The following is a 46153-nucleotide window of genomic DNA, read 5'->3' as shown; positions in this document are numbered from 1 at the left end:
TGAGAGTCCCTCCGCTGCGCTCCGGGACCGTAGGGTCCGCTCCGCGGACTGGCGGCAGTGAGAAGGGTGGGGGCGGCTTGATCGGGTTGGGTTTCCGGGTGGGCGGGGTATGGAGAGTAGGCAACATGTAGAGTTGTGAAAAATAGGAGACATCCTTGGCCATGGTGGGTGTGGCGGGAAAGCTATGGGAGAAGTTGCGCGATGATCGGGCGGAATATTCCTGGAGGTCTTACTCGTAGAGCTCGGCACTTCGTCGAGGTCCACGGGTATTCGATCCCCTGCCCTGACGTGGACCGGGCCGGGTGGCTGGATCATGGAATCCCTGCAGTGGAGGTCGACCGTGCTGTGAGTTACCAGCGGGCTTGGGGTGGGATAGCTCTTCCTCCTTCCCCGCACTACGACGGCGGTCCCAGTTCGTTCAGTGCGGACACTCCGGGGGGATCGGAGACGGAAGGCTGGTGGTTTGAAGCCGGGTTGCAGCGCACTGCCCTTCCCTGGTCCTTCATGATCGGCCCCGGCGGAGAGTTCGGTATCCATGCCGACTACTGGATCCCCCTGCATGCCAGTATCGAGGGATGGGTGGAGTCTCTCGCCCTCGCGCATCATGCCTTCCGGTGTGCAGGCACCATCACCAGGGTGAGCGGAGACGCGGTGGAAGCACTGCGTCTTGACGGCTTCGAGCCGGTCCTGGAGGTCGCCGGACTCTCGGACACATGGTGGCGGGGGACTGACTCCCTCGTGGCTGTCTACCGCGGAGTGGCCGAATGCATGTCAGCACCCCAATGCCGAACCGCCACTGTCTATTCCGGGCTCAACGCATGGGGCCTCAAAGGACTTGGTGAATAGACACAGGTTGACCGATACCCGTGACGACTGAAAAGTATTTCAGACCGTTCTCATCAAGGAAAACTGATAGCAGTGAAACTCGGACTTCACAGGATCACACTGAGAGAGCATCAGGCCGACGCGAATTTCCGCATCCGCAAGTGGGTCGGATTCCCCGCAAGATCGCCTGTGCCGGAACACGGTGCCCGTGCCATGATCGTGTCGGCAACCGGGTCGGGGAAGACGATCACCACGGCTGTTGCCGCGCTCGACTGCTTCCGGGGCGGGCGGATCCTGGTGATGGTGCCCACCCTCGACCTCCTCGTCCAAACCGCCGAGGCATGGCGCCGGGTCGGCCACCAGGCCCCCATGGTCGCGGTGTGCTCGCTGGAGGGTGACACCGTTCTGAAGGAGTTGGGGGTCAGGTCGACCACCAACCCGATCCAGCTCGCCCTGTGGGCCGCCTCCGGGCCCGTGGTCGTGCTGGCCACGTACGCCTCCCTCGTCGACCGGGAAGACCCCACCGACCCAACCGGACAGACGCGCATCCGGGGGCCGCTGGAAGCCGCCCTGGCAGGCGGGGAGCGGCTGTACGGGCAGACCATGGCCCCGTTCGACCTCGCTGTGGTCGATGAGGCCCACGGCACCGCCGGTGATCTCGGGCGTCCGTGGGCGGCGATCCACGACAACACCCGCATCCCCGCCGACTTCCGGCTCTACCTCACCGCCACCCCCCGCATCCTCGCCGCGCCCCGCCCGCAGAAGGGCAAGGACGGACGCGAGCTGGAGATCGCGAGCATGAGCGACGACTCCCAGACGTACGGGGAGCGGATCGTGGACCTCGGACTCTCGGAGGCGATCGAGCGGTCGATCCTGGCCGGGTTCGAGATCGACGTCCTCGAAATCCGGGACCCCGACCCGATCCTCGGGATCTCGGAGGAGGCGCTGCGGGGCCGGCGGCTCGCCCTGTTGCAGACCGCGCTCCTGGAGCACGCCGCAGCCCGCAACCTTCGCACCGTCATGACGTTCCACCAGCGGGTCGAGGAAGCCGAAGCGTTCGCCGAGAAACTCCCGCACACCGCCGCAGAGCTCTACCGCACCGAAGCCCCCGACCAGGCCCTGGCCGACGCGGAGAAGCTGCCGAAATCGTCCATCAAGGCGGAGCTCTACGAGCTGGAAGCCGGCCGCCACGTCCCACCGGACCGCGTCTGGGCAGCGTGGTTGTGCGGAGACCACCTCGTCGCAGAGCGCCGCGAGACCATCCGCCAGTTCGCCAACGGCATCGATGCGAACAACCGCCGTGTGCACCGGGCGTTCCTCGCCTCCGTACGGGTCCTCGGCGAAGGCGTCGACATCGTGGGCGAACGGGGCGTCGAGGCGATCTGCTTCGCCGACACCCGCGGGTCCCAGGTCGAGATCGTGCAGAACATCGGCCGCGCTCTCCGCCCCAACCCCGACGGGACCACGAAGGTGGCCAGGATCATCGTGCCGATCTTCCTGGAGCGGGACGAGGATCCGGGCGGCATGATCGCCTCCGCGAACTTCAAGCCGCTGGTTGCCGTGCTCAACGGCCTGCGCTCTCATGACGCCCGTCTGGTCGAGCAGCTGGCGTCCCGGGCGCTGTCCCGGGGCGAGCAGGAGAAGCGCACGCATGTGACGCGGGACGCGGACGGCCAGATCGTCCGAGCCGGGGACGAGGAGCAGCAGGGCGATGGCAGTCAGTCCGCGGTCGAGTCCGCGCTGCTGCACTTCTCCAGTCCACGCGATCCCGCGACGATCGCCGCGTTCCTCCGCACCCGCGTCTACCGGCCGGAATCGCTGGTGTGGCTGGAGGGGTACGAGGCGCGGCGAAAGTGGCGGTTCGAGAACGGCATCACCGGCCTCGTGGCCACCCCGTACGACACCGAAGTACCCGTCGGCGTCGTGAACTACCCCCTCGGCCGCTGGGAAGCCCAGCAACGCCGCGCAGCCCGGACCGGAGACCTGGAAGACCGGCGCCGGCTGCTGCTGGACGAGGAAGGGATGCTCTGGGAACCCGGAGATGAGGCGTGGGAGACAAAGCTCGCGTTCTTCCGTTCGTATCACCGGGCGCACGGGCATCTCGCTCCGCGGCAGGACGCGGTCTGGGGCGAGACCGAGGCGGAGGCGCAGCCGGTGGGGCGGCATATGGCCAACCTCCGCAGGAAAGGCGGCCTGGGGAAGGACACCGAACGGGCCCAGGCCAGGGCCGCACAGATGACCGCCATCGACCCCGACTGGGCGTGCCCCTGGCCCCTCGACTGGCAACGCCACTACGCCGTCCTCCGCGACCTGGCCGCCGAAGAACCCGGCGGAATGCTGCCGTTCATCGAACCCGGAGTGCTGTTCGAAAGCGACGACCTCGGGGCATGGATCCAGCGGCAGCAGAAACCCGCCACCTGGAAACAGCTCACCGACGAACAGCGGGAACGGCTGACCGCACTCGGTATCGCGCCGGCCGAGCAGCCCGCCCCCACCCCAGCCGGAAAGAACACGACGGAGGGCGGGTCCGGGGTGGAGAAACTGTCCGCAGCTTTCCAGCGCGGCGTCACCGCCTACGCCCAGTACATCGCCAGAGAAGGCAAAACCACCGTCCCCCGACCCCACACCGAACAGATCACCATCAACGGAACCGAACACACAGTGAAACTCGGCACATTCGCCACCAACACCAAACAGAGACTGGAACGCCTCACCCACCACCAGCGGACCACACTCCGAAACATCGGCATCGAATGGGCATGACACCACCCACAGCCAGTCGATGAACCCGACGGTCAAGCAAAGTGCACAGAAACCCCGGGCGCAACTGCTCCCGGGGCCTCATGGCGTTGGTGTTGGAATCGCCGGATGCACGGGTGGTGGCGAGCCGAGGTCAGGGGCGTTTCCCGGTGACAGGACCGGCGGTGGCAAAACGCGACGGTGCAACAGTTGCCCAACCTTGTCCCAGTCGGCAGCGAGAGGTCCGGGGCGGATATCGCTTGATATAACTACACGACTGTCGAGAGTGATCACGTAGGGCTACTCTTGCCTCCTCGTCCGTGAGGGGGATGTATGCGGTACGAACAGCGTGCCTACGCACGGGTTAAGTTTCTTGAGCTCATGGCGGAGTCGTACGAGAACGACTTCGAGGACTTCTTCCACCGGCTCATGTGCTCCAGGTACCCGGACTTCCTGGACGTACGGACCGCAGGCAGTCTGGGCGACATGTCAGCCGACGGTCTCACGCTGCACTCCCGCAGGCTGTACGCATGCTATGCCCCGCAGACAGTGAAGCCGAGCAAGATCCGCGAGAAGTTCGATGGCGACTTGGCCGGTGCGCTGGCCAAGCGCAGTGGGCAGTTCGACACGTTCGTCTTCGTGCACAACGACCGGCGCGGCGTGCACCCGGAAGTGACGGCCATGCTGTCGCAGGCAGCCGCCGACAAGCCCGCCCTGCGCTTTGAACAGATGGGTGGCCGGCGCTTGTGGCAGGAATGCATGCAGCTGGACCAGGTGACAGCCGAAGACGTTCTCCGGTGCGAGATCCCGATCAAGGAGATGACCTTCGGGATCGGGATGGACGATCTTGAGCCCCTGTTGAAGCAGCTCCAGGACCTGCGCACCACCCCCGACCCTTTGATGCCTCTGCCGGACGTGCGGATCGAGAAGCTGGACTTCAACCGGCTCGAAGGCGAGGCGCGGGAGGATCTACTTCGCGGGATGCGTCAGAGCCACCTGGTAGACGCCTTCTACGAAGGCACAATGCGGGAGCTGGAACACGACGAGGTCGCTCAGGGCTTCCGGGTGTACTACGAGCAGGTGCGCAGGGAGTGGGCTGACCCTGAAGACGTCCTGTGGCAGCTCCAGATGTACGTGCTGGGGAACGCCCAGCCGCGCCGGAAGGTCCTGCGGGCCGCCCTTGTCGTCCTTGCCCATTTCTTCGAGCGGTGCGACATCTTCGAAGCTCCCCCGGCTGGCTGGCAGCCTGGGTTCAGGATATCGGCGTGATCACTCCTACAAAGGGCATCGCGCCTGACCGATGCCTGCTCGCGATCGGCGCTCAGATCCTGCTGCAGCTGGAAGAGCCGCGGTCTGTCAGCCAGGCATGGTCCCGACTGAGGGCCTGGCGGACTGAGCACGCTCATACCTCGCCCGTATCGTTCGGCTGGTTCGTGCTGGCGCTGGATGTTCTTTACAGCATGGGTGCCATAGAGCTGGACCAGGACGTCCTCGTTGCAAGGAGTACGCATGCTGCGCCGCTTGAGCGCTGACGATGAGCGCTTCAAAGAGGTGTCCTTCACCGAGGGCCTGAACCTTCTGGTCGCGGAGACAACTGCGTCATCGGCGGACACCGACAGCCGCAACAGCGCCGGCAAGTCCAGCCTGATCGAGCTGATCCATTTCCTGCTGGGAGCGCGGGCCTCAGCCACCACGCTCGCGATGAACAAGGCGCTGCGTCACATTACGTTCGGCCTTGAGATGGACTGGCCGGGTCTGGAGACTCCGCTTCGTATCCGCCGTAGCGGACAGCGCTCCGGTTTCGTGAGGCTTGATCAGGATGTGGCCGGTGGTCACGATGGTGCTCTGTTCCCGAGCACAGGTGAGCACGAGCTGCCGGTGGAGCGGTGGACGCAGCTGATCGAGCGGGATCTTTTCGGTCTTCGCGGCGACCACTCGGGTGTGAGCGGAAGGGTGCTGCTTTCGTTCCTCGCACGCCGTATCTCCTCGCACGGCTTCAACGAGCCGACTCGTACCTTCTCCCGGCAGTCTGCTCCGGAGGCGGCCTCCAACCTGGCCTATCTGCTCGGTCTGGACTGGCAGCTCGTCGACGAGTACCGGCAGCTTGCCGCCCGCAAGGCCACCCGCGCGCAGCTGAAGAAAGCTGTCGATGACCCCGTGTGGGGGCGCATCGTCGGTTCCACCGCAGATCTGCGAGGCCAGATCACGCTGGCCAAGGCTCAGGTGGAGCGGCTGCGCGGTCAGGTCACGGCGTTTCAGGTCGTTCCTGAGTACGAGCGCCTCAAGGACAGGGCGGATGAGGTCAGCCGGCGCATCAAGCAACTGGCGCAGGAAGACGTGCTCGACCAGCACAACCTCGAAGAACTCCAGGCAGCTGTCACCGAGACATCCGACGTCGAGGTCGACTACCTGGAGCCCGTCTACCGCGAGCTCGGTGTCATTCTCAGCGATCAAGTCCGCCGCCGGTTCGAGGACGTGAAGACTTTCCACCACTCAGTCGTCCGCAACCGTCGGCGCTTCCTGGAAGAGGAGATCACCGAACTCACTGAACGGCTCCATGCACGCCGTACCGAGCGGGCACGCCTGGGCGAAGATCAGGCACGGCTCCTTCGAGACCTCGCTGAAGGTGGGGCCCTGGAGGCCCTCACGGCATTGCAGACGGCTCTCGGACGCGAGGAAGCCGCGCTCCAAGCACTGCGCCACCGTTTCGAAGCGGCACAGACACTCGAAGCGAGCGCACGACAGATCACCGCGAAGAGTGTGGAACTGCAGCAGGCAGTCGACACCGATCTCCAGGAGCGCCGCCAGCAGACAGACGAAGCGATCCTGCTGTTCTCCCACTACGCCCAGCGCCTCTACGGGCAAGGCCGTGAGGCGTACCTCGCCATTGAGGCTGGCCGTAACAGCCTGACGATCACTCCGCGCATCGACAGCGACGGCAGCCGGGGCATCGGCAACATGGTCATCTTCTGCTTCGACCTGACCCTCGCCGTCCTGGCGCACCGACACGGCCGCGGCCCGGACTTCCTCGTCCACGACAGCCACCTCTACGACGGCGTTGACGACCGGCAGGTTGCCGCCGCCCTGAAGCTTGCCGCAGAAGTCACCGAGGAGGAGAACCTGCAGTACATCGTCACCATCAACACCGATAGCCTGGGAATGGCCTCACACCGCGGATTCAACCCCGAGCCCTACATCCGCAGCCCCCGTCTCACCGACGAACACGAAACCGGCGGACTCTTCGGCTTCCGTTTCAAAACCGCAGGCAAGAAATAGCCCGCCACAGTGCAGGACAGCAAGAGCTGAGAACGCGATGGGCGTCACCCTGCCATCGACACTGAGGCTCATGTAGCCGACCCTGGCCCATGGCGTCCCGAAGATGTCGAAACCGGTAGGCCGACGCGGGCGGGTGTGGGAGTCCTGAGGGCGCGGGTCGTGGGAAGTCGGCCCAGTCTGCGGAGTGTTTGGAGAGCAGACGTGGGGAAGATAGCGCTGGGATTGGAGCGCGCGCTGCGTACGCGGCCCGTTCCCTCAAGCACCGAGGCCCGTCTGCGGTTCCTGCTCGCTGTGCATCAGGGCTCCACCCGGAAGGTGGCCGCAGTGTTGGGGGTTTCGCAGCGCACCGTGCAGCGGTGGGTGGCGAGGAAGCCCGGCGCGCGGCGTCCGCCGGGTTCTGCGCAGGCGCGGGCGATCGAAGAGGCGGTTCTGGCGCGGTGGCAGCCCCGGGTCCGGACCCGTCGGCGGGCACAGGCCGAGGCAGACGGTTTCGTCTTTCACACCAGGGCGCGGTTCGGGTTCGCCGCCTCGGCGGGTTCGTCGGATGATCCGCGGGTGCGGTGGATTACCCAGGATCTGCCCGGGGAGGTGGCCCGGGAGCTGTTCGCCGCCCAGGACGAGAAGCAGCAGCTGGTGATTCTCGCCCGCGCGCTGGGGCACGCGTATTTCCGTGACGGGGGCCGGCGCGGCCATGGCCTGCACATCGCCTTCACCGACGTCGAGTTCGCCGATTTCTCGATCGGATGACCTTCCTGCCGGCCCAGCCCGGGAGAGTGCTCGTCGCGCAGCCGATCCTGCGGAAGAGACTGTTCAGCACCGCGGGGATTCCTCTGGTACGGCCAGCAGCGTGTCGTACCTCTCGGCTTCCTGCCGCTCGCGCCAGTCCCACTCGACCCGGCCGGCCGGGCCTGTGCGGTTGGCGGCGGGAGGCTGCGGCGGGCGCAGCCTGGCTGTTTCCGCGAGGCGCAGCAGGTGGGTGCGGTCGCCTTCCGCGGCGAGCAGTTCCTGGTTTCCGCCGGGCGTGAGGCGGGCGAAGCAGGCCGCGGCCCGCAGGAAGACCCGCCCCCACGGGGGTACGGGGTAGGTGGCGCAGCCGTCGGTGTAACGGGCGTGGTCGTGGAGGGCGAGCGTGGCCGCGGCGTCGTCGTAGTCGCCGCGGCGGGCGGTGGCGAGTTGCTGGAGGGAGGCGCCGGTGAAGAGCGTGGTGGTGAGGGCGGCGGCCAGGCGGGGGTGGGCAGTGACGGTGGAGAGGCGGCGGGCGGCTTCCCTGGCTGTGTGTGGGGTGAGGGGCGCGGGCTGCGGGCGGTGTCGCCAGGCGATCGGGGGCGGTGTGCACGGGGTGGTGCAGGTGGTGGGGCTGTCGTGGGAGACGAGGCGGTCCAGGGTGGGCACGGTGATCCAGCGGTCGGCCCGCCGGGCGGGAACGGTCCTGTTTGCGGGCTCGGCGGCAGGCCGCCCGTCACCGTCGTGGTGGTAGTGGCGGCGGGCTGCCGTGATGCCGGTGATGGTCGTGTACTCGATGGTGCCCAGGGCCTGGTGAAGGGCGGCGGGCAGGCTAGGGCGGTGGCAGACCAGGGTGAGGCGGAGGCCCGTGGCAGCGTGCAGTTGCAGGAGGCGTTCGGTGCGGCGGAGGCTGAGGCGGTGGGCGCGCAGGACGGTCAGCCGGGTGATGGGCAGGGCGGTCACCCATGCGGTGGCGGCTTCCCAGGCGGGTTGGCGGCCGGAGGGGAAACGGCCCGGCAGCATGGGCGGTTTGTCCAGGGCGGCCAGGAGGTCGTGGGCCAGAGCGGTGTCGCTGGTGGTGCCCGGGCCGGGGTGCAGGGTGATCCGGCCCGAGGGCGGGTCGTGCGCGGTCAGGGCGGCATGGGTGTGGGCGGCGTCGTCGTGGGGGTCCATGACCAGTGTGAGAGTCGGCGATCCCGTGGCGGATCCCAGGGTCATGCGAGGCGGCTGAAGGCCCAGCGCAGCAGTTCCTGGTCGACGCGGGGGCGGCCGGTTCGGGCCAGGGCGGTGCGGGTGTGGGCGGTCAGCTGGGCCCAGGCGCGGAAGTTGCCGTGTGCGGCGTGCTGGTCGGCGAAGGTGATGTCCTGGGGTTCGGCGTCTGCCCAGACGGGGTGGAACAGCGGGATGACCTCGAGAATCTCGGCGGGGGTGAGGCGGGTGAACTGCTGCCAGATGAAGACGCGGGAGGAGAGCATCGGTTCGCGGCGCAGCACGGTGTGGCAGCCCGCGCCGCCGACGAAGATGATCGCGAGCTGGGTAGCTGGTTCGTCCCAGAGGTAGCGGAAGTATTCGAACGCTTCCCCGTTGAGCCACTGGGCCTCATCCACGAGAAAGGTGCGGGGGCGTTCGGCCAGAGCTGTTTTCAGCAGGCGGTCGAACTCGCTGGGGTGGCGCGGCGGCTCGCCGGCCAGATCGAGGGCGGTGAACAGTTCGTAGCGCACCGCGCGGGCGGTCGGGCGGGCGCGGAAGGTGATCTTGCGGACGTCCTCGGCGGGTTCGAGTTCGCGCAGGCAGGTGTTGACGGCGAGGGTCTTGCCGAAGCCGGCGCCGCCGTGGATGCACATCATGGCGCGGGCGGCGACGGTGTCGGTGATGTTCTCCCGGGCGGTGAGGAGGGCGCGGGTGGTGACCACGGACGCGTCGGGTAGGTCGACGTACTGGTAGGTGGCCGCGGTCATCAGGTGTCTCCGTCGTCGTCAGTGGCGAAGGGTATGGCGCGGCCGCCCGGGGCTTCCAGTGCGGGAGCGCTGTCCTGGCTGGGTGGCATCGGATTGGGCTGGGGGCCGGTCAGTGCGGCCAGGGAAGCAGGAGTGCGCCACCCGGAAGGGGGCGCGGTGGGAGGGATGAGGTCCGGCAGCGCAAGGTCCGACAGGTCCGTATCGGTGGCCTGCGCGAGTTCGGCTCCGGCCTGGGCGGTGGTCAGTGCGCCGAGCCGCCGTGGGGGTTCGGCCTGGGTGGCGGCGGCGTAGCGTTCGCGCTGGGAGGCCTGCAGGTCCTTCTTCAGGCGGCGCGCACGGGCGGCCCTCGTTTTCCGTACGGCGCTGATCTGTTCCTCGGTTGCCTGGTCGGCCAGGTCCGCCGGACCGAGGTAGCGGCCGGTGGCCGCGTGGTAGACCTCGATGCGGTGGTCGTGGTGGGGCATGAAACGGACACGGACCTGGATGCCTGCCTGGCCGGTCATCCACGACCCCACGTAATCGCGTTTCCTGAAACGGATGCCGCGGGTGGTCAGCGTGCGGGTGCCGGCGTCCTCCAGGGTGAACGTCCACAGATCCGCCGCCGCCACGTCCCGCAGCGGGGTGGGATCGTCCTGCCACGCCTCAAGCGGGGTCCTGCCCCGCAAGGGCGCGGGCTGATGTTCGGTGTTCCACCAGAGCGTCCAGGCGAGCAGCCGGGCGGTGAAGTCCTCGAAGCCGAGCAGCGCTTCGTCCTTCGGGCGGGAGGGCCGTTTACCGGGGCGCGGCTGGCGGGCGTAGCCGGGCAGCGCGGCCAGGAACATGCTCTCCACCGCCCGGTTGAGGCCCTCCACGGTGCCCTTGAGGTGGGGGGTGTAGGCGGGCAGGTCCTCCATGGTGACGTCCAGGAGGTCGAACGCGGCGGTCACCGTCCGGGACAGGAAGTCCTTGCCGCGGTCGACGCGTACCTTCTCGGGCAGGCCACCGAACGGGCCGTAGGGGGCTTCGCGCAGGACAGCGGAGCGCAGCGCGGCCAGCACCGACTCTCTTGAGGGATGGACCGGGGTGACCGCGACGCCGGTGATCGCGTTGGTGGCGCAGTCGGTGAACCAGGTGATCCACGGCCTTCGGGCGGTGCCGTCGACATCGACGAGGACGGGGGCCAGCATGTGGTCGGTCTCCCACACCTGGTTGCGCCAGCCCCGCGGCCGGGCCAGGAACACATCGTGTTTACGAGCCGCCCGCTCACCACCCGCGAGTCCGGCCCGCTCCCCCGGCGTCAGATCACGGCGGATCGCCCGGTGCAGCGTCGGAATCGACGGAGGAGACTCGCCCTCACCCCTGGCCGCGCGGGCGGCCAGCTCACGATGCACCGCCGCGACGTTCCCCTTCCACAACGCGAGCAGAGCCCGAACCTCCGCGGTGACCGTGAACCGCCCGGGATACGCGGCCCGCTCCCCCGGTGCCCGGGCCGCAGCCCCGTCCCGCTCGGCGGCCGCCAGCCAGCGCCACACCGCACGCTCCCGCACCCCCAGCACATCCGCCGCCGACCTCACCTGCACAGTGGTGAGCTTCCCCTCCCGCCGCAGGGCCAGCAAACGACGCACTACAGGCCCCCGCAACGCCCGAACCGACACAGCCGGCAAAGCCCTGCTCGAATCACCACCCGCCCCTTCCGGAGCCGGACCCTGCTCTGTCCGATCCACACCCCCGAGCACACCAACACCCATCGGCCAGCGGATCAGAACTCACGAAACCGAGACAGCATCACCCCACGTGCGATAGCACTCCACAACAGCGACACCCTGTGGATCTCTCACCTTCAGAACAGTGACCCCACGCCCCCGAAACAACCCATGACCAGCGACAACGCCCCCAAACCCCACTGTCTCTCACCCCACTGTCACAAAACCAAGAGATCGCACCCGGCGCGCACGCACCACAAACGCCTCAAGCCACTCCTGGTACTGCGCACCGACGTCTCTCACGTCTCCCCCGCCCTCACAACCAGACCCTGATCCTCGGCGGTGAACACGGCCCGCGACACCAGACGCGGGAGACGATCGTGCTCGCGGCCGTTCCTCGTCCAGCTTCGCACCCGCCACCGACAGCGCCGGACCCGCCGGGCAGCGACGAGGAAGGCCCTCACCCCCTACCCCAGAACCTCCCGCCGCAGGACGCACTCCCGCGCCCTATGACCCCGCTCCCCCGCCCGCCGCGCCCCAGCCGCCGAGGAAGGCGGCCAGGGCACGGCGCTGTTCCTCCTCGCTGGCGACCTAGCGGGCGAACACCGTGCGATCGATGTAGGGGTCGACGGCGGCGAGGACCAGGCGCCGGAGCCCGGCCGGTTCCAGCGCCTCCACCTCCCACTGCACCAGCCGAGCGGGGTCGAAGCCGTAACGGCGTGCGAAGGCGGGCCACCGCGGGTCGCCGCTCTTGCCCTCCGTCGCGGGCAGCCCGTACCGCTGGACCTGGTCGTGGGTGAGAAGCACCCTCTCGGTGCGGCTCCAGCAGCCCGTCCGGGCGACCCAGTCGCGTTCGATGTCCTCGCCGGAACAGTCGAAGTCGCCGACCATTCTCTGGGGCTTCATGGGTGTGCGATTGGAGTTTCCGCAGATCAGGAGCGGTCTTGAGCACTGTAGCTGATGCAACACCTGTGGTGCACGAGCCCCAAGTCGGTTCACTCATCGAGGTCGAACAAACTGTCCTGCACCACCTCGCGCGCAGCGGGCCGCTGTTCTGCTCAGCTACCGTTCGGCTCGCCCTGGGCAAAGCAGTCTGCTGGTGTCTGCGCCCTGCTGTGGCACTGCGGGGCAGGAATCACCCAGAGCGGCGATCCGACCGCCTTGATGTTCGACGTACTGGCGGCTCGTGGCGATGCAGATCAGGACGTGCGGGGATTCGGTTTCCAGGTGGATGCCGATGACTCGCCCATCGGTGCTGATGCCGCGCCGTCATCGTGGTCACGCAGTTCTCACGCGCGAATCCGGCCGTGGTCACCACCCGTGGCGGGTACGCCGGTCCCGCAGCGCGGTGCGGGCCTGGGTGATGCCGGCCTGTGGTCGGACGTTCTGGCCGCCACCCGGACCTCGCGCCGGAAGTGAGGCCCCGCGGCTTCCGGTTACGGCAATCACCCTGCCCGGGGCCCGGTGTCCGTGGAATCCTCTGCGCATGAGACCCCCTCGCGCCCAGCCCGTAATCCTGCTGGCGACCACGCTCTCGCTGGCCGCGTGTTCCTCCACCCCCAGCGCCCCACCAGCCTACGCGCTCGAAGGCGAGGCGTGTGATGCGGTGTCCACAAGCGTCTTCGAGCCCCTGACGGGCCCGGCTCCGACCAAAACGTCGAGCCATCTGTTAGCCGGGCTGTCCGGCGGCAACTGCGACGTGCGGCTCGAAGGCGCCAACGGGTTCATGACGTTGAAGGTGTTCATCGCGATCAATCCCGACCATGACGCCGCCAGGAAGATGTACGACAAGTTCGAGGCGGGCGACAAGACCGACGCGGACAGAGCGGACAATGTTCTGAGGAGTGTGACGGTCTCCCAGGTGAAGGGCTTGGGGCAGGAGGCGTACCTGCGGCGGGGCCACGACGTTGGCAAAGCCTGGAAACCGGTTGACACGTTCCTCTACAAGTATGAGGTCCTTGACGGCTCGCTCGTGCTCTCCTACCTGTCCAGCGGATACGCCAAAGACCCGGCCACCGGCTGGCCGGCTTCCGAGCAGGAGCTCCAGGACATCATCAGGAAGGCGACCGAGCAACTCATGAAGAAGATCGCCGAGTAGACTCGGCGGGCTCCACAGTTGCTTGGTCCTCTTCGAATTGATCTTGCTCCGGGAATGGAACCGTTTCCGAGAAACAAACATCGCCGCACGCGCGTTCGAAGCGTACTTGATCGGGCGTCGATGCTCGTGTCCGGCCAACTGGACGCAATGCGCTGGACGCCCTCGGCCCTCGCGGGCGTGGGCGGCGTCGTGAGCACTGCGGGAAAGGGCCCCGGGCGCGCTGTGCGCCCGGGGCTGTTTCGCTGTCCGGGGTCGGCGGCATCCCGCCCCAGGGCCTACACGTACTGGGTGCGATGCCCAGGGGTTCTGAGCTGCGGCATCGCACTGGTGTGCGTGTAGGCCCTGGGATCTTGGGGCGCTCCCCCCGGCGAACTACGTTGCAGCCGGAACGGGTTCGGTGAGGCGGTCCAGCCGGGTGTAGAGGGCGCGTACGAGGCGGGCGCGGTTCTGGGCGCAGTGGGCGGTGCCTTTGAGGGGTGCGGACAGGCGGTTGTCGGCTTCGCGGAGGACGATGTCGGCGAGGGCGCCGCGGCCGTCGTTTTTGGGCAGGGCGGCGGTGTGGCGGCGGACGTCGGCGGCGACGGCGCGGGCGTGCCCGTTGAGCTGGAGGGCGATCTGTTCGTAGTCGCGGGGTGCGAGGTCGGGGTTCTTCCAGGCGAGGACGGCGGTGACAAGTGCTTCGTGCGGGGCGCGGTCCAGGGGGAGTTCGGCCTCGATCAGGCCCTGGGGGTCGTGGAGCACGGTGTGCGTGTCGCTCATCGGCGGCCCACCGTGTCGTCGTCCTGGTCGTGGTCGCCGGTGCCGGCAGCCGGGGCCTGGACGGCGCCGCGGCGGGCGTGGCCGGGGTCGGCGCGGACGGTCAGCTCCAGAATTCGCGGGCGGCCGATCCGCCTGCAGCCCGTGTGACAGCACCCGTGGAGGGTGTCGTCATATGGACCACAGGACGGGACGGGCCCGTCCTGGTCGCCGTGTGTCGTTGTGCCGTCAGCTGAAGGGGAGAGTGTCGTGGTGGGCGTTTGCTTCGGGCGGGACGGGCCGAAGCGGATAGCCCACAGCCGGACAAGGACAGGCCCGATGCAGTGTCTCCCCGGACGGGGCCAGGAGCAGCCCCGGACAGCCACCCGCACGGCAGCAGACTCACCCCCTCCTGGATTGGCTCTGCCACCGGCACTGGTCCGATCGCGGATTGGGAACACCTGGGCCACTCGGCTGGCCCGGTCCCGTCCCGCCGGCTACTGCGCGCGGACCCCGGCCGTGGTCCGTCCGGCCCAGCGGAGCAGAGCGGCGCGGGCCCGCGCGGCGTCCTGCGGCTTCAGAGCGGCGATGGAGGTGTGGTGGTTGCCGCCAGGCACGTCGAGAAGGAGGGAGTCGCGGGTGCCCCTGCCCAGCCGGAAAGGTTCCGCGACCGCCACGTCGGTTTCGCCGTTGATGAACATGAGCGAGCTGCCCCGGTGACGTACCCAGCGGTCGATGTCCGCCATCGCGCCGGGCCGGAATCGCAACGGGATCTCCCGCGGCACATAGGAGCGGACATCCTGCACGCCCGGATGGTGCAGCAGCCCGGCGAGGTGCGGAGTGGTGTACTGCGGATAGCCGAGCTCGGTGCCCAGTTGGTGGAAGTCGGGGGTGAGTCGGTCGAGGGACTGGTCGGTGTAGACCGGGAGCGCGGTCACCCGGTCGATCCACGCGTAGAGCGCTTGGTCGTCAGTCATGGCCGTGGGCACGGAGGCGCAGCTGCCTGCCGGCTGGTGCATCCAGAACATCGCCGGCAGGCGCAGCACGGCGAGTTCGAAGGCGCGGTCCGCGCTGCCGATGGTGCGGAAGGTTTTTCCCTCGCCCTGGGCCCAGCGGTCGTACAGCTCGGTCATCGCCGCGCGCCGGATCAGCGCCGTACGCTGGACGGACTTGAGCGCGGCGCGGCACTGCGGGGTGCCGACCTGGTCGAGCTGGGCGTCGTACGCGGTGTCGTCCCCGTCGTCCGTGTTGTTGGGGGCGGAGTACGCGACCGTGCCCGCCACATCGTCCGGATGGAAACGGCGATGGTAGACGGCTGTCATTCCGCCCTTGCTGCCGCCGGTGGAGATCCAGGGGGCGCGGTACACCTTCTTGAGAGCGGTGACGATCCGGTGATGATCGTCGGCCGCCTGCCGGACGGTGAGCTTGGACCAGTCCAGCTGCTGGGGCCGGGAGGTCCCGAAGAACCGGTGCTCGGTGGTGATCTGATTGGCGTCCAGCAGTACGGTCGGCTCGGCCCGGCGCTCCGGTGACGGGCCGAGGTCGTAGCCGCCGGAGTAGAGCACCATGGGACGCCAGGTCGATCTGTGCACCAGAGTCAGCCGCTGATCGAAGGAGTCCTCGCGGGGGTGCCGGTGGTCGATGGGCTGCCGGTAGGCGAGATCGAGGACGATCTGCCCCGGGGCCGCGGGCCGTTCACCGAGTACCCGCATCCCGGGTATGGCCGCGATCCGGGCTCGGACGTCGTCTCCGTGAGCCCCGGACCGGCTGGGAGCCGTACTCTCGCTCCGGAGCTCGATCCGGGCCCAGGAGGCCGGGGCGGACAGCCCGGACACCGCCAGCGCGGTCAGCAGAGCCGGCGCGAGCAGGCGCTTCATCGTGTCTTTCATACCTCCCAGAGAACTGCGGACATCCGAGCCGCACATCCCCCGGGCGGGGGAGGCGCCTCCCCCTCGGGAGGAAGGGGAAATCGGCCAGCTCCCGTGCAGGGGAGGCAGATCGAGGCCGATCGAACCGTGCCCGGCGCCGCGCGTGCAACCTCGGCGGCTGGCGGGCTCTGGGTAGCGTCCGAGGCGCTGGTCCGGGTCGTGGACCTCGGACTCTCCGAGGCGGTCGAGCGGTCGAGCCTTGCCGGTTTCGAGACCGACGTCCTGGAGACCCGGGACCCGGACCCGATCCTTGGGATCTCGGAGGAGGCGCTGCGGGGCCGCCGGCTGGCCCTGCTCCAGACCGCGCTCCTGGAGCACGCCGCCGCCCGCAACCTCCGCACCGTCATGACGTTCCACCAGCGCGTCGAGGAAGCCAAAGCGTTCGCCGAAAAGCTCCCGCACACGGCCGCAGAGCTCTGACGGCGGTCTCCGTAAGCGGCTCTGATCCACTTCTTGTGGTCCGGTGCGGAGGGTGACGGTGTTCAGTCCGAGAGGAGGATCTGGCGTCGGAGAAGGTCGAATCCGGCCCGCCCGTACCCGTCTCTTTTGATGCGTTTCACCCTGTTGACGTTGCCCTCGACTGGGCCGGAGTTCCATTCCAGGGTGAGTCCGGCGGTGACGGCGTCGAAGTCCTGCCGGAGACCACGCGCCAGGCTGCGCAGAGGCGCCAGCCCGGCGTTTTCGATGTCGGTGAGCCACTGGCCGAGCTCTTCGCCGCGACGCTCGGTCATCATCTGGGCGAAGGCGTGAACGCAGTCGGCGACCGCTGCCAACTCGGGGCAGCGGGCGAGAAGGCTCTTGATCTTCAACCCCTTGCTCTCGCTGATCTTGTCGGGGTGGGTGGTGATCAGCCAGGTGGCTTTCCGCACGGTCAGTTCCCTGGGTTTGTCGGGTGCGGGTGTGCCGTCGGCCCGTATCTGTTGCAGATGGCGACGGACGGTCCGTTTGCTGCCCAGGTATCCGCGTTCGGTGATCTCCGCGTGCAGTCGTGCCGCGTCGGTGCAGCCCTCGTTCCAGCGTTTGTGCAGGTAGGGCGTGTAGGCGTGGATCTGGCCGTAGGAGCGGGAGCCCGTGGCCAGTGAGGCATCCGCGGGAGTGGCGGCGTGCGCGTAGCGGCGCACGGTCTTGCGGTCCAGGCCGAGTATTTCGGCGATCACCTGGATCTGCACGCCTTTGTCGTGCAGGTCGTGCACGGCCGCGTGCCGCTCACGCCGTTTGATCGCGCGCCGTCCCTCCGGCGCGGCCGGCGCTTCAGGGTTCGGCCCGTCGGGCACCGGCGTGGCCGCTGCTTCGCCGGCGGGCTCGGGCAGGCAGCCGCGGTGTGCGGCAACGCATTTCTCGACGGCCTCGCACAGGTTCATCCACAAGTGATGGCGGTCGGCGACCTGGATGGCGTCGGGGCAGGCGGTGCGTACGGCCTCGGCGTACGCGCTGGCGCGGTCTCTGCAGACGATCTCGGCTCCGGGGTGGTCTGCCAGCCAGGCGGCGAGTGTCTGGGAGGTGCGGTCGGGCAGGACGTCTACGCGCTCACCCGTCTCCATGTCCATGATGATCGTCCCGTAGACGTGGCCCTTCTTCAGGGCGAAATCGTCCACACCGATCACCCGCGGGGCAGCCGAGAGGTTCTTGTCCGGGAGCCTGCGTATCAGCCTGAGCAGGGAGTTCGCGCTGAGGGGGATCGACAGATGCGCGGCCAGCCGGGCTGCTGGACGTCCCGCGAGGGCCAGGGCTATCCGCTCCAGCGCCAGCCGGAGCGCAGGGGTGCGGCGCGCGAACCGCTCGGTGAGTCCGGCTATCTGCTCGACGAACGTGCGGCGGCCGCACGCTGCTGCGGGGCAGCGAAAGCGTCGCACCGCCAGGTCGATAACAACCTCCCGCCCGGCGACCGCGAGGTCGGCCAAGCGCCGCCGATAGCCACCGTGGATGCGGCCGGAGACCTCACCGCAACCGGGACAAGACGCCTCCAGGGTCACTGTCCTCGCCGTGAGCACCATCGTGCCGCCGTCCGCCGTCACCTCCTCGACCAACACGGGCGCCAGATGGGACAAAGCCGTCAACAGATTCCAGTCACACGAACAGGCATCCTGCCAGGTTCCTGTGACGTGCTGTCACAGCACCACAAGAAGTGGATCAGAACCGCACTACGAGGCCGTTGACATGCTTTTCTCGTAACACAAAGTAGAGGGCGACGGTAACGCCGATCGATTCTCCCGATCAAGAGGATGATGTGTGCGGTCTTTGGCCAGCGACGTGAGGCAGTAGCCGCCCGGCAGGTGTCGTACTGTCGGGCGGCCGTGGTGGACCGATGCGCACGGGAGCTCCGTAGAGGGCCAGCGGCCCGTACCGCGCGGCGCGGTCGTGGAGATCACGGTCGACGGCGACGCTGAGCCGGTGCCCGTCAAGCTGGGGGTGTGGCTCTCGGACACCAAGAGCCGGCGGGACAAGCTCACCGTGGAGCAGCTCGCTGCCCTCGCGGCGCTGGGCAGGGGCGGAGCGGGCTCCGGCCGGTCTGGCGGCTGGCGCGGTGGCTCTGCTGGGTGGCGCGGTTCACCGCGGCCGCGCGGGTCCAGCGGCCCGTACCGCAGGCGGGTGTCCGGCGGAGAAGCCAGGCGCGTTCTCGGGGCGTTCTAGCCAGACGACATGGACGGCGCGTTCTGCGCGGTACAAGCCCGCGGATCGCGGGCGGGGGGCTCCGGCAGGACGGTAACCGGCACCGAGGAGCGCCGTCTCGTCACCCACAGATGCGGCCACCGGATCCCGCCGGTACGTCTTCCAACGTCCTGCGCGGCGGAAGAGGTGGATGCTTAGTCAACGCTGGCAATGACCCTCACCGCAGCCACAAGCACCCCGGTGGCGGTCGCAGCAACCACCAGCGGCGCGGCAAGCGCCGGATACCGGTGCGACACGTAGACGAGACCGGCGGCGAACATGAGTGTCACTAGCGCCAGAAGAATAAGGGCTAAAAGGACAAGGGGGGACACGGAAGTTCCCCTCGTAGAGTGCCGGATGGGTTCCGGTTGGGAGCCGAACGACAGCAGGACAGCCCCACCGAGGTGTTCGGGACACGCACGTCCGGGAGCGACTCCACCGGGGCGAAGGAGGAACTCACCTCGTCCGACAGCGACTCGGCCCCGCCCGCCACACTGCTCGGCTCCGCGACCCCGCCCATCGCCCTCTCCCTGCCTCGAAGGGATGGAACTCCGGGCTGCCCGTCTCCCTCCTGCGCCGTCTGGCACCATTGGATCGCCGGCAGACCTGCCTCCGGCACAGGGCCGCAGGCCCCGCACGGACGTCCGCGGACACGGCCCGGCGCGGTGGCCGCGGACACGGCCTACTCGTCGAAGGCCAACCGCGCCTACCTGCGCAGAGGCGGGATCATCGCGGTCATCCCGGAGAAGAACGACCAGGCCGCCAACCGGAAGAGAAGAGGCTCGGCCGGTCGCCTTCGACCTGCACCGGTACAGGCAACGCAACACCGTTGAACGCTGCTTCCAGAAGATCAAAACCTGGCGCGGACTCGCCACCCGCTACGACAAGTCCCCAGCAAGCTATGAAGCAGGACTCCACCTCAGAGGTTCGGATCATGTGGCTCAAGCACCTCACCTCAACCACATGATCCGAACCTCAAACAGCTCCTAGTCGCCCAGACTCTCCACCATCTTGAGCTTGTCGAACTCCCCACCCTCACCCGTCCACTCCAGACCACCGATCGCCTTGGCCATGAGCAGCGCGTTGTAGTCGTCCTCCGAGAGCGGCTCGCACGTCTCCGGCCGGCTCTTTCCGCCGTCCTGGGCCTTCTTTTCCACCATGTCAAGCGCGTCCTTGGCTGCGCTCTCGTACCCAGAACGGACCATATCGGCGAGCACCTTGTCGAACCCGTCGATCCGTTCCTTCGCTTCACTGACGGTCGGAATGTCCGCAGAATCGTCCCCGGTCTTCTCGGAGAGCGCGGCGGCACAGTCCTTGGCGCTTTCGTCGTACGACTCCGAGCAACCGACCGCCCCAACAGCGAGCAGGCAGACGGAGACGAGCAGGACGGTAATGCGGCGCATGGTTTCCCCCCGGGATTGTGAGGCCGGATGCTACCAACGACCGGCAGGCGGCAGTGGGCGAACATTTAAGCCCCACCGACTCGTGGCCCCGGAGGCTTCGTCATCGCTGCGGCCTCCAGGAAAACGGGCAGGTCGCGGTCGGAGAACGCCAGGCCCAGGATCTCGTCCCGCCCGTGCCGGTGCACGCTGACCCGCCGGCCACCCGACGGCGACGGCCGGTGCACAGTGATCGGCGCACCCTCCACACCATCCAGCGTGCGCGCACCCAGCGCCCAGCGCAGCACCAGGCGGGTTCACGGCCCTGTGTCGATGCCCCGGTACCCAGGTCCGAGGCCGCGCCGTATCGGCCGGAACCGGGGCGCTCCGGGACCGGTCTGCTGTCCGGTACGCGGCACGGGCACGGCCGACCCCCCAGCGACGTCGGAGGCGGGGTCGGTCTCGGTTGGGAGTTCGAGGTGGCGGCGGGCCGCGGTGGTGGCTACTGCCACAGCGGCGAGGGCCTCGGCGATTTCCGGGCTGAACCCGGACAGCACGGTGGCCAGGACGTCGATCGCGTCCAGTGCGTCCTCCGCCGCGCCCGTGCTCCAGGCCGCCGGTGAAACAGCGTCGGCGAGATGACAGGCGCTCACCACCGCCGGCTCGGCCCCTTGCTCGACTCCGGGCGCGGCCCGCGCGTTCAGTCCCATGTTCCGTTCAGCGACGCCAGTGAGGGAAACGATCATCTCCCGGTCTGTCACATCGTGGCTCGTGCTTCTCCTTCGTCCCGTGCTCTCATCGTCGTCCGCGACTGCTTCCTGCCGTATCGCCTGCCGCCCGTCCCAGCCTGTCACTCTCCCTCGTTCCGTTCCTGCCCTTCTCGACTTCGCCGGGGTCCTCATTGCTCCCGGGGGTCCCTGAGAGAAGTAGTCAGCCCGCTCGGCCCCCATTGACCACGGCGCTGACGTGCAATTTTCCCCGTTCCGCCGAGGACGGTGAGGCAAGTCGTAGAGCAACTCATAAGGCAACTTGTAGAGCAACTCGTACGGCAAGTCGTAGGGCAACTTGTAGGGCAACCTGCGGAGGAGGGGCCGATGCGTGACGTCTTCAGCCCTTGACCGGATGGTCCGCGCCACTTGGGGAGGGGGGAGAAATCTCGGTTCGCTGTCCACAGGTCCCGCGCCAGAGGCTGTCCGAAGCAGCCGCCGTGACCCGCACGACGGCCGTAGGACAGGAGTACCCCGTGCCCGAGACCACCGTCGCCGAACCGCTCTCCCCGATGACTCCAGACGCGGTGACGGCCGCCTTCAACCACCTTCGCGCGGTGCAGGCCGGCGACCTCGAAGCCGCAGGCGGGTTCGCCGCCGCCGAACTGCGGATACCCGCGCTCCTCGTCGACATCGCCACCCGGATCGTCATCCCCGTCACCGCACTCCCCGACCCCGACACGGACACGGCGTGCGCGGACACCTTCGCCCTCGAAGCACTCGGACGCGTCTTCCTCAACACCCTGCACACCTGGGGACAGACCGGACCGAATGCGGCCGAGGGCATCGCCCGCAGCATCATCGGCTTCACCACCGACATCCTCACCGAAGACCACGAAACCGTCGCCGACATCCTGCACCAGCTCCACGCCGTCGCCCTCGACCAAGCCCTCGCCGCACACCCCGCACCGGGTACGCATCAGGGACGGCCCGGCATCGTGTAGCCGGATACACGCGCCGCTGGCACGGCGGCCCGCACCGCCCTGCATCCGGCACCGGACCCTGGGCGGTGCCGGATGCCGGACATCGCAGGGGCGCGCGAACCAGGGTGGATGCACGACATCGGCACCGACGATGTCGTGCACTCCCCCGCGATGCCGTGCACCCACGAGAAGATGCGGGCAAGACCAAGAGGTCATCGCGCGCACCGGATGCCGACATCCAGTGCTGGGCAATTCCCCTTGACCCGGGCCCGTGTCAAGGACAAACGCGAGACGGCACCGGCACGGATGCCCGGCATCGTCCGACGATGCCGAGCACTCCCCCATGACGATGCCGAGCATCGTGAGCGACGGGGGTACGGCATCCGGCCTGCACCGGAGGCACGGGAGCCGGAGTGTCCGGCATCGCCGGACGATGCCGGACACTCCCCGCCGGTGGAGAGCACTCCGCCCAGTGGGCCCGGCCGGTGGACTCACCCGCCGGATCCGCTCAGCGGCCGGCTCCTGGGCCGCGGTGGGGTCCGGGCTGCTGCGGGCGGTGCGCCTGCTGGTCGTCCGCGCGCACCGGCCGCGGGAGCTCGCCGGTGCCCTCCTGTTCGGCGAACCGGGCTGTTCGTTCACGAGCCCCCTCACCCGCCCGCTTGTGCGCCTCCTGGATGTGGCGCAGCTGCTCGGCGGTGAGGTCGAGGGATTCGGCATCGGTGCGGGACTTCCTCAGGGCCCGCAGCTCCGTGAAGTCGACCGCCTCCCGCGGTTCGGCCTCCTGCTCTTGGCCGTCATCGTCACGGTCGGGCTCAACGGCCGAGGGCGGGAGGAGCTGTTCGGGCATGGCCGCCTGCTGGTGCGCGACCACGTCATACCCCCGGCCACGCCCAACGGTGAGGGTGGTGCGGAGCTTCTCGCGGACCACCCCGGCGGCCAGGACGGCCCGGTCGTAGCGGAGCGGGACCCGGGGGATCTCCCACTCCCCCGACGCCTGGTCCGGGAGCCGGGGCGTGGCCGGGGCGCCGTCGGTGTCGGGTGGCAGCTGATGGTCGGCGTCCGGGATGGCCGGCTGTCGGCGGGTGGGCAGGAGGTCGGTGTCGGTCCAGTGCGTGGTGTAGAGGCGGTGGGCGCGCGTCCGGGCGCGCAGGGTCCTGGAGTCGGTGATGTCGGCGCAGTGCGTGGCGATGGCCGTGTCCACTATGCGTTCGTCGAGGTCGGGTGGGCGGGAGCAGCCGCGGAGGACGAGGGCGAGGTGGCGTCGTGCTTCGGCGAGGAGGTGATGGTGGTGGAAGGTGCCGTTCTTGTTCATGACGTAGACGATGGCGGCGACTTCGACGGCGGCCAGGGCGAGGTCGATGACGGCCGGTACCCGGACAAGGATCGCCGCCGCGGCCGTGCGGGCGAGGTCGAGGAGGGAGTCGATGAGCGCGGCGCCGAACCTGCGGACCGCGCTCTCCCGCCAGATCCGGCGGAGTTCGGCGAGGGAACGGGCCGTCCTGCGTTTCCGGGGGCGGGTCTGGCGGGCGGCCATCTTGTTGAGTTTGGCGCGGGCCCGCTCGGATACTTGGGGCGCGTACTTCGGGTTCCCGTCGTCGTCGACGGCGGTGACGTACTCGCGTTCCAGTTCGGTGCGGCAGGCGGTGATCTGGTCGCTGCGCCGGGCCGTCCACGCGATGAGTTCACGGGGCACCCCGGCGATCTCCATGACGGGCCGGCGCCCGGGGGTGACGGTGCGCGGCTCGGTCGCCACCCCCAGCCCCTCGCAGACCGCGGCGAGGACGAGTTCGTCGTAGAGGGCGGAGGCGGCGACGGTGTTCCGCAGCAGGGTCGTGGAGTGCACCGCGCCCCATTTCCCGTCCGGCCTCAGCCCGCGCAGGGACAGGATCAGGTGGTCGTGGAGCAGGGGCCGGCCGGAACGGGCCTCGTAATGGCGGAACCGCGCCGCCGCCAGTCCGTGAACCGGCCGGACCTCACGAACGCCTTGTGCGCCGATGCGGATGATCGCGGCCTGGTCCTCGATCCACTCCAGCACCCGCCCGATCGCCCACTCGTGCGCGGCCTCGATGACCCGCCGCGTCTCCTCGTCCCCGAACGCCCACATCAGGTAGACCGTCGGCGGCGGCCGGAACACGAGGTCGGCGCCGGTGACCTTCACCCTGCGGCCGAGCGCCCCGGCCCGCTTCGCCGCCTTCTCTGACTCTCCCGCAGCGAGCTGTTCGGCTTCAATCCGGTCGGCGTCGGGGTGGCGGCCCTCGCCGAAGAGGTTCCGCAGCTGCTCCTCGGTGACCTCCTCCCCCTCGGTCAGGCCGAGCACGGCCAAGCCCCGGCCCATCCATCGCCCCGCCGGGACCCCGGCCTCCTCCTGCGCCTCACGAAGAGACCCGCGCGCCGGTCGGGAACCATGCCCGGCCAGAACCTGGCGCATGTAGTAGCGATACCTCTGCCCCACGGTGACCAGCTCGATATCCATCGTCATGGACACCAGGCCACACCGACCTGACCAGCAAGAACAGACCAATCGGCGTGACGGCCCGCCAGACGGGAGGAACAGCCCGACTTTCTCGCCCCGCGCCCGCCAGGCGGGAAGCAGGCCCGGCAGGCGGAGCAGTGTCAACGCTCTCCTACCGAACACCACAACACGCCGACCAACACCAACGAGCACCAGGAAACGCCCACCGACTACGAGCACCGCCCTACACCGAGAACCATCCATCAGCCCCCGGCAGCCGCCGGGGGCTTCGTCGTGCTGCCCGGAGGACACCGTGCCCACGTACGAGACACTCCCCCGCTTCACCACCGACCTCCACCACCTCACTCCCGAACAACGGCAGCGCTTCCGCCGCGTCGTCCGGGAAGCCTTCGTCCACGACCTCCGCACCGGCCAGGGCTTCCGCCCCGGACTCCGCGTGAAACGCGTACGGACCACGCCGGGCGTGTACGAACTCTCCTGGTCCATGGGCGCCGGGTGTCCGGGGCGCGCCACCTGGGCATACGGCACACCGCTACGCCCCGGCGTTGCGCATATCGTCTGGCGCCGCATCGGCGGACACGACATCCTCACCGGACCCTGACCGCCGACCATCGGCGGCCTGCCGGCGAGACTCCCTTCTGAGCTCGTCCTGCCACCTGACTGGCATCCGAACCATGACGGAGCCACACCCCCGGGACTTCCGCCATCTATCGCTCAGGCAATGGACGCCGCCGCTCTGAGGCAGTCCAAGGCCCGGCCCGCGGAATCGAACGTTTCACAGCTTGAAGGACCGCGCGTTCCAGAACTGACCGCCCCGCCAGCACTCAAGCCAGCGCCCGCCAGTGGAGACAGGGCGGCGGGAACACTCTGGCCGGGATGAGTTGGTCAGCATCAGCCTCACGGTCTCCGTGCCTGTAGAGCAGATCCAGCATCATGCTGAACTCGTCGGCCACACGCAGGAATCTGGCGAGTGTCCCTTCCGAATCCACAGGTAGGGCCGTGTCGTCCATCGAGGCACTCTGGGGCCTGCAGGTGTGGCTGTTGCCGAGTTCGCCCGGTTGGCCTCGGCGATGCTGTGCTGTTCAGCAGCCATGAGTGAGTAAGGTAGCGCCATGACCGCTCCATATCATCCAAGTGATCGGGAAAAGGTAGTCGCCAAACTGCCCACCGATCTACGCAAAGACCTCAAAGTCCGTGCTGCGGAACTCGGCGTCGACATTCAGGACGCCGTCACCGAGGGTGTGACCGCCTGGCGCAGGGCCAAGAGCCGGCCGCAGGTCGACACCACCGGCGGGTCCTCCTTCGCGACCTACCTTCCTGCCGGGCTGTACGGGAAGCTGAAGGACACCTGCAAGGACCGGAAGCTCTCCTACAACCAGGGCCTGGCCCAGTCGATCCACCTCTGGCTCGACTCCCACCCCTCCCCTCGCCCGCAGCCGCCCCGGGAGTCCGGTGCGCGCCGGGTGATCATGGGCAACCAGAAGGGCGGCGTGGGCAAGACGGCAACGTCGGCCGGCGTCGCTCAGGCACTTGCGGAGATGGGCAAGCGAACCCTGCTCATCGACTTTGATCCCCAGGGGCATCTGACGAGGCAGCTCGGGTACCAGATGCTCGACATCGACTCTCCGAGCCTGGCCAAGCACATGCTGGGCGAGGCCCGCGGAGACATCCGCGATCTGCTGGTGCCGATAAAGGGCGGGGACTTCGAAGGCCGCCTCCATCTGCTGCCTGCGTGCAAGGACGCCTTCTTGCTCGATGCGAAGCTTGCCACGAGCCGCAGCGTTCGCATCAAGGAGACGGCGCTGGAGAGGGCGCTTGAACCTCTGGCGCACGAGTTCGACTACATCGTCGTCGACTGCCCGCCGAGCCTTGGCTATGCCATGGACACCGCGCTGTACTACTCCCGTACCCGGGATGGCGAGGAGGCGGGTCAGTCCGGCATCGTCGTTGTTGTCCTGGCGGAGGACTCGTCTGCCGATGCCTACGACATGCTCCTTGAGCAGATCGAGGACCTCGCCGAGGACATGAGCATCACGATTTCCCAGCTCGGTTTCGTGGTGAACATGTACGACAGCCGCAAGGGGTACGTGGCCACATCGTCGCTCGATGAATGGCACCAGATCGGCGATCCCGCTGTTCTCGCTGTCATCCCCGAACTCAAGGAGCAGCGCGAGGCTGTGCGGGTCAAGCAGCCGCTCCTCGCCTACGAACCCGACTGCGAACAGGCGATCGCGCTGCGCACGATCGCCAGGAGGATCAGCGAGTGAGCGTCGCCGACAAACTCGGAACCGGATCGAGCTTCAGTCACGCCCGCGGTCGCAGTGCCCGGGGGCGGGCGAAGGCTGTGGCGCAGGGAGATGTCCCTCTGTATGAGCTGGTGCGTCTCCATCTGGAGGAGGTCTCCCCCACTCCCCTGAACCCGCGGCGGAACTTCGGCACGGATGAACAGCTCGCCCGTTTCGGCGAAGAGCTCCGCGGTGCCCAGCTCGCAGCGTGTGTTGCAGTCACGCGCGATGCCTATCTTGCTCTGTGGCCTGACCATGCGGAGCAGATTGGCGAGGCGCGCCATGTGCTCGTCAATGGCGAGCGGCGCTATCGCAGTGCTGTGCACGTGGGCTTGGACGCGCTGGACTTCGTCGTGCGGGACGATCTCGCGTCCACCCGCGAAGACTTCATCAACCACCTGCTGAAGGAGAACCTGGACCGCGAGGACTTCGATGTCATCGAGCGGGCGCGGGGTATCCAGCAGTTGGTGGAGGTGTGCGCTGAGGATGGCGAGCGGGGCGCCCGCACACGAGCCGCTCAACGGTTGGGGAAGGACCGCTCGTGGGTGACCAACCAGCTCGCGCTGCTGGTCCTGCCGGACGAGGTCCAGAACATGCTCAGCTCCGGTGCGATGGCGGAGCGGGACGGTCGTCTGCTGGCGCGACACAGCAAAGAGAATCCAGGGATGGGGAGCGCCGACCTCATTGAGCATCTGAAGGCGGTCCGTGCCACGGAGGCTGAGTCCAAGGCAGAAGCCAGGGCGATACTGGAGGCTGCGCGCGGGGCGAGTGCCAAGCCGTCGAGTTTGTTGTCCGCGGACAACGAACCGCTGGGACGTCAGTCTGCTGGCGACGCGCGGCCGGCGGGGGCGGTTTCGTTGTCCGCGGACAACGAAACCCCGCCGGTTCGTCCGTCGCACTCGCCGGCTGGCGACCCCTCCCCCGCCCCTGCCCCGAACGGTTTGTTGTCCGCGGACAACGTTCCTTCCGTCAGTGGGAGGCTCGCTGCGGGTCCGGTGGGGGAGAGGTCGCCCGACGAGACCGACTCTCCGGTGTTGTTGTCCGCGGACAACAACACCGGGCGCGCGGGTACCGGTGGCGAGGCGTCTCCCGGCAGCTCGGCCGGCCTGGCAGAGCCAGCGGCCCTGCGGAAGGACGCTTCGGACGGAGTCCCTGTTCCTCGAGGGGGCCATCCTGGCGATGGAGGCCCGCTGCCTGTCGTCAGAGGGATCAGGTTCCCGTACGACAACGCCGTCCAGGCTGCCGAGTTCCTCAACGACCGTATGGATGATGCACAGTTCCTGATCTTGGTGGACACACTCAACGAGATGGCCGAGCAGCGCCGCGGCCTGGTCCGGTCTGCGGGGGAGTAGCGCTCGCCTGGAAGGTTTGGGCAGCCGTCCTGTCCGTGTGTCATCCGTATATGCAGAAGGCCCGACCCCGCGTCGATATTCTCGAGCGGAGTCGGGCCTTCGGCTGTCTGGCGCCCAGGTCGCGGGCGTATCTACACGTCGAGGTTGGGGATGCCGACGGCGACTGGCCTCTCGCAGGGAAGGTTGAGCGTTGTCACCGAAGGCTGGCGACCGCCATGTCCATCTGGCACCTGGCAGGACCGTCAGGGTGGCGGCTGGACGCGGACGCGGCCACCGCGATCACCCCCCGGAGGTTCCACTGGCTCGGACCCGGGCGAGCACTTGGCCGGCCAGCTCCCGCGGGGACAACTCGCCGTCCAGGAGCACGGTGTCTCTGGGCAGGGTGTCGGCGGCGGCCAGGCACTGCGTGATCTTTTCCTTGCACCAGTGCCGGACCTTCTCGTCCTGATCAGGGCTGTCCGGGGTGAAGCTGCGGCCGTCGATCCGCTTCTCCAGAACCTCTCGGGAGACCTTGAGGAAGAAGTGATGGACGTCGATGCCTGCATCTTTCAACGCGCCGAAGATCTCACCGGCGTAACCGGGATTCACCACCGTCATCGGGATCAGGACCGGGCGGCGATACTCCTCGATCAGTCCCACCGCCAGGTCAGCGACCTGGCGCCGCCACAGCCGAAGGTCCTGAAAGTCGCCAGTCGGCACCTCCACGATCTCGCGCAGCACGTAGCCGACCATCTCCGGGTCATAGACCAGCGCCTCGGGCCAGCGCAGAAGCAACTCGTCCACCAACGTGCTCTTTCCGCTGCCGAACGCCCCGTTCACCCAGACGATCAACGCGATCCTCCCCACCCCATTGCCGCGCCCGCGACCCGGGCCCGGCATGTCGGATCAGCATGCCCCCCACCGCTCACCCTTCGATGACAACGCTCAATCATCGCTGCGAGAGGTCAGCGGCCACCGATACTGCAGAGACTCCTCAGGAGTGCGGCAGCGCTGTCCCGATCGAGGCAGGGGAGCTGTCGTCGTCGGAGCGGGCTTCAGAGCACCTTCGTGAATGGTCGCGGAGCCCGGGCAGCCGAACGTCTGGTGCGCTGGATCACGCTCTCTGTGGTCCGAACCGGGTGGAGCGCCGGCGGGATGGAGGTCGCGTAGTCGTGCCCGGCCTCGGGGGCCACTCGGTGAGGATGACCCCGCAGCGGTGCCCGGCGATCCCGCCATGGCTGCCCGGAGTCTGCTTCACGCTCTTGGGCGGCTGCGGCTGGGCCGCTCAGGGAGTCTGGGCGTTTTGCCATGCTTCGCGTACGTGTGGGGGGATGCGGCCGCGGAGGGGTACGTCGTAGCCGTTGGCGCGGGCCCAGGTGCGGATGGCGGCCGTGTCGGTGGGGGGCTGGTCGGTGATGGGTTCGGGTTTCCAGAGGGTGGGGTGCGAGGGGGTGAAGGCCGGGGGAGTGTCGAGGAGGCCGGTGGGGAACTGGGGTACGTGCTCCTGCCCGGTGAGGACGGACAGGAGGAAGTGGGTGATGGTTCCGTGGTGGGTGTGCCAGCGGGGGCCGCGGGCTTCGTTGACGGCGATGTGCCAGTGGTCGGGGTGGGTGGCGGGGTCGGTGATCCAGAAGAGGTATTCGCCGTTGCTGGTCGTCCCGCAGGCGAGGAGCTGGTCGGGGTGGTAGGGGACGGGGTGGGTGCCCTGCTGGTGGTCTTTGCGGAGTTGTTCGCGGATCCGGGTGGGCACGGGGCCGGTGAGGTTGACGTACTCGGTCGCGCCGTGGGGGTGGAAGAGGTGGATGTAGTCGGCGAAGGTTCCGGGGCCGTACTGGTCGGCGAGTTGTTTGTAGTCGTGGGGGAGTGGGGTGCCGAGGCGGGCCTCGATGGCATCCCAGTTGATGTTCATGGGGGGGTTGGGGGGCGGGCAGAGTCGGGTGAGGGACTGGAGGTCGGTCACTGGATTCCTAGACGGCGTCGGTTCTGCTGGGCGATGTGGTCGGGGTTGGCGAAGTCCGTGTCGAGGTGGAAGTCGCGGGCTCCGTCGGCGGCCATGTAGATACGGGAGGGTACGGAGTCGGGGTCGTTGTCGGTGTATTCGAGGAAGACGCTGTACTGGACGGTCTGGCCGGGGTTGCCGGGATTTCCTGCAACGGCGTTGTAGATGGACTGTTCCAGGTCGCGCATGTGGGGGCTGTTGGTGGGGTTTTGGGTGATGGTGAAGAGGTTGTCGAGGTGGTCGCCTGTGCCGCCGAGCATTCTGGCGAGCATGTGTCCGCGGGCCTGGTTGTACAGGTTTCCGTCGAGGAATCCTGGTGGTTTGAGGCGGTTGTTCGCGTCGGTGCCTTCGTCGAGCATGTCGCGGGTGATGGTGGCGTGCATTTCGAAGGGGCGGCCGTGTTTGTCCTGGGTGAAGACGACACGTCCGCCCCAGGTGCGGTCGGGGGAGCAGCCGGCCAGCCCGAGGGGATCCGCCGTGGTGAACGGGTTGGGTACGTAGGTGTAGTGGTTGGGGGCGGGTGTCAGGCCGAGGGGGTCGGGGCTGATGTAGCGGCCGTTGTCGGGGTCGTAGTAGCGGTGGAGGTTGTAGTGGAGACCGGTTTCGGGGTCGAAGATCTGGCCGGGGTAGCGGAGTGGTGTGTAGGCGGTGGCGTCGTTGTTCCACTGGGTTGCGCCCCAGGCGGCGGTGCGTGCGCGCCATGACACGGTTCCGTCGGGGGCGAGCATGGAGTGCGGGCTGCCGGTCAGGTCGGTGACGATGGCGAAGAAGCGGCGGTCGGTCTCCCGCTGTTCCGGGCTGGGTTGTCCGTTTCGGTACTTCGCTTCGCGCTGGGCCAGTGGGTGGAGGCCGAGGTAGTCCCAGACGAGGACGGTGTTGCCGGTTCGCTGTTCGGCGAGTTGGGTTCCGTCCCAGCGGTAGTCGGTGGTCTCGGTGATGGTGCCGTCGGCGTGGTGGTGGGTTTTGGCGATTCTGCGGCCGAGGCCGTCGTAGCGGTAGCGCCAGGTGGTGCCTTGTGGTGTGTGTACGAGGATCAGGTGGTCGGCTGCGTCCCATGCGAAGGTCCAGGTCAGCTTTTTGCCGCTGAGTGTGTGGGTGCTCCGTTGGGTCAGGCGGCCTTGCGCGTCGTAGGTGTAGGTGGTTCTTCCGGACCGGGTCAGGAGAGTGCCGTCGTAGTGGCGGCTTCCTGCGGTGTCCTGGCCGGGGGCGGAGGGGGCGGAGTGTTCGGCCCGGGTCTGGTCGCCCGCTGTGTTGTAGGTGTATTGCTCGTTCCAGCCTGGGGCGTGTACGGCGGTGATGTGGCTGGATGTGTCCAGGGTGAAGGTGCGGCGGCCGGTGGTGCTGTCGCTGATGGAGGTGGGTGTGCCGTCGGGCTGGTAGGTGAAGAGGCGTTCGAGGATTTCGGTGTCGCCGTGGTGCACGTGGTGGTGGGTCAGCCGGCCGACGGGGTCCCAGGTCTGTCGCATGGTCACGGCATGGTTGAGGGTCCGTGAGGTTTCCCGGCCGAGCGCGTCGCGGTCGAAGCGGAAGGTGTGTTCTCCCGTGCGGTAGGAGGCCAGGCCTTCGGCGTTGTAGTGGAGGCTGCTCTCGGCGCCGGAGGGGGTTTGTCGCCAGGTGCGGCGGCCTTGGGCGTCGTAGCGGTAGTGGGAGGTGTGTCCGTTGACGGTCTCGGCCAGGAGGCGGCCTGCTGGGTCGGTTTCGCGTGTGATGTGTGCGTCCGGGCTGGTGATCTCGCGGATGGCGCCTGTGGGGGAGTAGGCGACGGAGGAGACGGTGCTGGTGCCGTGGGTTACGCGGATGACGCGTCCGAGGACGTCCCGTTCGTAGTCGAGGACCTGTCCTGCGCCGTTGCGGCGTCGTGTCAGACGTCCGGCGGCGTCGTGCTGGTAGGTCAGAGTGCGGCCGCCGAAGTCGGTCTCCTCGGTGAGCCGGCCGGCGTGATCGTAGGTGTAGGTCCATTGGGCGCCTGTTGCGTTGGTGACCCGGGTCAGGCGCAGTTCGCTGTCGTGGGTGAAGGTGTAGCCGGTTCCGTCGCTGCTGTGGGTGGCGGCGGGCCGGTCGAAGTGGCTGTAGGTGTGGGTGTGGGTGCGTCCCATGCGGTCGGTGTGCTGGAGCAGGTTTCCCTCGCCGTCCCAGGTCCACTCTTCGCGGGTTCCGTCCGGCAGTTCGCGCCATGACAGCTTGCCCTCGGGGGTCCATTCCTGGCGGAGGGTGGAGCCCGTCGCGTCGGTGACGGTGGTGACGCGGCCGAAGGGATCCCGGGTGCAGGTGGCGCTGCCTCCGTTGGCCGCGGTGATCACCTGGGGGAGGCCGGCGGCGTTGTTCCGTATTCGCAGGGGGCTGCCGGCTGGTGGACGGATCTCGGTGACGGCACCGGCGCTGTCGTGGAGGTAGGCGGTGCGCTCTCCGGTCGGGCCGGTCACGGCGGTTTGATTGCCTGCCGTGTCGTAGGTGTACCGGTACCGTGCGCCGCCTCGTTCGGTGATCTCGAGCGGCAGGTGGAGGTTGTTGTAGACGGCGGTGGTCCGTTCGCCGTCCGGCATGGTCATCGCGGTGATGTTGCCGGATTCGTCGCGCTCCAGGCGGGTGGTGCGGCCGAGGGGGTCGGTTGCCGAGATGCGCCGGTCGAGGGCGTCGAAGGCGTAGCGCGTGGTGTGGCCGGCGGGGTCGGTCTCGGCGACGGTCTGATGCCGGCTGTTGATGTGGAGCGTGGTGGTGGCGCCCTGGGAGTTGGTGTGTCGGGTGATGCTGCCGCCGGTGTCCGGATGGGATGCGTAGGCGAAGGTGGACGAGAGGCAGCCGTTGGGGCCGGCCGTGGCGGCGACCCGGCCGGCGGTGTCGTATGTGTAGTGGAAGGCGGAGTTGTTGCGGTCGGTCCAGGAGGTGATCCGGCCGTCCGGATCGTAGGTGAAGCGCAGCGGCCGGCCGGAGGAGTTGGTGACCGTTTCCAGGTTGCCTTCGGTGTCGTAGCCGTAGCGCATGACGGTGACGGGTCCGTCGGGCGTGTGCAGCGCGATCCTGCGGACGCGGGCTTCGCGCATGGTGACGTTGACGCGGTAACCGCCGTCGTGGGTGATGCGGGTGGGGGAGCCGTCACCGAGGCGGTCCAGGGTGATCCCGTTGCCGTGGCGGTCTTCGATTCCGGTGAGCCAGTGGGCGGGGGAGGCGTTGTACGGGGAGCCGGTGAACGTGCGGATCAGGCCGGTGTGGGGGTCGGTGATGCGGTAGGTGGTGACCGCGTTGTGTTCGCCGCCGTGTGTCAGGGGGAGTCGGGCTCCCTCCAGGGGGAGGACGCCGTCACTGTCGGCTGGGGACGGCAAGCGCGGGTAGACGAGAAGGGAGCCGTCCTCGCGTGCCCAGATCGCGTTCCGGCCCCGGGTGTCGAGTTCGATGCGTTCGTCGAGGGTGGAGGCCCAGCTGCGGCCGAACCAGTGCCCGTAGCGGTACTCGGACACATGGACCCGGCGCAGGATGAGGGGGAGTATGCCGGGCAGGGCGAGGTCGGTGTGGGGCATGACCATCTCACCGGTGGCGACGTCGACGGGATCGCCTTGGCAGGTTCTGTTCCCGAGCGGGGTCGCGTGGCGCTGCGGATCCGTCGTGGCCTTGTCGAGAGAGGCCGGTTCGGCCCGCCGGGCGGAGCCCCGGCTGTCGCGGGCGGGTCCGGTGTTGCCGCGGTGCCCGTTCAGGCCGGAGTCGTCTTTGCGGCCGCTGCCGGTGATGCTGTTGATGCCGTCACGGACGTCTCCGTCGGTGTTCTTGTGGGTCCTGGAGCTGCCCTTGATGGCGTCCGGGAGTCTCCTGCCCAGGTGGTCGCCGAGATCTCCGTGGCCCTTGACCAGTTTCTCGACGACGCCCTCAATGGTGGTGTCCAGGGCCGCGGTGAGGGAGTCCCGGCCTTTCGCGCGACCGTGGTGGCCTTTCGCCTTCCCGATCTTCCCGGCCGCGCGGGTCTGCATCGACACCTGCACGGCTGCGAGCTTCGTGCCGGTGCCGGCGTGGGCGTCGTGATCGATCACCGGACCGCTGCCGGGCCCGGGGCCGGCTGAGTTGAGCTGGAGTCCTTGCCCGCCTCCTGGCCCGGCCGGATCCGCAGGAGGTCCGTCCTGGCCGGCCGCCACGTTCATCGCCGTCTGGATCGCCAGATCGGTGACGATGCTCTCCAGGGCGGCGACCGCCGGCGCTGTGAGCGTCGCGGTGATCTCGGCGACCGCCGACTCCGCCATCTCCTGCAGGATCCGTTTGAACGCGATCCGGGTCGCCGCGATCTTCCCCGCCGCCAGCAGCGAGGTCAGTCCCATGGTGAACGGCGCCGCCGCGAGCGCGATCCCCACCGTCGCGCACAGATCGGCGAGTTCGGCGACTGCCGCGATCTTCCGCGCCACGATGATGTCGGCCACCCGGTCCAGCGCGCCCGCGATGATCCGCGCCGCTTTCGCGAGGTCCGTGTTCTTGCCCTGGACCTTCTTCCAGTGCCGGTCCAGCGCGGTCAGGGATTCACTCTGCCCCGACGACAGCAGGCGCTGAATGTCCTGATGAGCCGTGTACGCGTCATCGTCGGCGTCTTCCGCGAACTCTCGGAGTGCGTCGGCCATGTCCCGGTACGCGTCCTCGTCGACATTCGGCCATCCCACTCCGACGACGTCCAGCATGGTGTCGACGCCATCAGGAATCGTGTACCCCACCGACCAGCCCCCGCTACTCCGCGCACTGCCGAACAAAGATCCGTACACAGTGGCATGTGTGGTGGATCGGCCCCAGTGGGTTCCCGGCCACGTCGCAGGCGGGGGTGTCACGGTCGCGGGGTGCGCAAGAGGTGGCGTGACGTCCCCGGCCCGGCCGGACCAGGGCTCTCATGTGCGGTGGCGCGTGAGGCTCGCCGGCCTTTGGCGGGTCCGTAGGGTCTGACACGCGTCATGTGTCTTCGGGGGAGGCCTTGCTGTGTGGAGAGCGGGGCTTGTCGGCGCCACGTGGGGAAACCAGGCGTCGGGACTGGCGCTATCACGTGGGGGTTTCACCAAGTATTTATGGCATGCCCATGACTACTTTTTCTCAATTATGGAAGCCGGGCGTACGCAGGGCGTTCCCCCTCAACTCTCCACACGAGACACCCCGCTCGAACACGGCAGGGCCGGTTAAACCGTGACGCCGGTCATATGACCAGTGCCACATGTCTGCTGGGCTCTCCTCGGATCATCCGAAGCGCTCAAGGAGGATCAACGTGCTCCGCAGACACCGCATCCGAGCCTTACGAAGTCTCGCCGCAGGAGCAGCCGTCGGATTACTCATGGGGTCCGGTACGGCCTCAGCCACCGACTTCACCCCCAACACATCCCAGACAGCACCACCTTCCGCCCGACCGGCCGCCGGCCCCGAGAACTCCGCCGCCGCCGGAGCCCGACCCGTTTCGGGCAGGAGCCCGTCAGCCGGACCGCAGTTCACCAAGAGCGGCACCACCTGGCAGGTCATCGCGCCTGAGACGGTGCTCAAGAACACCGTCACCGATGCCGACGGCGACCGGAGCACACTGACCTTCGAAGTCTGGACGACGGACGCCGCCGGCAAGCCGAAGACTCAGGTCAAACTGACCAACGCCAATCCGTACGGAGTCCTGGTGTCCCCGTATGTGGCCTCCGGCGCAACCGCCCAGGTCCAGGTCGACTACGGAATCCTGAAGCCCGGAGTCACGTACACCTTCCGCACCAACGCGTTCGACGGCAGCCTCTACGAAACGGTCTGGTCCCCCTGGGCAAACTTCAAGATCGCCCCCTACGTGACCTTCCCCGCACCGCAGACGTCGTCCACCATCGACCCCGTCGCGCAAAAGGCCATTGAAGTCACCCGCACCGACCCCGGCCCCGCGCTCCCCGCCGCCCGCAAGGCCGCCCCCAAGCGAACGTGCTCCACCGTCGACCCGCAGGGTCGCAAGCTGTGCATCGAAATCAATCCACCGTCCCAGCAGCCCGAGAAGACTCCGGCCCCCCGCTCCGCGGCCGCGGTCGAACTGGTCGACTGGTGCGTGACCAAGGCACACGGCAAGGACTACATGAACCGCGCCGATGCCTGCCTGAAGAACATCGGCAGCGCCACACTGATCTTCCTCGACACCGATCCCCAGAAACCCGCGCTCGGGACCGCCACCTTCAACATCGAGCAGCACATCAGGACCTATCCGTCGAAAGGCGCCAGCGGAAGCAACTTCGGCGAGTTCGACCAGCAGATCACCCTGACCCCCCGCAACATCGACGCCGCCCTGCAAGGCGTCACCCTCCGGTGGAATCTCGCAGTCGTCTGCGGCTCCTGCACCACGTCACAGGTCAAGTGGGTGGACAGCCTCAACAAGCCGTCCGACGCTCATTGGGCCTATGCCAACGACGGCCGCCCGTACGAGTCGAGCTGGGGCACCGCGCAGACCATCTGGTCCGGCACGGGGAAGGAGCCGATCGATCTCGGATGGTCCATCACCGCCACCGTGGACGCCAGCTCCACCGCCAGCGCGACCGCCGACTTCGGCAGCAGCGGTGACGTCCGTGTACGCGAACTCGCCCCGCGCTGCGACAACATCCTCAACGGCGTGGCACCCGGCTGCGCCCTGCCATTCTTCAAACCGACCTACACCGTCGACACCAACCGCTACCCCGCCGCCAGCGCCTACTACTGGCTCATGCAGGAGAAGATGCCGGACCACGCCGGATCCACTCGCTGGGACTCCCTCCTGCGCTACCTGGGCCCGGACACAACAGTGAAGAACCCGACAACCGGCGCCCCATGGACGTCGAAGGACAGCCGGGGCAAGGTATGCCCGTCCAGCTGGATCGCTCACCCCAGCGATGCCTCTCTGGGGGCCCTGGGCTGTGACGAGTACGCGATGGCCTCCACCCACGAGAGCGGAGGATTCCCCGGAGGGCCCAACCAGGTCGGATCCGGCAACGAATGCACCCAGCTGTATGCCGACAAGCTCGGCGACGGCAGCACCAACTTCGGTCTGCTCGCGGACACCCGCGCCGCGAAGAACGGCCCGACGTGGCGGGAACCCTGCGGACGAGCCGCAGTCCCGAGAGTCCAGAACGAGGAAGCCTTCAAGAAGATGCAGCCTTCGCTCTGGCGGCTGCTGGATGGTGACGGCTTCTTCGTCAGCAATCCCGGCTACGAGCACTGCGCGAAAGGCGCACCCACCACCTGCGACTGGCGCAAGATCGGCTAGCAGCACCTGAACACAGAGACGCAGTGGGGGACCCGGAACACGCCGGGTCCCCCGCTGTCGACTCACCCGGTGAACGGCACCCAGGCCGCCTCAATGTCCGGATCAGCCGGAGGCCCCCACGCCAGGCCGCCATGGGCCAGACCCGGCCTGGCGCCCGTAACAAGGGAGGGCGCCTCAAGAGCGTCCGCCATCTCCTCCAAGTAGGTGGTCAGCGAGTCGAACGCCGGCCGGCGCTCCCCGTACCTGTCCCAGGTGCAGAGCTGCCCGGTCTCGGCATCCAGATACAGGCCATAGGTCTGATCGTCCGCGCCGAACGAACAGACCGGAATCCAAGCAGCCTTCCAAAGAGGGAGATCACTGCCACCGTCCCGCTGCTGCGACCACATCTGCCGCTCGTGGAACGAGATCACCGAGTCAAGGCTCATCAGGGCCCAGTTCTCCAGCAGAAACACCGCCCCCGCACCACCATCGACACCCGCGCGCAGCCGCCACAGTGCCTTCAACCCTGCGGGAATCCGGACACCGAGCACACCCTCCAGCCCAGAGATCTCCTCCCCGGACGCACCGGCCCTGAGCGACGCGTACGAAACCGGCGCATGCTCCCGCAGCCACGCCTCGATCCGGAGCCACGCCCCGGTCACCTGGCGCACCTCCAGCTCTGCCCTGCCAGGATCCGGCACCAGAACCGCACCACGCTGTTCGGGCTCGCCAGCCGCTTGCCGGACCGCTTCCACCCTGCGGATCCGAACCTGCCCCTCCTCCAGGAGAGGAGGACCATAGGCGTAGTACACGTTCAGGTCCGGACAGTCCTCGAACACCTCACCGTCGATCCGCGCGACGTATCCGGACGGGTCACTCGTGGGGCTGCCCAGCAGCGGATCGTCCTCAAGCTGCCTGGCCAAAACCCTCAGCGCATAGGCGACGCCTTCACCCAGCTCCTCACCGCGCTCCTGGACGTCCGCCGGTAACTCAACAGCCACAGCCCGCTCCTCGTCTCTCGCCGGAACACCAGCCTCTCAGACCAGCGGAAGCAGCTGACGGCACATGGTGGTGGGCCAACCCTCGGGCCAGGTGCCGACAATGACCGGAGCCTCTCTCGAGATGGCTACCGTGTAGCAAGCCCATTCCTTTGTGGTTGCAAGTCCTGGCTGTCCGCAATCAAGTCAAAGGCTGACCGGCGCTTCCTCCGGAGTGTGGGCACGGCCCGGACACGACGGGCTGGCCGGGCCGTGCGTGGAACGAGTCAGCAGGATTCGTCGAACTTCACTGCGGTGAGCGCTACGGGCTGGCCCTCGAGTTCGGTACCGGCGTCGGGCTCCTGGGTACAGACCTGCCAGTTCGATTCCATGAGGACCATGCGGTCCTGCCCTGATGCGTCGGTGACGGACAGGCTGGTGGAGGAGTCCAGGTCGTTCCTGACGGCCTTGACGGACTTGCCGGTGAAGTCGGCCATGGTGGACGCGCTGTCCGCCGCTTGGGTGTCGGCTTTCCCCGCGTCCTCGGCGGGGCAGTCCTCATCGAGTTTCACCGTGCCGAAGTTGATGCTGGTGTCCGTGGGGTGGGTGCCTGCAGCAGGCTCCTGGGTACAGACTTTCCAGTTCCGGTCGAAGGTCTGCATCCGGTCGCGGCCGAGGGCATCGTGCGAGGTGAGGGTGAAGAATCCGGCGGCCTGTGCTTCGTCCTGGGCGGACTGGAGGCCCTTGCCGGTGAAGTTCGGAAGCGGGGCCGATTCCGCCGTCTGCACTTCGTCGCTTGCCTTCTTGTTTGAGGAACTGGACGGGCTGGTAGCGGTCGTGGTGTGCTCGCAGCCGGTCAGAGCGAGTGTGAACAGTGCCGCGATGACGGCGGCGGTGGTGCGGGTGCGCATGGTTCTCCCAAGAACATGGTGATGTGCGGGCCATGCTGTGCCGTGCATGGCTCATGTGTACGCGATGTAGCGATGCTGTGACGCAAATGCTGACGCTTCAGTCGGGGAGCCCGCGCAGGCGGCCAGCCCGAGCCAGCTGTGGGCCGTCAGTACTCACCGGCGTCGCGGAGTTCAGCAGTCACCTGGTCGCGCGTCGTGGGGCAGTGGGTGTCCACAGCGAGGAGGAGAAGCTTGTGCGCATCGGGCTTCTTGGTGCCCCAGCCGGCTCCGAAGGGGTACTTGCCAGCTGCTCCGAACACGTAGTCGACGCTATGTCCGTTCTCCAGGAGTCCGCACCATTCCTTGGGGAAGTGCATGATGTCCGACTCGATCGGAGCTGTGTCCGTCCACCCGTCGTACCCTGCGGCCATGGCTTGGGTGAGGAACTCAAGTTCAGGAGTGAGGCTGGGGGAGGCGGGAATCTTCTTCCTCGGCTCCGACTCGGCCTGGTCTTTCGTATCGCTGCCGCACGCGGTGAGCGTCGTTAACAGGAGCACCGCGGTGATGGCGGTGATGGTGCGGGTGCGCATGGTCCCCCCAAGGACAACGTGTGAGGGGTCATCGTCCCGAAAGCGGGGGCGTGCTGTGGCGGATGTGTCCGGACTGTGACACGCCGGCGGAATTGTCTCTGCGGAGCCGGGGGTCTTGGGTGTCAGTTGCTGGGTCGGTGCTGGCAAGCGCGAGGCCACCGCCGTTGGATGGGGAACGCGAGAAGGCCCGGTTCACCCACGCGGGGTGAACCGGGCCCGGGTAATGACGTTGATCCCCTCTCACGTGCACTCTGTTACTGAGGGGCCACTGCGACCGCCCCGGTACATGGCGGATAAGCAGGGTCCCGGGTGCGCTCAGCTCGCGGCCTCGGTACTGTCCGCCCAGGCCCGATGCGTGGGCTGGTCGCCGTCCGGGCTGGCCGCTACGCCGGTGGAGGGTGCGTCGGCTCTTGGTTCGGGCGCTGGGCTCGGTACGTGGGGTTCAGCGGGTCAGGTTGGCGAGGAAGGACTCGGCTGCCGACCACGGGGTGAGCTCGATGCCGAAGCCGCTGTGTACATCGGGTCCTTGGATGTGGACGAGCCGGCCGGACAGGTAGACGACGTCGCCGGTGCGGAACGCCCCGGTGTACGCACCGAGGTAGCTGCGCAGGTGAGTGATCCGGCGGGCGAACACGGACGGCTCGTCGACCGTGGATTCGGTGACCGTGTCCACCTCGATCCCGTAGAGCGCCGGCGTGACCAGTCCCTCGGAGTGATCCGTGATCCGGGCGAGAACGGATATGGCCCCTACCTCTTTGGCGACCACCCCGGCGAACGTCTTGTCGCCGTCGGCCCTCAGCGGCTCACAGTTGATGTGCGCCCCGCACCGGCTGTCAGGCCCTGCAGTTTGCGGGCTTCCTGGCGCATGAGCGCGTCGAAGTTTCCCCCCACCATGTACTTGGCGCGCCGCACGTACAGGCGGGTGAGGGTGTGGCCCTCGTACGGGCGGATGAGGGCACGGTCGGCGAACAGTGTTTGTGCCGCTTCGTAGCCGCGGGGCCCGTAGCAGACCAGGTCGATGTCGGAGCGGGCGTTGCAGGCGCCGACCAGGAAGGAGCCGGTGACGCCGATGACGTCGTCGGCGCCCGCTGTCACCACCCGGTCGATAATCGTGAGCAGGTCCTTGCTGACGGGGGAGCCGTCGAGGAGTTCGGGGGAGCGGTGCAGGGTGGCCAGGGTCTGGCGGCAGGAGTAGTGGGTGGCGATGTCCTCGCGGGGGACGCCGGTGATGACGCAGCCCACGCTGGGGGAGTAGACGTAGCATTCCGGCCGGTCGGCCAGGATCCCGAATGCTTTGGACACGACACTGTTCTGCCGGTAGGTCCGGCCGAGGAGGACCCGGTCGCCGCGGGGTCCGGGTAGTACTTGACATACCCCAGGAAGTGGGTACCCGGGTGCACATCGCCGATGACCTTGAAGATCACTCCGGCGTGGTCCAGGAGGTGGTCGCGGTCACGGATGGTCGCCAGCGCGGTTCCGAGCGGCGAAGTCGTCGAGGGTGGGGAAGAGGGCGGTATCGACCGTCCCGGTGCGCTCATACTGCTCAAGTCCTTCCGTGAGGAGGTGACGGCGGTACTGCCACTTCAGGTGCTTGTCCCTGTGGGAGAGGTCGGTGGGCCGCATCAGGGCGAGGAAGAACAGGGTTTTGACGAGCAGATATGCGCCCAGGTGCTGGCTGACCGGCTGTCCGGTGGTGCTCAGGCTCGCGTCGTCCACCGCGGCAAGGTACCTGCGGCGCTGGCCGGGGCCGGCGGTGTAGCCCTTGTTGCCGCCCTTGAAGGGGATGATCTCCAGGGCCGGGAGGACGTCGTATCCCAGTGGCACCTGGCCGTGGTGCTGCCAGTCGATGACCCCGGCCGGCAGGAGGTTGGGCAGGCCGTAGTCGAGGTGGCCCGCCGTCAGGGGAACCGTGCCCAGCTGCTCGAGCGCGTGATCGAGCGCGGCATGCGTCCGCGGGGTGTCCAGATCGGGGTTCTCCTCGAAGACGTTCCGGGTGAACCCGGCGCTGTTCAGCCACTGCCGCAGCGCGTGGGGCGTGGGCTTGAGGAGGTGGGCGGCCTGGGCATGCAGCAGCCGGGCGGCGACCTGCGCGGCGGTGTCGGTCACGTCGTCGGGCAGGTCGCGCCGGCTGCCCAGAGCCGCAACGGCACGGTCGTGCAGGGTCTGCTCGCCCAGCGACTCCTCCACGACGTAGTGGAGGCCGTCGTCGGTGACGCCCTGCTCCAGAATGTGCGGGACCGGGTAGCCCAGGCCGGCGATCCGGCGCTGGAATGCGGCCTCCGCCCGGAGGCCGGATCCGCCGGTGCGCCGGTAGCGTGTTCCGTCGGCGGAGACGTACACCGCTCCTTCGGCCGCGGTCCGCTTCTTCACGAACTGCCATTCGTTGTGGTTCTCGCTCATCAGCTCGCTCCTTCCGGCTCCTTGGCGAAGCCCTGGGTGCTCGGGTGCTCGGGGATGACCCGGGACAGAGTCCGGAGGTCCATGACCCAGCGCATATCACCGGCCGCGACGCTGCGCCGCAGTTCGGCGGGGACGTCACTCCCGGGTGTGTCCGGCCGGGCCAGGTGGACGCGGCGCCAGAATTTCAGCAGGGCCGGGAGCTGTGCCGGTGTGATGCCTGCCCGCAGGTGCAGTGAGCACAGGGGCAGGAACCAGGTGAGGAAGAGCTCTTTCAGCGCCGGGCTGACACGGTGTACTTCGCACAGCCGCTGTAGCGCCGCGGTGTCGTCGTACGGGATGTGTCCGTGCAGTGCGTACCGCAGCCGCGTTCCGTTGTGCCGGCGGAATGGGGCGCCGTAGGCGGCGACGTTCGCCGCGGCGTTCTCGGTGACCGTCATCACCGGCCTTTCGGCGCTGGACCGGGCAGCCGCGGCCAGCACGGCGATGTGCAGGCCGGCCCTCGGGTCCAGGACCAGGCCGTCCAGCCCGAGCGGCGCGAGGCTGATGCCGTGGTCGCGGGTGCGCGACAGGATCAGCTGTTCGGGAACGTTGTGGGCGATGGTCAGCAGGTGGTGCGGTGGCCGGGACCGGTGGGCGTGGAAGTCGTCGCGCTCGAGCACGGGTGTGCCCGGGGGCCGGTCCCAGACCAGGAGCCGCCGGGTGTGGGGCCGGGAGCCGTGGTGCCCGCAGGCGCGGCAGGTGTGGGCGACGGAGCCGGTCATGTGACCGCAGCGGGTGCAGAGTCGGACTGCGGTGGGTACGACTGCCAGGACGCCTTCCCGCAGGAGGCGTTCGGTCATCTCCAGCGCGAGCGCCGTCACGGCCGGCGCGGTGTCGGTGAGAACGCCACCGGCCGGGGCCGGGGCCGGCGCGTACTTGGCGGTGATCGCGCGTTCCTCCCGCTCCTGCCGGCCGACGGTGTCCCGGTCGTGGGCGTCACGGTGGCGCAGGTCTCCGGCCAGCGTGACGGTGTTCCACAGATGCGGAACCGGCCCGGCCCCGAGGAGGGTGTTGAGGGCTTCGGCGGCACGGATCCCGACCGCCTTGCCCGGCCGATCCGCGAGGGTGAAGCAGCCGTTCTGCACAGGCCCGTTGAGGTACAGGAGGTTCATGGCCGCAGCCCTTCTCAGCAGTCCGGTTGGATGAGGCTGCGGGCGTGGAACAGGCCGCCGGCCCGCTCGTAGACGAGGACCGCGGCGTTGGGTGTCTTGCACGCACGGGCCTCGTCGACCAGTTCGGTCACCGGCCGCCGCTCCAGGACCGCCCGCAGCGCGAGGATCGCGGTGTGGTGTGTGACCGCGACGACATCCGGCGTCGGCGTGGCGGGCAGGCCGTCGACGAACGCGGTGGCCCTGCGCACGACGCCGCAGGCGAGGGACTCCGCGCCGGCGCCGGGGGGCGTCCACAGGTGCTTGCGGGTCTGCCGGTCCTCCGCTCCTTCGGGGTAGGTGGCGTACAGCTCGTCTTTGGTCATGTAGGTGGCTGCGCCGTAATGCTGTTCGTTGAGGAGGGCGGTCGTCTCGTAAGGCAGGCCGGGCAGGGCGAGGGTGGTGGTGTCGAGGGCGCGGCGGTACTGCGAGGTGCGGATCGCCGGGTCGGGTCCGGTGAGATTCCGCAGCGTCTGCCGGAGCCACAGGCACTGGAGAAAACCGCGGGGCGTCAGGCCCACGATGTCCCGGGACAGGGCATGCGCGGCCGGACCGGTCCACGGGCGAGGATTGTCGTAGAAACCGGTGTATTTAGTGGCATTCTCGATGGATTCGGCGTGGCGAACGAGGAAAAGCATTCTCATCGTCTCCAGGAGGTGTCGTGGCAGCGGATGCCGTGCCCGCGCTGGAGGCGGGCACGGCGTTCCATGTGTGCGGGCGTGATGGAGACTCCTCAATGCCGGCGCTTCGGGGCGGGAGCCGGGGATTCACCGCGGCGGGCCGGCTGCGAGGAGGTCGTCGCACTGGTCGCAGACGGGCTCGTCGGGGGCGCCGCCGAGGTGAACGGCGAGGAGATCGGCCGGACCGGTGACCCGGGTCCACAGGGCGCCGTCGCAGCCGTCCGGGCAGGGCTCGGGGAGGCGGGCCTCCCAGCCGTGGTCGAACGGATCGCCGCCGTCTTGGCGGCGGAGGAGGAGTTCGCGTCCGGCGACGGCGAGGAGCAGGTGCCCGGGGGCGGGGTGGGGAGCGGCAGCGGCGGCCAGGTCGTCGCCGAAGGCGGTGCGGAACTCGGTGCGCAGGCCGTCGGAGCCTGCGTCGGCGTCCGCGCGTTCCAGGAGCATGCGCAGCAGGTCCAGCGTCGTGACGTCGTGGACTTGGGCGAAGCCCTCCCGCAGCAGCTCCGCAGTGTGGGGGATGTTCGCGTGCTGGAGGGCGATCACGCCGGCGGGCACCTGCCGTGTCGGCCACCTCGCGTGCTGGCGGGCCTGGCAGACAGTGAGCGGGGTGCGCACGACGAGCGCGACGGCCGGGACCTTGTGGGCGCGGGCCCGGTCCACCAGAGCGATCCGGTGGGACTCGTGGGTGCTGGTGGCGTCCACGACGGTCGGCAGCCGGTTGCTCAGGCGGCCCGCGAGGATGGCGTGGAAGACGGTCAGGGCCGGGGCCGTCGCGGCCTGGTCCCCGGCGTCGTCGGACACCCGGGCGCGGCAGTCGTCGAGGGACAGCCTCCACTCGGGCGGGAAGGCGGCGGCAACGGACGTCTTACCGGCGCCGGCAGCACCAATGAGGACGTAAAGCGCCGGTTCGGGCAGCCGGAGGCGGGCGAGTCCGGCCTGGGTCGCGGTGAGAGAAGAAGAGGTAAGCACAGGGGCCTCCGTCAGATCGAGGTGAGTAAGCCAAAGGCGAGCGCGGTGAGGGAGCCGGCGGTGAGATCACCCGCCCACCGGAGGCCGAGGAACTTCTTGCGGGCGATCCGGGAGACCCGGACGAGGTCTTCGGCATGGCTGTGCGAGTCGGCCTCGGCGATGTCGGCGACGGCTTCCTCGGGCGTGCAGCGCGCCCAGTAGAGGAAGGTCCCGCGCCGGATGCCGGAGATGCTGGGCCGGACCACGAACAGAACGGTGAGCATGGCCGCGACCAGGCCCGTGGTGCCGAGCCCGACCAGCACGGTGGCGTGGGCCGGGAGGCTGCGACCTGGGACGGCGGCCAGGAGCACCGCAAGGGGAAGCGAGAAGGCGGCCAGGAGGACGGCGGCCTTCCCGTCCGTGCGGCTGATCTCCCCGATCACGGTGCGGATCGCTTCCGTCAGGCGCGTCTCCAGGTCGGTGCAAGCGGTACCGGGAGCGATGTCAGCGGTGGTTTTCACGGTTTCCCTCCGGGACGGGTACAAGCGCCCGGGGCTGTGGGCCGGGGCGGGAAGTAGCTGTTCGGTGCGGCCGGGGTGCCGTCGTGGCATTCGATGCGGGCGGCGGGCTGCTGGCCGCCGGGGCGCAGGCCCAAATCCCACAGCTGGCGGCGGGTCGCCGGATCCGTACGGCTGGCCCGCTGCCACCGGAAGACCGGGAGGGAGCCGTCGTCGTACGGGTCGACGTCGACCAGATCCTGGTCGGCCATCATCTGGTCCGGGTACCGGGACGGTGGGCGCTGGTGTGCTCGTCAAGCACGACGGTGAGCGTGTCCCAGAGGCGGGTGGAGAGGCCCCAGGTGGTGTCGGCGAGGGTGACGTGCACCGCGCCGGTGAGGGCGGTGACGATGGCGAAGAAGCGGCGGTCGGTCTCCCGCTGTTCCGGGCTGGGTTGTTCGTTTCGGTACTTCGCTTCGCGCTGGGCCAGTGGGTGGAGGCCGAGGTAGTCCCAGACGAGGACGGTGTTGCCGGTTCGCTGTTCGGCGACGCGGAAGCCCGAGAAATCGCCCAGCTCAAGACCGACGTCGAGGCTCTGGTGGGCGCCCTTCACCAGGCCACGACAGAGAACAGTCACCTACGTCGGCAGCTCGTCGACCGCCATGCGGTCGTGCGCGTGCTGCCTGCGCAAACGCCCCCCGATAGGTAGCCGGTCAGCAGCCGCAGGCACACCCACCGGCCGCCAGCCAGGCAGCCCATGAACCCGGTCAGCCTCCAAGTGCACCTGCGTGAGATCGACGTCCCTCCGCAGTGCGGCAGGACCTCGGCGGTCCGGAAGGCGGCGCACGGCGGGGCTGTCCTACTCGGTCGGCAGACGGAGCATCGGTTCGAAGGCCGCGTCCTCCTCGCCCTCGATCGAAGGGAGGAAGCCGTCCGGGACGGTGCGGGCGGCCGTGGTGAGGAGGCGGGCCAGGACCTCGGCCTCAGTGGCCGGGGGGAGGCGGAGGGCGGCGAGGAGGCGGTCGCGGACCTCG

The 46153-nt window shown here is 68.4% G+C and carries 38 protein-coding genes and 2 pseudogenes (1 of these 40 running past the window's edge); 13 read left to right on the top strand and 27 right to left on the bottom strand.

The window, feature by feature from the left end; all coding sequences use genetic code 11:
* Positions 1 to 918: 918 nt before the first annotated feature.
* From AAFN69_RS30190 to AAFN69_RS30170, 5 genes are all read left to right on the top strand, one after another.
* Complete coding sequence (locus AAFN69_RS30190) at positions 919 to 3588, top strand: Helicase associated domain protein (protein ID WP_347732056.1); 2670 nt, start codon at positions 919 to 921, stop codon at positions 3586 to 3588.
* Between the two features lie 309 nt (positions 3589 to 3897).
* Positions 3898 to 4833 carry an ABC-three component system protein gene (locus AAFN69_RS30185; RefSeq protein WP_347732055.1) on the top strand — a complete coding sequence of 312 codons (936 nt, stop codon included), beginning with the start codon at positions 3898 to 3900 and terminating at the stop codon, positions 4831 to 4833.
* Positions 4830 to 5096: an ABC-three component system middle component 6 gene (locus AAFN69_RS30180; RefSeq protein ID WP_347732054.1), complete on the top strand. Its 267-nt coding sequence runs from the start codon at positions 4830 to 4832 to the stop codon at positions 5094 to 5096. The genes AAFN69_RS30185 and AAFN69_RS30180 overlap by 4 nt, the downstream gene beginning before the upstream one ends.
* Positions 5074 to 6840 carry an ABC-three component system protein gene (locus AAFN69_RS30175; protein WP_347732053.1) on the top strand — a complete coding sequence of 589 codons (1767 nt, stop codon included), beginning with the start codon at positions 5074 to 5076 and terminating at the stop codon, positions 6838 to 6840. The genes AAFN69_RS30180 and AAFN69_RS30175 overlap by 23 nt, the downstream gene beginning before the upstream one ends.
* 201 nt (positions 6841 to 7041) lie before the next feature.
* Complete coding sequence (locus AAFN69_RS30170) at positions 7042 to 7587, top strand: helix-turn-helix domain-containing protein (protein ID WP_347732052.1); 546 nt, start codon at positions 7042 to 7044, stop codon at positions 7585 to 7587.
* Between the two features lie 63 nt (positions 7588 to 7650).
* Here AAFN69_RS30170 and AAFN69_RS30165 read toward each other — a convergent pair whose 3' ends face one another.
* From AAFN69_RS30165 to AAFN69_RS30150, 4 genes are all read right to left on the bottom strand, one after another.
* Positions 7651 to 8736 carry a hypothetical protein gene (locus tag AAFN69_RS30165; RefSeq protein ID WP_347732051.1) on the bottom strand — a complete coding sequence of 362 codons (1086 nt, stop codon included), beginning with the start codon at positions 8734 to 8736 and terminating at the stop codon, positions 7651 to 7653.
* A gap of 41 nt (positions 8737 to 8777) precedes the next feature.
* Positions 8778 to 9521: an ATP-binding protein gene (locus tag AAFN69_RS30160; RefSeq protein WP_347732050.1), complete on the bottom strand. Its 744-nt coding sequence runs from the start codon at positions 9519 to 9521 to the stop codon at positions 8778 to 8780.
* Complete coding sequence (locus AAFN69_RS30155) at positions 9521 to 11125, bottom strand: transposase family protein (protein ID WP_347732049.1); 1605 nt, start codon at positions 11123 to 11125, stop codon at positions 9521 to 9523. The genes AAFN69_RS30160 and AAFN69_RS30155 overlap by 1 nt, the downstream gene beginning before the upstream one ends.
* A gap of 669 nt (positions 11126 to 11794) precedes the next feature.
* Complete coding sequence (locus tag AAFN69_RS30150; protein WP_347732048.1) at positions 11795 to 12109, bottom strand: hypothetical protein; 315 nt, start codon at positions 12107 to 12109, stop codon at positions 11795 to 11797.
* Positions 12110 to 12689: 580 nt separating this feature from the next.
* Between AAFN69_RS30150 and AAFN69_RS30145 the strand changes: the two genes are divergently transcribed.
* Positions 12690 to 13301 carry a hypothetical protein gene (locus tag AAFN69_RS30145; protein ID WP_347732047.1) on the top strand — a complete coding sequence of 204 codons (612 nt, stop codon included), beginning with the start codon at positions 12690 to 12692 and terminating at the stop codon, positions 13299 to 13301.
* A gap of 372 nt (positions 13302 to 13673) precedes the next feature.
* Here the strand turns inward: AAFN69_RS30145 and AAFN69_RS30140 are convergent, their stop codons facing one another.
* Both AAFN69_RS30140 and AAFN69_RS30135 read right to left on the bottom strand, forming a co-directional pair.
* Positions 13674 to 14060, bottom strand: coding sequence for a restriction endonuclease (locus AAFN69_RS30140; protein ID WP_347732046.1), 387 nt, complete (start codon positions 14058 to 14060; stop codon positions 13674 to 13676).
* 473 nt (positions 14061 to 14533) lie between these two features.
* The gene (locus tag AAFN69_RS30135; protein ID WP_347732045.1) at positions 14534 to 15925 is read right to left on the bottom strand and encodes a S28 family serine protease; all 1392 of its coding nucleotides are present in this window, start codon (positions 15923 to 15925) and stop codon (positions 14534 to 14536) included.
* 201 nt (positions 15926 to 16126) lie between these two features.
* Between AAFN69_RS30135 and AAFN69_RS30130 the strand changes: the two are divergent.
* Positions 16127 to 16381, top strand: a pseudogene (locus AAFN69_RS30130) (helicase); the annotation flags it as partial.
* A 65-nt stretch (positions 16382 to 16446) separates the two neighbouring features.
* Here the strand turns inward: AAFN69_RS30130 and AAFN69_RS30125 are convergent.
* Complete coding sequence (locus tag AAFN69_RS30125) at positions 16447 to 17994, bottom strand: ISL3 family transposase (protein WP_347732044.1); 1548 nt, start codon at positions 17992 to 17994, stop codon at positions 16447 to 16449.
* A 1251-nt stretch (positions 17995 to 19245) separates the two neighbouring features.
* Between AAFN69_RS30125 and AAFN69_RS30120 the strand changes: the two are divergent.
* Positions 19246 to 19603: pseudogene (locus tag AAFN69_RS30120) on the top strand (transposase); the annotation flags it as partial.
* Here AAFN69_RS30120 and AAFN69_RS30115 read toward each other — a convergent pair.
* Entirely contained in the window at positions 19600 to 20016 is a 417-nt protein-coding gene (locus AAFN69_RS30115) for a hypothetical protein (protein WP_347732043.1), read from the bottom strand. The pseudogene AAFN69_RS30120 and the gene AAFN69_RS30115 sit on opposite strands and share 4 nt — an antisense overlap.
* Positions 20017 to 20309: 293 nt before the next feature.
* Positions 20310 to 20702, bottom strand: a complete 393-nt coding sequence (locus tag AAFN69_RS30110) for a hypothetical protein (RefSeq protein ID WP_347732042.1) — start codon at positions 20700 to 20702, stop codon at positions 20310 to 20312.
* Positions 20703 to 21235: 533 nt separating this feature from the next.
* On the opposite strand from AAFN69_RS30110, the gene AAFN69_RS30105 reads away from it, so the two are divergent.
* The gene (locus tag AAFN69_RS30105; RefSeq protein ID WP_347732041.1) at positions 21236 to 21703 is read left to right on the top strand and encodes a hypothetical protein; all 468 of its coding nucleotides are present in this window, start codon (positions 21236 to 21238) and stop codon (positions 21701 to 21703) included.
* A gap of 487 nt (positions 21704 to 22190) precedes the next feature.
* On the opposite strand, the gene mobF is transcribed toward AAFN69_RS30105, so the two are convergent.
* Entirely contained in the window at positions 22191 to 24161 is a 1971-nt protein-coding gene (gene mobF / locus AAFN69_RS30100; protein WP_347732040.1) for a MobF family relaxase, read from the bottom strand.
* Positions 24162 to 24447: 286 nt separating this feature from the next.
* On the opposite strand from mobF, the gene AAFN69_RS30095 reads away from it, so the two are divergent.
* Positions 24448 to 24756: a hypothetical protein gene (locus AAFN69_RS30095; protein ID WP_347732039.1), complete on the top strand. Its 309-nt coding sequence runs from the start codon at positions 24448 to 24450 to the stop codon at positions 24754 to 24756.
* 223 nt (positions 24757 to 24979) lie between these two features.
* Here the strand turns inward: AAFN69_RS30095 and AAFN69_RS30090 are convergent, their stop codons facing one another.
* A complete protein-coding gene (locus AAFN69_RS30090; RefSeq protein WP_347732038.1) occupies positions 24980 to 25165 on the bottom strand; it encodes a hypothetical protein in 186 nt (61 codons plus the stop codon).
* Positions 25166 to 25267: 102 nt separating this feature from the next.
* Here AAFN69_RS30090 and AAFN69_RS30085 point away from each other — a divergent pair, with 102 nt between their 5' ends.
* Both AAFN69_RS30085 and AAFN69_RS30080 read left to right on the top strand, forming a co-directional pair.
* Entirely contained in the window at positions 25268 to 26422 is a 1155-nt protein-coding gene (locus AAFN69_RS30085; protein WP_347732037.1) for a ParA family protein, read from the top strand.
* Complete coding sequence (locus tag AAFN69_RS30080) at positions 26419 to 27792, top strand: plasmid partitioning protein (protein WP_347732036.1); 1374 nt, start codon at positions 26419 to 26421, stop codon at positions 27790 to 27792. The genes AAFN69_RS30085 and AAFN69_RS30080 overlap by 4 nt, the downstream gene beginning before the upstream one ends.
* A 279-nt stretch (positions 27793 to 28071) precedes the next feature.
* Here the strand turns inward: AAFN69_RS30080 and AAFN69_RS30075 are convergent, their stop codons facing one another.
* The 3 genes from AAFN69_RS30075 to AAFN69_RS30065 all read right to left on the bottom strand — a co-directional run bounded on the left by AAFN69_RS30075 (position 28072) and on the right by AAFN69_RS30065 (position 34455).
* A complete protein-coding gene (locus AAFN69_RS30075) occupies positions 28072 to 28623 on the bottom strand; it encodes an AAA family ATPase (RefSeq protein ID WP_347732035.1) in 552 nt (183 codons plus the stop codon).
* 433 nt (positions 28624 to 29056) lie between these two features.
* Positions 29057 to 29731, bottom strand: a complete 675-nt coding sequence (locus AAFN69_RS30070; RefSeq protein ID WP_347732034.1) for a histone-like nucleoid-structuring protein Lsr2 — start codon at positions 29729 to 29731, stop codon at positions 29057 to 29059.
* Positions 29728 to 34455 carry an RHS repeat-associated core domain-containing protein gene (locus AAFN69_RS30065; protein WP_347732033.1) on the bottom strand — a complete coding sequence of 1576 codons (4728 nt, stop codon included), beginning with the start codon at positions 34453 to 34455 and terminating at the stop codon, positions 29728 to 29730. The genes AAFN69_RS30070 and AAFN69_RS30065 overlap by 4 nt, the downstream gene beginning before the upstream one ends.
* 797 nt (positions 34456 to 35252) lie before the next feature.
* On the opposite strand from AAFN69_RS30065, the gene AAFN69_RS30060 reads away from it, so the two are divergent.
* The gene (locus tag AAFN69_RS30060) at positions 35253 to 36974 is read left to right on the top strand and encodes a hypothetical protein (protein WP_347732032.1); all 1722 of its coding nucleotides are present in this window, start codon (positions 35253 to 35255) and stop codon (positions 36972 to 36974) included.
* Between the two features lie 62 nt (positions 36975 to 37036).
* Here the strand turns inward: AAFN69_RS30060 and AAFN69_RS30055 are convergent, their stop codons facing one another.
* The 13 genes from AAFN69_RS30055 to AAFN69_RS29995 form a co-directional block, all read right to left on the bottom strand.
* The gene (locus AAFN69_RS30055; RefSeq protein ID WP_347732031.1) at positions 37037 to 37954 is read right to left on the bottom strand and encodes an SMI1/KNR4 family protein; all 918 of its coding nucleotides are present in this window, start codon (positions 37952 to 37954) and stop codon (positions 37037 to 37039) included.
* A gap of 263 nt (positions 37955 to 38217) precedes the next feature.
* Entirely contained in the window at positions 38218 to 38841 is a 624-nt protein-coding gene (locus AAFN69_RS30050) for a hypothetical protein (protein WP_347732030.1), read from the bottom strand.
* A gap of 146 nt (positions 38842 to 38987) precedes the next feature.
* Positions 38988 to 39410, bottom strand: a complete 423-nt coding sequence (locus AAFN69_RS30045) for a hypothetical protein (protein WP_347732029.1) — start codon at positions 39408 to 39410, stop codon at positions 38988 to 38990.
* Between the two features lie 442 nt (positions 39411 to 39852).
* Positions 39853 to 40176 (bottom strand): hypothetical protein, encoded by a 324-nt coding sequence (locus AAFN69_RS30040; protein ID WP_347732028.1) that lies wholly within the window; start codon positions 40174 to 40176, stop codon positions 39853 to 39855.
* A gap of 29 nt (positions 40177 to 40205) precedes the next feature.
* Entirely contained in the window at positions 40206 to 40712 is a 507-nt protein-coding gene (locus tag AAFN69_RS30035) for a hypothetical protein (RefSeq protein WP_347732027.1), read from the bottom strand.
* 150 nt (positions 40713 to 40862) lie between these two features.
* Complete coding sequence (locus AAFN69_RS30030; RefSeq protein ID WP_347732026.1) at positions 40863 to 41810, bottom strand: aminoglycoside phosphotransferase; 948 nt, start codon at positions 41808 to 41810, stop codon at positions 40863 to 40865.
* Positions 41810 to 42961 carry a hypothetical protein gene (locus tag AAFN69_RS30025; RefSeq protein ID WP_347732025.1) on the bottom strand — a complete coding sequence of 384 codons (1152 nt, stop codon included), beginning with the start codon at positions 42959 to 42961 and terminating at the stop codon, positions 41810 to 41812. Before AAFN69_RS30025 ends, AAFN69_RS30030 begins: the two co-directional genes overlap by 1 nt.
* Positions 42962 to 42975: 14 nt before the next feature.
* On the bottom strand, positions 42976 to 43635 hold the full coding sequence (locus AAFN69_RS30020) for a histidine phosphatase family protein (protein WP_347732024.1): 660 nt from the start codon (positions 43633 to 43635) through the stop codon (positions 42976 to 42978).
* A gap of 129 nt (positions 43636 to 43764) precedes the next feature.
* Positions 43765 to 44643, bottom strand: coding sequence for an AAA family ATPase (locus AAFN69_RS30015; RefSeq protein ID WP_347732023.1), 879 nt, complete (start codon positions 44641 to 44643; stop codon positions 43765 to 43767).
* Between the two features lie 11 nt (positions 44644 to 44654).
* Positions 44655 to 45143, bottom strand: a complete 489-nt coding sequence (locus AAFN69_RS30010) for a Pycsar system effector family protein (protein WP_347732022.1) — start codon at positions 45141 to 45143, stop codon at positions 44655 to 44657.
* Positions 45140 to 45394: a hypothetical protein gene (locus tag AAFN69_RS30005; protein ID WP_347732021.1), complete on the bottom strand. Its 255-nt coding sequence runs from the start codon at positions 45392 to 45394 to the stop codon at positions 45140 to 45142. The genes AAFN69_RS30010 and AAFN69_RS30005 overlap by 4 nt, the downstream gene beginning before the upstream one ends.
* Positions 45391 to 45756, bottom strand: coding sequence for a hypothetical protein (locus tag AAFN69_RS30000; RefSeq protein ID WP_347732020.1), 366 nt, complete (start codon positions 45754 to 45756; stop codon positions 45391 to 45393). The genes AAFN69_RS30005 and AAFN69_RS30000 overlap by 4 nt, the downstream gene beginning before the upstream one ends.
* Positions 45757 to 45978: 222 nt before the next feature.
* Positions 45979 to 46153, bottom strand: partial view of a hypothetical protein gene (locus AAFN69_RS29995; protein WP_347732019.1) — the final stretch only. Its footprint extends 995 nt past the window's final position; only the last 175 of its 1170 coding nucleotides appear in the window; its start codon lies off the right edge, out of view — the gene reads right to left on this strand; its stop codon occupies positions 45979 to 45981.

This window comes from Streptomyces sp. CAU 1734 (assembly GCF_039888735.1).
In the GTDB taxonomy this organism is placed as follows: domain Bacteria; phylum Actinomycetota; class Actinomycetes; order Streptomycetales; family Streptomycetaceae; genus Streptomyces.
Note: the sequence above shows the minus strand (reverse complement) of the source record. Positions and strands in the feature narration are given on the sequence as shown.

Bases quoted from the DNA above. Each gene is read 5' to 3' on its own strand.
- AAFN69_RS30090 (WP_347732038.1), bottom strand. From the start codon at position 25,165: ATGGACGACACGGCCCTACCTGTGGATTCGGAAGGGACACTCGCCAGA.
- AAFN69_RS30145 (WP_347732047.1), top strand. From the start codon at position 12,690: ATGAGACCCCCTCGCGCCCAGCCCGTAATCCTGCTGGCGACCACGCTC.
- AAFN69_RS30115 (WP_347732043.1), bottom strand. From the start codon at position 20,016: ATGCGCCGCATTACCGTCCTGCTCGTCTCCGTCTGCCTGCTCGCTGTT.
- AAFN69_RS30185 (WP_347732055.1), top strand. From the start codon at position 3,898: ATGCGGTACGAACAGCGTGCCTACGCACGGGTTAAGTTTCTTGAGCTC.
- mobF (WP_347732040.1), bottom strand. From the start codon at position 24,161: ATGACGATGGATATCGAGCTGGTCACCGTGGGGCAGAGGTATCGCTAC.
- AAFN69_RS30135 (WP_347732045.1), bottom strand. From the start codon at position 15,925: ATGAAAGACACGATGAAGCGCCTGCTCGCGCCGGCTCTGCTGACCGCG.
- AAFN69_RS30025 (WP_347732025.1), bottom strand. From the start codon at position 42,961: ATGAACCTCCTGTACCTCAACGGGCCTGTGCAGAACGGCTGCTTCACC.
- AAFN69_RS30050 (WP_347732030.1), bottom strand. From the start codon at position 38,841: ATGCGCACCCGCACCACCGCCGCCGTCATCGCGGCACTGTTCACACTC.
- AAFN69_RS30030 (WP_347732026.1), bottom strand. From the start codon at position 41,810: ATGAGCGAGAACCACAACGAATGGCAGTTCGTGAAGAAGCGGACCGCG.
- AAFN69_RS30140 (WP_347732046.1), bottom strand. From the start codon at position 14,060: ATGAGCGACACGCACACCGTGCTCCACGACCCCCAGGGCCTGATCGAG.
- AAFN69_RS30110 (WP_347732042.1), bottom strand. From the start codon at position 20,702: ATGGGACTGAACGCGCGGGCCGCGCCCGGAGTCGAGCAAGGGGCCGAG.
- AAFN69_RS30020 (WP_347732024.1), bottom strand. From the start codon at position 43,635: ATGCTTTTCCTCGTTCGCCACGCCGAATCCATCGAGAATGCCACTAAA.
- AAFN69_RS30165 (WP_347732051.1), bottom strand. From the start codon at position 8,736: ATGGACCCCCACGACGACGCCGCCCACACCCATGCCGCCCTGACCGCG.
- AAFN69_RS30175 (WP_347732053.1), top strand. From the start codon at position 5,074: ATGCTGCGCCGCTTGAGCGCTGACGATGAGCGCTTCAAAGAGGTGTCC.
- AAFN69_RS30160 (WP_347732050.1), bottom strand. From the start codon at position 9,521: ATGACCGCGGCCACCTACCAGTACGTCGACCTACCCGACGCGTCCGTG.
- AAFN69_RS30150 (WP_347732048.1), bottom strand. From the start codon at position 12,109: ATGAAGCCCCAGAGAATGGTCGGCGACTTCGACTGTTCCGGCGAGGAC.
- AAFN69_RS30045 (WP_347732029.1), bottom strand. From the start codon at position 39,410: ATGCGCACCCGCACCATCACCGCCATCACCGCGGTGCTCCTGTTAACG.
- AAFN69_RS30085 (WP_347732037.1), top strand. From the start codon at position 25,268: ATGACCGCTCCATATCATCCAAGTGATCGGGAAAAGGTAGTCGCCAAA.
- AAFN69_RS30005 (WP_347732021.1), bottom strand. From the start codon at position 45,394: ATGATGGCCGACCAGGATCTGGTCGACGTCGACCCGTACGACGACGGC.